This window comes from Paraglaciecola sp., from assembly GCF_039964565.1.
In the GTDB taxonomy this organism is placed as follows: Bacteria; Pseudomonadota; Gammaproteobacteria; order Enterobacterales; family Alteromonadaceae; genus Paraglaciecola.
In genome coordinates, this window is sequence record NZ_JBDVXF010000004.1 from 57,672 (window position 1) to 115,342 (window position 57,671).

The 57,671-nt window shown below is 42.5% G+C and carries 50 protein-coding genes (2 of these 50 cut by a window edge); 37 read left to right on the forward strand and 13 right to left on the reverse strand.

All coding sequences use genetic code 11. The annotated features are described in order from the left end of the window. Both ABJK37_RS00995 and ABJK37_RS01000 read left to right on the forward strand, forming a co-directional pair. Positions 1-1,686, forward strand: the 3' portion of a protein-coding gene (locus tag ABJK37_RS00995) for a TonB-dependent receptor (protein WP_348349182.1). 603 nt of this gene lie to the left of the window's left edge; only the last 1,686 of its 2,289 coding nucleotides appear in the window; its start codon lies beyond the left edge, outside the window; its stop codon occupies positions 1,684-1,686. Positions 1,687-1,795: 109 nt separating this feature from the next. Next, positions 1,796-3,205 (forward strand): FAD-dependent oxidoreductase, encoded by a 1,410-nt coding sequence (locus ABJK37_RS01000; RefSeq protein WP_348349184.1) that lies wholly within the window; start codon positions 1,796-1,798, stop codon positions 3,203-3,205. 95 nt (positions 3,206-3,300) lie between these two features. Here ABJK37_RS01000 and ABJK37_RS01005 read toward each other — a convergent pair whose 3' ends face one another. The 4 genes from ABJK37_RS01005 to ABJK37_RS01020 all read right to left on the reverse strand — a co-directional run bounded on the left by ABJK37_RS01005 (position 3,301) and on the right by ABJK37_RS01020 (position 6,795). Beyond that, complete coding sequence (locus ABJK37_RS01005; protein ID WP_348349186.1) at positions 3,301-3,867, reverse strand: VOC family protein; 567 nt, start codon at positions 3,865-3,867, stop codon at positions 3,301-3,303. Positions 3,868-3,973: 106 nt separating this feature from the next. Further along, the gene (locus ABJK37_RS01010; RefSeq protein ID WP_348349188.1) at positions 3,974-4,672 is read right to left on the reverse strand and encodes a helix-turn-helix domain-containing protein; all 699 of its coding nucleotides are present in this window, start codon (positions 4,670-4,672) and stop codon (positions 3,974-3,976) included. Positions 4,673-4,687: 15 nt separating this feature from the next. Further along, positions 4,688-5,701 (reverse strand): VOC family protein, encoded by a 1,014-nt coding sequence (locus ABJK37_RS01015; RefSeq protein WP_348349190.1) that lies wholly within the window; start codon positions 5,699-5,701, stop codon positions 4,688-4,690. After that, on the reverse strand, positions 5,701-6,795 hold the full coding sequence (locus ABJK37_RS01020) for an extradiol dioxygenase (RefSeq protein ID WP_348349192.1): 1,095 nt from the start codon (positions 6,793-6,795) through the stop codon (positions 5,701-5,703). The genes ABJK37_RS01015 and ABJK37_RS01020 overlap by 1 nt, the downstream gene beginning before the upstream one ends. A 68-nt stretch (positions 6,796-6,863) precedes the next feature. Between ABJK37_RS01020 and ABJK37_RS01025 the strand changes: the two genes are divergently transcribed. Continuing rightward, complete coding sequence (locus tag ABJK37_RS01025; RefSeq protein WP_348349194.1) at positions 6,864-7,994, forward strand: hypothetical protein; 1,131 nt, start codon at positions 6,864-6,866, stop codon at positions 7,992-7,994. 367 nt (positions 7,995-8,361) lie between these two features. On the opposite strand, the gene ABJK37_RS01030 is transcribed toward ABJK37_RS01025, so the two are convergent. From ABJK37_RS01030 to ABJK37_RS01045, 4 genes are all read right to left on the reverse strand, one after another. Beyond that, complete coding sequence (locus ABJK37_RS01030; protein ID WP_348349196.1) at positions 8,362-9,558, reverse strand: hypothetical protein; 1,197 nt, start codon at positions 9,556-9,558, stop codon at positions 8,362-8,364. Positions 9,559-9,823: 265 nt separating this feature from the next. Next, entirely contained in the window at positions 9,824-10,222 is a 399-nt protein-coding gene (locus tag ABJK37_RS01035) for a hypothetical protein (protein WP_348349198.1), read from the reverse strand. A 269-nt stretch (positions 10,223-10,491) separates the two neighbouring features. Further along, positions 10,492-11,265: a hypothetical protein gene (locus tag ABJK37_RS01040; RefSeq protein WP_348349200.1), complete on the reverse strand. Its 774-nt coding sequence runs from the start codon at positions 11,263-11,265 to the stop codon at positions 10,492-10,494. 13 nt (positions 11,266-11,278) lie between these two features. After that, complete coding sequence (locus tag ABJK37_RS01045; RefSeq protein WP_348349202.1) at positions 11,279-12,238, reverse strand: hypothetical protein; 960 nt, start codon at positions 12,236-12,238, stop codon at positions 11,279-11,281. A gap of 156 nt (positions 12,239-12,394) precedes the next feature. On the opposite strand from ABJK37_RS01045, the gene ABJK37_RS01050 reads away from it, so the two are divergent. The 3 genes from ABJK37_RS01050 to ABJK37_RS01060 all read left to right on the forward strand — a co-directional run bounded on the left by ABJK37_RS01050 (position 12,395) and on the right by ABJK37_RS01060 (position 16,418). Further along, on the forward strand, positions 12,395-14,524 hold the full coding sequence (locus ABJK37_RS01050) for a winged helix-turn-helix domain-containing protein (protein ID WP_348349204.1): 2,130 nt from the start codon (positions 12,395-12,397) through the stop codon (positions 14,522-14,524). A gap of 132 nt (positions 14,525-14,656) precedes the next feature. Further along, the gene (locus ABJK37_RS01055; RefSeq protein WP_348349206.1) at positions 14,657-15,646 is read left to right on the forward strand and encodes a hypothetical protein; all 990 of its coding nucleotides are present in this window, start codon (positions 14,657-14,659) and stop codon (positions 15,644-15,646) included. Between the two features lie 229 nt (positions 15,647-15,875). Then, positions 15,876-16,418, forward strand: a complete 543-nt coding sequence (locus ABJK37_RS01060) for a DUF3365 domain-containing protein (protein ID WP_348349208.1) — start codon at positions 15,876-15,878, stop codon at positions 16,416-16,418. Between the two features lie 415 nt (positions 16,419-16,833). On the opposite strand, the gene ABJK37_RS01065 is transcribed toward ABJK37_RS01060, so the two are convergent. Together ABJK37_RS01065 and ABJK37_RS01070 are read right to left on the reverse strand one after the other, a co-directional pair. Then, entirely contained in the window at positions 16,834-17,070 is a 237-nt protein-coding gene (locus ABJK37_RS01065) for a hypothetical protein (protein ID WP_348349210.1), read from the reverse strand. Between the two features lie 164 nt (positions 17,071-17,234). Then, the gene (locus ABJK37_RS01070) at positions 17,235-18,416 is read right to left on the reverse strand and encodes a LysR family transcriptional regulator (protein ID WP_348349212.1); all 1,182 of its coding nucleotides are present in this window, start codon (positions 18,414-18,416) and stop codon (positions 17,235-17,237) included. Positions 18,417-18,556: 140 nt separating this feature from the next. Between ABJK37_RS01070 and ABJK37_RS01075 the strand changes: the two genes are divergently transcribed. From ABJK37_RS01075 to ABJK37_RS01205, 27 genes are all read left to right on the forward strand, one after another. Further along, the gene (locus tag ABJK37_RS01075; protein WP_348349215.1) at positions 18,557-19,243 is read left to right on the forward strand and encodes a 4-carboxy-4-hydroxy-2-oxoadipate aldolase/oxaloacetate decarboxylase; all 687 of its coding nucleotides are present in this window, start codon (positions 18,557-18,559) and stop codon (positions 19,241-19,243) included. 2 nt (positions 19,244-19,245) lie between these two features. Continuing rightward, on the forward strand, positions 19,246-20,337 hold the full coding sequence (locus ABJK37_RS01080) for a 4-oxalomesaconate tautomerase (protein WP_348349342.1): 1,092 nt from the start codon (positions 19,246-19,248) through the stop codon (positions 20,335-20,337). Positions 20,338-20,409: 72 nt separating this feature from the next. After that, positions 20,410-21,429, forward strand: coding sequence for an amidohydrolase family protein (locus ABJK37_RS01085; protein WP_348349217.1), 1,020 nt, complete (start codon positions 20,410-20,412; stop codon positions 21,427-21,429). Next, positions 21,426-22,319 carry an amidohydrolase family protein gene (locus ABJK37_RS01090; protein WP_348349219.1) on the forward strand — a complete coding sequence of 298 codons (894 nt, stop codon included), beginning with the start codon at positions 21,426-21,428 and terminating at the stop codon, positions 22,317-22,319. Before ABJK37_RS01085 ends, ABJK37_RS01090 begins: the two co-directional genes overlap by 4 nt. Before the next feature lie 9 nt (positions 22,320-22,328). Next, positions 22,329-22,718: a protocatechuate 4,5-dioxygenase subunit alpha gene (gene ligA / locus ABJK37_RS01095; protein WP_348349221.1), complete on the forward strand. Its 390-nt coding sequence runs from the start codon at positions 22,329-22,331 to the stop codon at positions 22,716-22,718. Between the two features lie 2 nt (positions 22,719-22,720). After that, positions 22,721-23,560: a class III extradiol dioxygenase subunit beta gene (locus tag ABJK37_RS01100; RefSeq protein WP_348349223.1), complete on the forward strand. Its 840-nt coding sequence runs from the start codon at positions 22,721-22,723 to the stop codon at positions 23,558-23,560. Positions 23,561-23,575: 15 nt separating this feature from the next. Beyond that, the gene (locus tag ABJK37_RS01105; protein ID WP_348349225.1) at positions 23,576-24,517 is read left to right on the forward strand and encodes a Gfo/Idh/MocA family oxidoreductase; all 942 of its coding nucleotides are present in this window, start codon (positions 23,576-23,578) and stop codon (positions 24,515-24,517) included. Positions 24,518-24,535: 18 nt separating this feature from the next. Then, a complete protein-coding gene (locus tag ABJK37_RS01110) occupies positions 24,536-25,522 on the forward strand; it encodes an aldo/keto reductase (protein WP_348349227.1) in 987 nt (328 codons plus the stop codon). A 78-nt stretch (positions 25,523-25,600) separates the two neighbouring features. Beyond that, the gene (pckA, locus tag ABJK37_RS01115) at positions 25,601-27,241 is read left to right on the forward strand and encodes a phosphoenolpyruvate carboxykinase (ATP) (RefSeq protein ID WP_348349229.1); all 1,641 of its coding nucleotides are present in this window, start codon (positions 25,601-25,603) and stop codon (positions 27,239-27,241) included. 93 nt (positions 27,242-27,334) lie between these two features. Then, positions 27,335-28,087 (forward strand): sulfite exporter TauE/SafE family protein, encoded by a 753-nt coding sequence (locus ABJK37_RS01120; RefSeq protein WP_348349231.1) that lies wholly within the window; start codon positions 27,335-27,337, stop codon positions 28,085-28,087. 139 nt (positions 28,088-28,226) lie between these two features. Beyond that, positions 28,227-29,261, forward strand: a complete 1,035-nt coding sequence (locus ABJK37_RS01125) for an AraC family transcriptional regulator (RefSeq protein ID WP_348349233.1) — start codon at positions 28,227-28,229, stop codon at positions 29,259-29,261. 368 nt (positions 29,262-29,629) lie between these two features. Further along, complete coding sequence (locus tag ABJK37_RS01130) at positions 29,630-31,102, forward strand: aldehyde dehydrogenase (protein WP_348349235.1); 1,473 nt, start codon at positions 29,630-29,632, stop codon at positions 31,100-31,102. Between the two features lie 36 nt (positions 31,103-31,138). Then, on the forward strand, positions 31,139-32,014 hold the full coding sequence (locus ABJK37_RS01135; RefSeq protein ID WP_348349237.1) for a hypothetical protein: 876 nt from the start codon (positions 31,139-31,141) through the stop codon (positions 32,012-32,014). Then, on the forward strand, positions 32,015-32,962 hold the full coding sequence (locus tag ABJK37_RS01140; protein ID WP_348349239.1) for a fumarylacetoacetate hydrolase family protein: 948 nt from the start codon (positions 32,015-32,017) through the stop codon (positions 32,960-32,962). Positions 32,963-33,004: 42 nt separating this feature from the next. After that, positions 33,005-33,808 (forward strand): 2-oxo-hept-4-ene-1,7-dioate hydratase, encoded by an 804-nt coding sequence (gene hpaH / locus ABJK37_RS01145; RefSeq protein ID WP_348349242.1) that lies wholly within the window; start codon positions 33,005-33,007, stop codon positions 33,806-33,808. Positions 33,809-33,842: 34 nt separating this feature from the next. Then, entirely contained in the window at positions 33,843-34,640 is a 798-nt protein-coding gene (gene hpaI / locus ABJK37_RS01150; RefSeq protein ID WP_348349244.1) for a 4-hydroxy-2-oxoheptanedioate aldolase, read from the forward strand. A gap of 45 nt (positions 34,641-34,685) precedes the next feature. Continuing rightward, positions 34,686-35,897, forward strand: a complete 1,212-nt coding sequence (gene mhpT, locus ABJK37_RS01155) for a 3-(3-hydroxy-phenyl)propionate transporter MhpT (protein ID WP_348349246.1) — start codon at positions 34,686-34,688, stop codon at positions 35,895-35,897. 12 nt (positions 35,898-35,909) lie between these two features. Continuing rightward, positions 35,910-37,352: an aldehyde dehydrogenase family protein gene (locus ABJK37_RS01160; RefSeq protein WP_348349248.1), complete on the forward strand. Its 1,443-nt coding sequence runs from the start codon at positions 35,910-35,912 to the stop codon at positions 37,350-37,352. A 122-nt stretch (positions 37,353-37,474) separates the two neighbouring features. After that, positions 37,475-38,380 (forward strand): LysR family transcriptional regulator, encoded by a 906-nt coding sequence (locus ABJK37_RS01165; RefSeq protein WP_348349250.1) that lies wholly within the window; start codon positions 37,475-37,477, stop codon positions 38,378-38,380. Between the two features lie 51 nt (positions 38,381-38,431). Continuing rightward, positions 38,432-39,823 carry an FAD-binding oxidoreductase gene (locus ABJK37_RS01170; protein ID WP_348349252.1) on the forward strand — a complete coding sequence of 464 codons (1,392 nt, stop codon included), beginning with the start codon at positions 38,432-38,434 and terminating at the stop codon, positions 39,821-39,823. 247 nt (positions 39,824-40,070) lie between these two features. Next, positions 40,071-42,929: a TonB-dependent receptor gene (locus tag ABJK37_RS01175; RefSeq protein WP_348349254.1), complete on the forward strand. Its 2,859-nt coding sequence runs from the start codon at positions 40,071-40,073 to the stop codon at positions 42,927-42,929. Positions 42,930-43,037: 108 nt separating this feature from the next. Continuing rightward, the gene (locus ABJK37_RS01180) at positions 43,038-44,015 is read left to right on the forward strand and encodes an MBL fold metallo-hydrolase (protein WP_348349256.1); all 978 of its coding nucleotides are present in this window, start codon (positions 43,038-43,040) and stop codon (positions 44,013-44,015) included. 391 nt (positions 44,016-44,406) lie between these two features. Then, positions 44,407-45,729, forward strand: a complete 1,323-nt coding sequence (locus ABJK37_RS01185) for an MFS transporter (RefSeq protein ID WP_348349258.1) — start codon at positions 44,407-44,409, stop codon at positions 45,727-45,729. A gap of 52 nt (positions 45,730-45,781) precedes the next feature. Then, positions 45,782-47,179 (forward strand): aldehyde dehydrogenase, encoded by a 1,398-nt coding sequence (locus ABJK37_RS01190; protein ID WP_348349261.1) that lies wholly within the window; start codon positions 45,782-45,784, stop codon positions 47,177-47,179. A gap of 65 nt (positions 47,180-47,244) precedes the next feature. Further along, a complete protein-coding gene (locus ABJK37_RS01195; protein ID WP_348349263.1) occupies positions 47,245-48,093 on the forward strand; it encodes a p-hydroxycinnamoyl CoA hydratase/lyase in 849 nt (282 codons plus the stop codon). 15 nt (positions 48,094-48,108) lie between these two features. After that, the gene (locus ABJK37_RS01200) at positions 48,109-49,581 is read left to right on the forward strand and encodes an AMP-binding protein (RefSeq protein WP_348349265.1); all 1,473 of its coding nucleotides are present in this window, start codon (positions 48,109-48,111) and stop codon (positions 49,579-49,581) included. 52 nt (positions 49,582-49,633) lie between these two features. Then, positions 49,634-50,191 carry a DUF3237 domain-containing protein gene (locus ABJK37_RS01205; RefSeq protein WP_348349267.1) on the forward strand — a complete coding sequence of 186 codons (558 nt, stop codon included), beginning with the start codon at positions 49,634-49,636 and terminating at the stop codon, positions 50,189-50,191. A 3-nt stretch (positions 50,192-50,194) separates the two neighbouring features. On the opposite strand, the gene ABJK37_RS01210 is transcribed toward ABJK37_RS01205, so the two are convergent. Together ABJK37_RS01210 and ABJK37_RS01215 are read right to left on the reverse strand one after the other, a co-directional pair. Further along, positions 50,195-51,949 (reverse strand): acyl-CoA dehydrogenase family protein, encoded by a 1,755-nt coding sequence (locus ABJK37_RS01210; protein WP_348349269.1) that lies wholly within the window; start codon positions 51,947-51,949, stop codon positions 50,195-50,197. Positions 51,950-52,228: 279 nt separating this feature from the next. After that, complete coding sequence (locus tag ABJK37_RS01215) at positions 52,229-53,131, reverse strand: LysR family transcriptional regulator (protein ID WP_348349271.1); 903 nt, start codon at positions 53,129-53,131, stop codon at positions 52,229-52,231. Between the two features lie 350 nt (positions 53,132-53,481). On the opposite strand from ABJK37_RS01215, the gene ABJK37_RS01220 reads away from it, so the two are divergent. From ABJK37_RS01220 to ABJK37_RS01235, 4 genes are all read left to right on the forward strand, one after another. After that, positions 53,482-54,531 (forward strand): amidohydrolase family protein, encoded by a 1,050-nt coding sequence (locus ABJK37_RS01220; RefSeq protein ID WP_348349273.1) that lies wholly within the window; start codon positions 53,482-53,484, stop codon positions 54,529-54,531. 202 nt (positions 54,532-54,733) lie between these two features. Beyond that, positions 54,734-55,672 carry a VOC family protein gene (locus ABJK37_RS01225; RefSeq protein ID WP_348349276.1) on the forward strand — a complete coding sequence of 313 codons (939 nt, stop codon included), beginning with the start codon at positions 54,734-54,736 and terminating at the stop codon, positions 55,670-55,672. Positions 55,673-55,714: 42 nt separating this feature from the next. Then, a complete protein-coding gene (locus tag ABJK37_RS01230; RefSeq protein ID WP_348349278.1) occupies positions 55,715-56,788 on the forward strand; it encodes a fumarylacetoacetate hydrolase family protein in 1,074 nt (357 codons plus the stop codon). A gap of 265 nt (positions 56,789-57,053) precedes the next feature. Then, positions 57,054-57,182, forward strand: coding sequence for a hypothetical protein (locus tag ABJK37_RS01235; protein ID WP_348349280.1), 129 nt, complete (start codon positions 57,054-57,056; stop codon positions 57,180-57,182). Between the two features lie 115 nt (positions 57,183-57,297). Here the strand turns inward: ABJK37_RS01235 and ABJK37_RS01240 are convergent, their stop codons facing one another. Then, on the reverse strand, positions 57,298-57,671 hold the 3' end of the coding sequence (locus ABJK37_RS01240; protein WP_348349282.1) for an AraC family transcriptional regulator. Its footprint extends 577 nt past the window's final position; the window shows 374 of its 951 coding nt (coding positions 578-951); the start codon falls outside the window, past its right edge — the gene reads right to left on this strand; it ends in the stop codon at positions 57,298-57,300.

Below are 57,671 nucleotides of genomic sequence, written 5' to 3' on the forward strand. Positions count from 1 at the left end.
ATAAATGACATGCTGGCTTTTAGAGCATCTATCTCGGCTGATAACTACGATGGCGACTGGGTTAATACTAAAGAAGATGGCCCAGAAGTTGGCGGTGAAAAAACCAAATCAGGCATGTTTGGATTGTATATCACACCAACAAGTGACACCGATATTGCGTTGAATTACATCTACAATGAAAATGACGATGAAGCTCAACCTTTTGGCTCTCAAGGCGCAGAATACAATAACTGTTTCTTAGAAACCCGCCCTTACTACTGTGGTGAAGCTCTTAGAAATCAACCTATCAGCATAGGTGGTGGCGGTTTCATAGATAACGAAGACTACGGTCTACGTACTACTAGTGAACATCTTAGCTTTAATCTAAAACACCACTTTGAGTTTGGTACGGTATCGGTCATTAGCGGCTGGAATTCATATGATGGAGAAACGGGCTTAGACCAAACTTATCATGGTGATGAAGAGTCCTTTAGTTTTGGTTATTTCGCCGGAGGTCCGTTCCTGACCCCAGCAGACGCTTGGTATACCCTGGATGAATCAGGCTCGGAAGAATACAGCCATGAGATTCGCTTTAATTCAAGTGCATTTGATGACAGATTATATTGGTCAGTCGGCGCCTATGTTTGGCATTCAGAGCGCGATCCTTCGGCAGTTGATAACTTCTCAGAAGAGTTAGACAACACCGCCTTTATGGCCATGGCAACTTACGAATTTACTGATACGTTCCGCTTATCTGCCGAGGTGCGTCGTTCTAGCGATGAAGTCACAACAGAAGCTTACGATACGCTAATTCAAAACGAAGGGTTTTCAGATATCAGTAACGAGTTTGACAGCACTACAACACGTTTTATTGGTGAATATGACGTCAACGACGATACTCTAGTTTACTTAACACGGTCTGAAGGCAATAGCCCTGGTTCGTTTAATACCAGTACTCAGCTTCCGGCAGAGTTAGTGGTCGTCGATGAAGAAGATATGGTGATGTATGAAGTGGGTGTTAAGTCCACCATGCTTGACGGTAAGTTTTATGTGTCAGCCGCCGCTTACACCATGGACTGGACTAAACAACAGCTAACAGATAGCTATGATGAGGTTGAAGGCCCACCTGTATCTTATACTTCAAACGCGGGTTCAACCGAAATCAATGGTGTTGAAATTCAGGCTAGATGGCTAATCAATGAAGAATTCAACTTAGATTTTGGTATTTCACGCACCGATGCCAAGTTTACTGAATTATTTGATAGTAATCATTGCCGATTCTACGCTCCAGGTGGTGCTTCAAGTTTTTGTGTAGGGGATAACCTACGAGAATTTGGTAGCGTGAAGGGTAATACGCCACCACAAGTACCAAAGAATGAAATGACTTTGGCGTTGAATTATTCAACCACTATCAAAGACGATATGGAATTGTTTGGTCGTATGGACTTTAGCTATGACTCAAGCCGCTTCGCCCATGTTCATAATTTGATTGAAACCGGCTCGCGTAAGTTAGTGAACCTTAAAGCGGGTGTGCAATTAGAAGATTGGCGAGTTACTGCATGGATGAACAATGCCACTGATGACGACACTCCTACTTATGTATTTAGATATGTTGACGTGCAAAGTTTTGCTTATGGCTCCCGAGCTTTCCCTATCGCGCCAAGCCGCGGTCGTGAAGTGGGTGTGACAGCGTCATACAAATTCTAAAACCTTCATAACACGGTTTTAGTCACCAATCAGGCTAATCAAAAAAGCGAGTTATCTCGCTTTTTTATTGCCTGACGTTTATTTTAAAGTCTAAAAAGTAGGTAATATCATGCATCGTAGAGACATTATTAAAGGCCTTGCAGCTAGTACCTTGTTACTAGGGGGAAGCGCAATTAGCACGCCTCTTTTTGCTGCGAATAACAATTCTTTTGACGTGATCATTATAGGGGCAGGGCTTGCCGGTTTAACGAGTGCAGAGTATCTCAAAAATCAGGGATATAAAGTGTTTGTGCTTGAAGCTCGAGAGCGAGTAGGGGGGCGGATTTTAACCCTTAATAATCAGCTTAATAAGCCTGAAGTAGGTGGACTTCAGATAGGCCAAGGTTATGGACTGATGCGCACTTACGCACAGCGATTAGGCTTGCCTTTGGTGTCATTGGGAAAATACGCTAAACAAACCACCTATGTGGTAAATGAACAAATTATCAATGCTGCTGATTGGCCCTCCCACATTGCTAATCAGTTATCCAAAGTGGAAAAAAACACGTTACCTTCGGCTTTGTATTTTAAAACCGTGGCTAAAGGCCCTGCCTTTAGTTTGCCCACTGATTGGACATCACCAAAATATGCCCATTTAGATATTCCGTTGTTGGAATATTTTAAACAACAGCAAGTATCTGACGAAGCTTTACGTTTAATCAATGCCAATCTCAACGCCCAAAGTTTGCAAAATTTGTCAGCCGCCGATGCCTTTTATCGTTTGAGCTTGGCACGTGCTGGTGGCAGAGGTGCTCACCGAGTTGAAGGTGGTAATGGCCGATTTACAGACGCCTTAGCCAATAACTTACAAGGTGAATTGCAAACCCAAAAAGAAGTCACTCATATCAACCAGCAAGGCCAAAAAGTTAAGATTCGTTGTAGTGATGGCAGTGAATACAACGCCAAGCGAGCGATTATCACCACACCTTTTAGTGTATTAAAATACGTTGAGCTAAGTGGTGCAATTAGTAACTCAAAACGTAAAGCCATAAATGAAGCGCTTTATACACCAGTTACTCAAGTGCATTTTTCAGTTAAAAAACAAGCTGATATGTCAATGTTAGAGTCAAACAATTTATGGACGGATAATGCCTTAGGTAGGGTGTTCAGCCAAACCAATGATAAAGGTGAATTGACTTATCTGACGAGTTGGATAAATGGTCAACAAGCACAACAGTTGGATACATTGCCAGAGGTAGACGCCATCAAAATTGTGCAACAGTCGTTACACAAATATTATCCGGGCCTGAAAGGTAAAGTTGAAGTGGTGCATCACCAATCTTGGGCTAACGAAAAGTTCTCTAAAGGCGCTTATATTCAGTTTGCCGCCGGCCAAGTGCAATCGCTAGTACCGCATATGGCAACAGTTGAAGACAATTTACATTTTGCTGGAGAACATACTGAGTTTATGAATTCGGGTATGGAATCGGCTATGGTCTCAGGGTTACGGGCCGCCCAAGAGGTAGTAGCGCGGTTGTAAATAAAATTTAGGTTTGATTGAAAAGATGAAATCGCCAGTTAATGTTTGTTAACTGGCGATATCCTATCTAGAAACTAGAAACTAGAAACTAGAAACTAGTCGCTAGCTTTAGCTGGCGCATCAAGTAATTGGTTTATTTCTATCCAGTAACCGTCTGGATCGCGGATCATCGATACCATTACGGCAATTTTACCACCACCGGCTCGAGGGTATTCCACAAGGTGGGGGGCTTCAATCACGTTGACTTTTGGTGAGACGGCTACGGCTTGCCAGCGTGTGTCCAAGTCTGAAACGTTCATCACAACTATGGGATCGCCAGGTACAGGTTCGTCGAACTTTTCTTGGCGCTGCGGCTTTTCAGGGTAAATATATTGCAACAAACCTAAGGCCCCAATAAAAGTATCGTTTGCTTGCATCAACACTAAGCGGCGTTTGCGGGTTTCACCGTTTTCCATTGGGCTGTTGATCATTTGGTCATAAATAACTTTTAAGCCTAACGCGTCGCGGTATAACTTAAGTGAGTTGTCGATGTCATTAACGATATAAGTGGTGCGCCTGATATCGACGGAAATACGTTGCTCTGCGTCAACAGGCTCAGCCAAAATCGACATAGATGGCATGGCACATAGCAACAGCAAAAAAAGCGGAAGTTTGATTTTCATTGGGTTATCCATTATTTATTATTAGCGTTATTTAGCAGCTATTAATATCTACGCCTTAGTAAAAAGGCGCATTGATAATAATCAAGTGTGTAGCAGTATTTAAAAGCTAGTCGGCGTAAGCTTTGAGTTTCTCTTTGTCTAAAACCGTAATTTGGTAGTTGCTTTCTATGGTGATCAGGCCGTCTTTTTTTAGTTTGCTAAATCCGCGGCTCGCGGTTTCTAAACTCATTCCCAGATAATCAGCTATGTCCTGGCGGCTCATAGGTAGAAAAAACTTATGGGTGCCACGACCTAAACGATGTTCCATATCTAATAAGAAATGCCCTAATCGCTGGTGAGCAGATTTTTGACCCATGATAAATAATTGGTCAAGGATCAAAGATAAGATGTGTCCAGTCACGTCATGGTAACGTTTAGCCACTGCAGGGTATTTATCAAAAATATCTTGCATCAATTGGCGACTGATCCTAATAACCACACAATTGGTTAATGCTTTTGCGCTAAAACTGTAGCTAACGTTTTCAGATAACCCCGCCAGATTACCTGTAAATAAAAACGCAAATACTTGCCTTGACCCAGAGGCAGTAGAACGCTCTAACATTAATGAGCCTGACTCCGGGATATAAATGTATTCTGGAACGTCCTTCTCCTTAAATACATACTCACCTTGCGCTAAAGATATTTCTTCGGCGTCTTCTGCCAGCTCATCGATAAATGCACTGGCCCCTTCAACTTCTTTAAAATGATTGCCAAAACAAGAGGTAAGAGAGGTTTTAATAACTACTTTATTGATATCGAGTGACATATATTCAGCCTACTTTTATTTTTTTGTACGTTCCTGATAAAACTCGATCCATGTTAGGTCTGGCGTTCTAATTGCCAGCATATCCACTTGTTCGTATGGAGGTAACTCCAGAGTCGCCCGAGACACTATTTTGACATTATTTTGTTGCAAATGTTTACTTAGCGCTGACAAATTGTCTACTGGAAAACGTAAGGTGACAATACCTAAATTAGGTGGAGAGGCAAGTTCACTCACATTTTTTCCCTGAGCACCATGAAATTGCAATAACTCTACCGACCCTTCATTTATTTTTTGAGGGTGCAAAATGTACACTGAACGAGGAATCTCTGTAGTGAGATTGTAAGGCAAGCCCAATACATTTGGTCCCGCCTCTTTACTGGCTCCTTTGTGTTCTAGGTACACCTGAAAGCCTAATACATCTCGATAAAACGCCAATGAAGTATCAATGTCATTGACGACTTGAGTCGAATTAAATACTCGGCTCATGTTTTTTACGTTGGGCCAGCCAGTTAAGGTAGGTTTGATTCGTTCAATCATTGCAAAACTAATACCGTCGAATCCAGTGGTAATCCATTCAGTCACTTCATAAGGTCCAAAAGTAAAAGAAACCGGATCACTGGTGCCGCGCCAACCTGCGCTTTGTAACGCTTGGCGCTTTTTAACCATGTCGGCTACACGTACATTCACGTCAAATATGCCACCTACGTCCCATGACTGGGTGTTTGCGCGAATGACTTTTTGAGGCACGTTGGCAATTTCAATTAAGCGCACATAACCGCGCTGCTCACCTTTGTTTGCAAGCAATACTTGAGTGATTTTAGCCTTTTCAGGAAGTTGCCAAAGTTGCTTTAAATTAGGATCAACTGGCGCCGAAGAGCGCACTTCCCAACCAGCATGGTCAATGTAAAATTGACTGGCTTTTTGAATATCCGAAACAATAAAGACTGTTTCTGTGAAGCCTTTGATATTAAAGCCTTGAGCATGAGACTGTAGGCTGAGAAGTAACAGTACTGCTAGCAAAACACGCATTATTTTAATTCCTCAAACACTTCGATTAAAAAGCCATTGGGAGCGCGCATAGTGGCGACTTTTTTATTACCAATTATGGGATCTTCAATAAGAACCGGACCACTAACAATTTCTGAACCATAAGTTTTAGCGTTGCTTAAGACTTGTTGTAGTGAACGCACAGGAAAGCTCCACATGCCTAAACCAATGTTGGGCAGGCTTGGGGCGTTTTTAGGTTTAATTGGCTGTATATTTTTAAAGTCTACAAACAACATGTGACCGGTTGTCGCGCCTTTACTGTAAACAATCGCAAATCTGAATTCAGTACCATTAGGTAGGTTCATGGCACCTTTGTCGCCGGCCGACTTAAATAACCTGTCTGAACGGATCTCAAGACCCAACACCTCGGTATAAAACTTTAAATGATTTTCGGAATCTGTGATTACTTGCGCCGAATAAGCTGGGCCCCCTTTACCGTTTTTGTCAGTTGGACCCAGTTGCGGCATACCATTACCTCGCGTGATCGCCACACCATGATTAAAATCAGGGGCGTTAAAAATGGTTTCGTCAATTTGATAAATGCTGCCATCGGTGCGAGGTATTGGGTAGCTTTCAAGTGCATTCAAAGCGCCAAAACCCACTATACGAATGTGTTTGTCTAATGCCACAGTATTGTTGTTAGGAAAACCTAAAGAGAACGGACCTAACTCCCGAGAATTCCAGCTATCGTGGATCGTTGGCATAGGTTTGTTTAACACTAATAAACGAATCTGAATCGCGCTATCAATACCTTTTCGATACAAGTGATAGGTCTGCCAGTCTAAATCATCTGGCATGTTCCATAACTTGCGTTGCGACGCTTTGAGTGAAGCAGAAACAGTTAATGGACCTTCAGCTGTCATCCCCATGCCGTCGCGGTAAAAAAGTAAACTTTGTTCAAGGGATACCGTTGCAATAGTCACTGTGTGTAAGGGCAGGGCAAGTGCATCTTGTACCTGACTTTTAGGTGCCAACGCATCTTTCGATGCGCCATAGGCATTTCCCATGGCAATTACGCTGCTTAACAACGCTCCCATGACTAATATCAAAAAGTGCTTGTTCAATTTCAAACTCATTTAAAATTTGTCCGTACAAATGTTAGTGTCGATAAATCATATACAACTAGACTAGAAAAGGTAACTAGATGCGGGTAATTACTGGTTTGTGGGTTTTGGGGCTGTTATTGAGCATTTCGTTGGGTAGCCGAGCCGCGTCAGGATCTCTTCCAGATACTGGTGTCAGTGGCGTTTACGAAGTAATGATAGGTACTGATGATGCCGAAACCTTACTCGAATATTTGCGTCAATTTGGGTTTCGGCAAATTGACAAAGGTCAAATAGTGGCAGAAAAATCCTTAGCGCTTTATGGAGTAGATAGTGGGTTAACTTCCTATCGCATGCAAAATGGTGACACCGATAGCCATGGCTTAATACGTGTTTTGGAGTGGGAAAACCTTTTAGGCATAGGGGTAGGGTATGCACAACCTGAAACGGTTGGGCAACGAATGATGGTGATGCGCACATTAGATATTTTTCGGATGTATGATGCATTTTCAGACGCCAGAAAAGCAGGGCAAAAGTGGTTACCCACCTCTCCGGTTTATGCTGACTTGTATGCCATGACTGAAGGTAAACCTGATGCTCTTAACCGCCGTGTTGGCGTGCGTGAAATGGCCATATATGGTGAGCTATTTAATCTAGTGTTGTTTCAGCGTTATGGTTACGTGATTGAAGGATATGGTTCAATTAAGCCTGACAGTCCATTGCAAACCAGCGAAATTACTCACAATGACTTTATTCTTGCGGGCAACACAGAAGCTGATATGCATTCACAAACTGATTATTACCGTGATGTGCTGGGTTTTAAACCAGAGGGCCCCGTTGTTCTTGATGGTGATTGGCAAGACGGCCCCAAAGTAGTTTTTAACATGGCCGAAGGAACTAGCCATTATTATCGTGGATTTGTTAGCCCTAACAATATTTCAGGCAAACTCAAATTTTTCGTTAATCCGGATCAACGACCAGATCGCAGTGCGTTTCAAAAACCGGGATATACAGGTATTACCTTGCATTCATTGTTTGCTGAAAAACCTGAATTGATTAAGCAGTTGGCGCAACAACAGGGTATTAACACTACTAGCGTGCAAACAAACGAGTTTGGTGAAGAAAGTTTTGTATTGCGGGGCCCTGATGGTTCAAGTTGGCAAATATTGCCTAAGCCAAAACTGTCCACACCAGCGGTAACTGAACTAAATTTTACTACCACCATTCATTAGATAATATTAAGCGCTTTTTACGGTAATGCCGCTCAGTTAAGAAAACTTTTAATTATCGATTGATAAATTATTTTTGTAAAAACAATAAAAGTGGATTCCGGCCAAAAGACCGCCGGAATGACGAAGCTGAGGGATGGCAGTAGAGGCTGCCGGAATAATGGTAATCCCTCCTCCCACTTGTCATTCCCGAATGCTTTTATCGGGAATCCAAGGTTAAATAGATTGACTGGCGTTCCATCAAAAAAATCTGCTGCACACCTTAAGTGAACAGCATTAAATTTTACGGCGCTCAGTTTGCGCTTAGACTAAAGCTCAGGGGTAACCTTAGGTTGTAGTTATATCTGGTGCTTGCTCTCATTGGCGGCTTTTATTCTACCGACGTTCCGAACAGGGTAATTGCGAGCCCCAAAATACCAAGACATGTAAAACCCGCTCCTTTGAACGACAAACCACTCTCTGCATAGCGCCCTTTGGCTGCAATGAAAGCTTGAAGTGCATAATAAAATGCAAACGCTCGAGATGCGTAACTGATAATCTCAAATATACTCATCGCCCAAGTTAATACTAATCCAGTGGTAACCAAAAGTGCATAACCAGCTCTTGGTGAAATCCGACCTTTAGTGAGCTCAGTAATCAAACCGCCAGAGCCTCCCGTGTCTGCCACTGCGGCGCTAAATTGTGCGCTGATAGCGGCAATAATCAACAGTACAGGTAAAATAGGCGCCACTACTGCCATGAGTTCAATGATGGCAGTTTCACTTATGGGTAGGTTTTCAGGAATAAAAAGATAGCTTAAAAACACTATGTATATCATATAGATAGCTGTAGAGGTCCATTGCGCAAACTGCATGGAACGAACCCTTGTAAGTGGCTGGTATTCGTCGCCAATGTACCTTGATGTTTCAAATCCCTGGACTGTAACTAATAACCCTGCAGCCAATACAACAGCTTGCCAACCTGTTACCGTCGCCGAACCTCGGACTAATTCACTGGCAATAGCCTTGTCGATGAAAAACCACCCAAGTCCAAATAAAAGCCCCGCGATGATAGACAGTTTTATTCCTACAGTGATCTGTTCCATACGCTCTAATGCATGAAATCCACGTGTCCAACCCACTATCAGTATTATTGCAAAGACGGCAGAGGTAACGAGTTGCCCATGGAAGGCGTCATTTACTGACGTCATACTTACCGCAAATGAGCCGAGCAAATTTAAGTAATACGCAACCGAAATAATATAAGCAAAGGCTAAGGCCCACGATGCAATGGTTTCAAGTTTATCCTCAAGTTTCGTGCGGACGCCGCTAAGTGACGCGAGTCTGATTATATTGAAGCGGATTGCCGCACCAAAAAGGTAAGCAACAGTGCACAATGTGACCATTAGCAAGGCTGCGTATTGTCCAAAGGATGCCACCAATATTGGACCTAAAACTAAAAAACCACTGCCAATAATGGACGCTAAAGGGGTAATTGCTGCGCGCCATAATAAGTTGTTGGCTACTTTGGGATACAGTAATAAGGCAGCGGCAGTGATAGCCACCAAAAATATTAGATAATTAAGCATTCATTCTTTGAGTTATTGTTGTTTAGCGCACTGGTATTAAGCCATACACGAAAATGGCCATTAGATTCATTGTGAATCCGTCGTCTTTATGGAAGAGAATTTTATGGTATGCGTCAGTGAAATACTAGCGCTATGGCGCACTGCCGTATTTATTGGTTGTTTTCAAAGAGTGGATTAATTGTGCTGAGTTATGTTGCGAATACCCATTAGAAAGGACAAATTTAATGTCAATCTAAATAGACTAAGACTAAGACTAAGACTAAGACTAAGACCAAGCTTCTTTATCTAATTCGGGAAAACTTACTTTGCATTCCCCTGGCTTTACACCGTCGACTCTAGCAAAACCATTTCCGTCTAAGGTACCTTTAGCAATAGACCCATCTGGTAATTCAATTTCGTATTTTTCACCAGAGACAGGGGCGTCTTCTTCATCTAACATTTCGATTTCGATCCAACTGGTATTCTCTTTTTGTTGCTCTGGTGTTTGGTTTTCAATTGCTTTATGAGCAGGAGCAACGGTTGAACCATACTTACCTTTTTGGGTATCGACTTGTTTAGCTTTGGTCTCTGCCACCTTTCCTGGATCGGCTACATCTGCCTCAAAAGCTTCAACTGGAGTGGTGGGCGCTACACCAGTGACTTTTTTTCCACCTTTGGCTTTCATATATCAATGCTCTATTTTTCACTCTGTTTGATAATCTACTACCTCGCTCTAATCTTAAAAACTATGAGTAGGTAACCGAATAATTGGAGGATTAACTGAATTAGTCTTGAGGTTATAATAACAAATGGCGTTGCCATTTATTGATATTCCTTATCACGAAAACTCCGTCTAAACAGTAGTAAATACCCCTAAATTTTGCAAGGGGTATCTGTGATTCAATCGGTTCCATGAGCGAATTTATCAATACTCTAGTGGCATCAGTTTTGATGTTAAGGGCAGGGTAAATGTATATTGTGAAAATCTAGTGCGACGGTTTTCAATTTTTGTTGGATGTCTTCAGTTACATCTATTTGCGGTAAATACCCCAGCACATTTGCCGGTTTTGAGGTGACAATTTGGAAAAACACATAGGCGGTCAAAAGTGCGCCGTTAAGGTTTGAGTGATTGCCATCTGCTGCATGTAACTTTATGTCTGGGTGTCGCAACTGAAATTCATCCCAAACGGGCCCGACGGGTGCGACACATGCAGCTTCGTTGTTTGCTATTTGAAGGTGTAATTCGTAAATGCGCTGCCCCTCAGTTTTATTTTGATAACGTGGCCATTCAGGAAACATTATCGGTGTTCCACCCAGTTTTTTTATCTGCTTAATCCAGTTTTGCGCGGCGGAAGTGGAATAGAAGTAACGCCCAGAGGTGGAGTATTTTTGTGCTTGAAGAAAAACATGGGTCCAGTTGCGAGCATTTAATGTTTCTAAGGTGACGCCGTCATTCACTCTTTCATCTAAAAAACGGTAACCTGGAGCGAGCACTGTATTTGCCGATTTTTCAGGTTCAGCGGCCGCAATTAAAGTGCTTACTAAATTGGGTAAACCGTTGGCTGAACTGTGGCTATTGCCAATAAATAACAATTCATAATTTGCTTCAGGCATTGTGCTTAATTGAGATATCTTGGCGCTATGACTTGTGCCATCAGAACTGCAGCCATTCAGGCCTAACACTAGTAATAACGTTAGGCAAATTAGCCATTGAAAACCTTTATTCATCATTTACTCCTTTTTATAAAGTGGGGTTTTTGGCTTTTGGTTTATGCACGGTTTTAAATAATCGATAAACAAAGGTGCCGCCAGCTAAATCACCACTGCCACTTTGCACGATTTTTTTATATTCACTGCCATCATTGAGTACTCTATATACCGCATTTGAAGTATTGAAAATAAAATGTGAGTCGCCGTCTTTTTGCATTCCAGTAGGCCTGCCAACATCTGCCAATACGTCTTTAAAATTACCTTCAAGATCAAAGATCATGATTTTATTGCTACGCTCTGCTGTGACTAGCATTTCTTGGTCCCGTAGCAGTATGCTTCTTGGTGCATCTAATCCTTCAGTGCCAGCCGAAACCACAGTTGTGGCGGTTTTATCTGTTAAATTGAGTTTAATAATATTGTCACTGTCGTAGCCTGGCAGATACAAGAATCCATCATTACTGATGGTCATACCCACATCTATGCCTTTGATTAGACCGTTGTCAGGTGGCAATATTTGCTCAACTATGGTCCATGTTTGGGGATCGATTTTTACCACTTCATTGGTTCCGTAGCTTGCTGCATACATTTGCCCATTTGCGCCCATTAACGCGCCTACAGGGTTTTTAATAAAGTTGTTTTCGACAATTTCTGTGGTGGGATCATCACCCATTACCACTTGTGCGACACTTAGTGTGTTGTAATCAAATTTGAGTAACCTGCCATTGGTTTCGCTGATCACCAAAACGTCACCGTCTGGTGCTTGTAATATGCCAAGTGGGCCGTCGATCAGATTTTGACTATCCAGATCACGAATAAAGTCACCGCTACAGCCGTCATAGATTTTTACGTTGTTACGTTTCCAACTGCTCACCAATAAAAGTGAGTCGCAGCTGTTATCACCTAGTTTAGGTGTATTCGAAAATGCAGAGGTGGACGCCAATAAAAAGCTACAAAATATGCTTGCCAGTGATACTGAGGTAAGTGGGTACATTTTAGTTCCTTAAAGGATTAACTAAGAGAGTTGCATGGATACAATGGAACTTTAGACATTAACCAGCAAAAAACCTTCGGGGAGCTTCTTAAAACCCTCCTGAAAACCTCCTGATGTTTAATTTTGTAGACTAAATACTGATAACTATTTGTTTTAATGTACAATATTCGGATGATGACTGATTCCAATTCAACGCCCAAGTTAATCTATCATTTTGCAGATTGGCACTTTAATCCTGTGGATGGACTGTTAAGTTCCAAGCAAAAATCACTGCGATTACAGCCAAGACTGTCGCAGTTATTGCAATTATTATTGAGCAATCAAGGTAATTTGCTCAGCAGAAATGAATTGATAGAGGTAATTTGGAAAGACAAGTTAGTCAATGAGGATGCACTTTCAAGGTGTATTGCCGAGTTACGAGCAGCGTTAGGCGATAACACAGCTAAGCCTATTTACATTGAGACTTTGCCTAAAAAGGGATATCGGTTTATTCACGAGGTACAGACACAGTCAAATAATCCTTCTGTTAAAAGTGTTACTCAGTCTGTCATCAATTATAAATACGCATTAATAATGGGAATTTGTTTCTTAAGCTTAATTTATATTGTTAGTCAGTTTGCTAAAACTAACACTCCTTCAGCGGCGCTTAAATCGGCTTTAATCACAGCGCAAAGACTCACCACTGATAGCGAATTTGAACACCAACCGGCCTTGTCTAGTTTAGGGGATAAGATCGCGTTTTCTGTCACCCAGCAGCAAAGAGTTATTGTTAAGGTACTGGATCTCGATGGGGAAACGCTGTTCGAAATACGCGATCCTAAACAGCATTTAGTTTCTGCTACGTTTTCTCCCGACGATAAACAATTGTTAGTGGCAGCTCTTTCAGATAAAAGCTGCACTGTGTATGTGTATCAATTACCGTCCTTGCAACGAGAACCTTTAACTTCCTGTCTTTCACCGAACTCTGCGGGGATAATTGATTGGTCAGCAGACGGTCAACTTATCGCCTATGTTAATCGCGATGCTAGTACCAAAGATGATGATGCTTCTGAGGTCGCCGCTATTTGGCAATATAATGTTCAAAGCAAGCAACATCGACAAATAACCTTTCCACAGCAACAACATATTTTTGATACCCGTCCACGGTTTTCACCTGATGGAAAATACTTAGCCTTCACCCGTGGTAACGATTCGATTCGTAATTTACACCTTACTCAGCTAGGCAAACCAGAGACCACTACGGTCGCAACAAACTTGACCCAAGAAGCCGCGTTTATTACCAGTTTTAGCTGGCTGAAAGGTAGCCAAGGGCTGCTTTACGATAGTAATGTGTTAGGAGATAGAAACCTGTGGTTAGTAGATATTAATCAACAGCAAAAAGAACTACTTGGGGCGAGGGATGCTAAATATCCAAGCCTTGATAGCCAAAACACGCGATTGGCATTTCACGAAGTGCGTTATAACGCCAATATTTGGCAGCTTGATTTAACCGTTGATAATCCTAGCTCTGAACCTATTATTCAGTCGATAAAATATAACAATTTCCCACGCTATTCTCCCGATGGTAAACAGATAGCCTTTGTGAGTAATAGAAAAGGCAAAGCCGCTATTTGGTTATATTCCCTCGAGACAAAAAAGCAAAGGCAAATATTGGCGATAGAAGACGCTGACCTAGTGTTACCCAATTGGTCATTTGATGGCAGTCATTTACTGGTGAGTAGTCGCAGTGCTACAGGGTATCGCTGTTATCAAATCAACCTAGCCAGCAAATTGTATCAACCTCTTTATGGCATGTCTGGGCAATACCATGGTTGTCACTATGCCGCTGATGGCAATATCTTTGCTATTTCGAAACAGCCAGAGGAAACCTCATTCTTAATTAAAATTACTCAGCAGGGGCAGGTCACACAACTAAGTGATTTTAGTGTCGAACGGTTACACATTTCCAAGAATAATCAAATAGTCTATTCTCGAACAGATAGTAACGCCCTGTATTCTATGGAATTCAATGGTAACAATCAGCAAGTGCTTATTGATCATTTAGATTCACAAGTGAAGGACTTCTGGAGTGTGCAGGGCAACTATTTATATTACGCTAAACTCGGCGCTGACAAAGGCATCTGGCGAAGTAGTTTAGTAAAAAATGATGACCTAAAAATCACCGATATATTACCCACAGCAATAGGGGTGCCATTAGCCGTCAGCCCTGACCACAACTATTTGATTTATAGCCAAACAGATAGTCGACAAGCCGATATTTATCTAGCTGAAATCCCTAACAGTTAATAAACCCGTTTTTATCTAAAGATTGCAGGCTCTCGAAAGCGACTCGTTTCAGGGGCGTCTTAATTTTTGCTGAAAAAGTTTTAGTAAAGTATCTAACACTTTGGCAGATAACGTTTGATGAGGGGTATTGTTATGATGCAAATTTCTAGTCAAGAGACTCATGTTAATCATGAGTTCGAGCGTTCTCACGAGCGTGAAATTATTGCGGTTAAAAATGTCAGTCAAACAGATGGTTCTGCCGCGCGAAGCGAACAAACACAGTCCACAACCTTGGAAGATGAGGCTTATAGCGTTAGCTTATCGCCAGAACAAGAGGTTCAGAAAAGAGCCATCGAAAATCTAAGTGGTAGAAAAATCACTATTTACGGCGAAAACCAACAACTTAGTCATACATCTACTAGTGAATCCAACACATTCTCTTTTTGGCAGCAATTCAGCAGCCAAGAGACAAGGTTGCAAGGTCATTTAGTTAACGAAAGCAGTGTGTTATCGGTAAGTGAAAGGCTCTATGAGTATGAACGAATGGACTACAATACCACTTTGCAACTAGAGGATGCGCAAGGTGCAGTCACTTCAATGAGCTTGTCGCTGAGCTATACCAGAGAGCTAGACATCGAACAACAGTTAACTTTGACGGCTGCCGAGTTTACTGATCCGTTAGTGTTAAACATTGGCAACAAAGCACAGTTATATGCCGAAGATAAACAGGCGTTTGACTTAGATGCTGATGGACAAAAAGAATTGATCCCAGAATTGGCATCAGGGGTTTGGTATCTAGCCTATGATCGAAACCAAAATGGTGAGATTGACAACGGAACAGAGCTTTTTGGCGCGCAAACGGGACAGGGGTTTACTGAATTAGCCGAGCTTGACGATGATAACAATGGTTTGATTGAAGCAGACGACGATTTATATAAAGCGCTTAGTCTATGGGACGGAAAAAACTCATTGATGTCCTTAGCCGATGGCGGGATCCGAGCCATTTCACTCAACGCGGCAAATACCCCATTCACATTTACCGATGATCGTGGAAATGCTATTGCGCAAATACGCCAAACCAGTGTATTTATGACCGACAACAACAGCCTAGGCGCAATACATCAGGTAGATATCGCTGTTTGAGCATTGATCTAATCACAGTTTGTAGATTTAGATGCCCACAAAAGACCTCGAAATCCAATCAAATGTCATAATTGTCCTAGGCTTGTCAAAACTGTCATTAACTTTACGGTGTGAAGTATTAACCTCTTATTTATCAGTTGTTTAGGTCTCTCCTAATTAAGGCCCGACTTTTGCTTTGTATCAATTTTAATGATTTCTAAACCCCATTGCCTTTAAGAGTGATAATAAAATGCGAAAACTACTACTAATAACTTTGACATTCACGTCAATAAATCTCGCCTATGCGCAACAAACATTAGAGAAAGCGGCATTAATCAAAGTAAAGCAGTACTCAACAGAGCTAAAAGCCGCTTTGCTCGGCGCGATTCAACAAGGAGGGCTGGAAAATGCAGTTGAGGTTTGCCAATCGCAAGCTCCACAAATAGCTAAAAATCTATCGTCCGATGGCTGGCAAATTAACAGAACTAGTCTAAAGGCAAGAAATGAAAACAATCAACCCGATGCATGGGAAACCCAAATGTTGATGCAGCTTGATAAAACCTATAAAGAGATAGGCAAAAGCAAACCTGTAATCGTAAGTAAGATAGAGGAAAATACATTTCGCTACATGCAAGCTATACCTACCGGCCCTTTATGTTTGAGTTGTCACGGCCAATCGGTTGCCCCGGAGTTGCTCGAAAAAATCCAACAACACTATCCAACCGACTTAGCAGTAGGGTTTACATTAGAAGATATTAGAGGCGCATTTACGTTAAGTAAAAATATGCAGTAGAAGGGCATAAGAGACCTCCAAATCTAGCCATCAATCCATAACTATTTGATGCTGCCTTATACCTTTTCCACTAAGGTTCGTAATCTAGTTTGAGTATTCAATATACTAGGAGTAATGGATAGACTGCTGGGTAGTCAGAGTTTAATTGTCCTGTGTTTGGTTTTATCATGGTTGGTAGCGTTTAGGATAACGAATACCGTTAGTGCTTACTTATATACTATACCGATAGTGGCGCAAGTAGTGTGAAGTGGTCTTGCATTAAGAGGTAGGCCAACGGTTCGGTAAGGTTTTCAGAATAACGAGTAATCGCATCTAACTGATTTTACAGTTGTTATCTTGGATATTTTGTTAATTGTTCTCGCTGAAGTACCACTTATCTATTACATTGGCAATATTTTTAACATCAATTGATGTATTACTGCACATAATTATTAGACATAGCGACATTCAATTCAGCGTTCGCTAATCCGTAACCTTTTTTGATCAACGCCTTTCCATTTTCAAAAACACCGACCGAACATCCCGGTTCATTCGCTGGAATAAGTGATTTGAGTTTACCGTCTAAGGAAATAACTTTAGGTGGGACAGCAAAAGCATGAATGTTCAGAGTGAAAAGAAGACAAACAAAAACTAACCGAGTGAAATTTTTCATAGAAGAGGCTTTCCTTAGATTTTTCAATGAAGATTGATTTTAAATTTATAAATTGCTAAATGATATTACCTTAGTTTAAACCGCATAAAAATTAAATCGCAAAGTCAGCGATCTTGGAATAAGAAGGGGCAAGTCTAAATTAAATACTAGACTCAATATGTTTATCACATTACCAACTGCGCGATGATTTCTAAAAAGCGACTTTGCATCTGTGTCGGACGCCATGTCTTGCGCATGGTTATACCTATCTCTCTATCCGTATCTGGTAAGGTCATGGGGCAAACAACAAGTAAACCGGCGCGTACTTCCACTTCTACTTGTCGGGCGGGTAACAAAGCGGCGCGTTCGCTGTTGAGCAAAATTCCACGCACTGCTACTAAAGAGCTACATTCAATCACATGGGATGGCGGCGCTAAACCACGACTCACAAATATCTGACTGAATACGTGGCGAGCTGGTGTGCTTTTAGCTGGCGCTACCCAATCGAGTTGCTGTAATTCGGCGGCTGTGATGGATTGGCGCGTTGCCAGCGGATGATTGGCTTTCACTACTATACTTAGTTGATCTTTAAACAACTGGCGCTGCACTGTATCTGGATTTGGGGAGCGTAGGGCACCCACTATTAATTCAAGTTGCCCATGCAACAGGCTATTAAATTGCTCACCGTAGGGTCCATCTACAATGGATATACTTGCTTCGGGGAACTCATCATTAAGTTGTAACACGGCTAAGGGTACAAGCCCTGATCTAGCTAAAGGCAAACTACCTATGCGCAATGAACCGTTTACTTGACCATTAAACTCATGCATTTCGTCGATGCCTTGCTGTAATTCTGCAAAAAACAAACTGGCGTAACGGCGCAGTTGTTTGGCGCGCCAAGTGGGTTCTACGCCTGTCGGCGAGCGTTGTAATAACGCTTGTTCACAAAACTGTTCAAGATCTTTGATGGTGCGGTGCAAAGTAGGTTGCGACAGTCCTAGGTGTTGGGCGGCGGCAGTATAGCTTTGTAATTCTACAATATGGATCAATGCTGTCAGTTGCCTACTAGTGATTGCGCGCAGAAACGTTTGGCGTTTCGCCTTGTCGTTGGCAAATAAAATGCTGACAAATTCGTGTAAGTGTTCAAAGGCGCGCTCTATTCGCAACAAAAATAGTTCACCGACTTCAGTAGGTCGCATACCTGCATGGGAGCGACTAAAAATTGCATGGCCAAGTTCTGACTCTAACTTATTAATACCTTGGGTGAGAGCAGATTGAGTCAAATGGATTTGATTCGCAGCCTGACTCAATGTGCCACATTCTTTTATTTTCATGGCACAAAGTAAATGCCGTGTATTGATATGCATAGCAAGGTATCTAACAAGTTTTAAATGAGTAATTATTCCATTATAGAAAAAATTAATGATCTAAGACAGCTTTCTAAAGTTATTTATACGTAGGCTTGGGCCATACTCTCTATCGTTAAATGACTTTACTAGGTGAATTTATGGCAATTTGTGTAACTGATATTCCTCGTCCAGACAAAACAGTGGTGGCTAAGTATCAAGCTGCCGAAGTCGCTACAGTGCATGAAGCGCAAGGGCGAAAAGGCCTACTAGCTGAATATATGCGACCTATTTATAAACCAGCAAAAATTGCCGGCCCAGCAGTCACATGCGAAGTGGCACCTGGCGATAACTGGATGATCCATGTTGCGGTTGAACAATGTCAGCCAGGTGATGTACTAGTAGTTAAACCAACCAGCCCTAGTGTTGACGGTTTTTTTGGCGATTTATTAGCGACCTCCCTTAAAGCGCGGGGTGTACTCGGTTTGATCATAGAAGGTGGGGTGCGTGACACAGCCACCCTTACAGAGATGAATTTCCCTGTCTGGTCAAAAGCCATTTTCTCCCAAGGTTGTGTTAAAGAAACCATTGCCAATGTCAATGTACCTATGACTTGTGCTGGGGCTTATATCCGTCCTGGCGACATGATTATTGCCGATGAAGACGGCGTGGTTGTGGTGCAACGGGAAGAAGCAGAGAGTGTCATGTCGAAAGTAGAGCAACGTATTGCTAATGAAGAGTCGAAACGACTGCGATTTGAAAAGGGGGAGTTAGGCCTAGATATTTATAACATGCGTGAACGTCTTGCTGCCAAAGGTTTGGTTTACGTTAAGTACGACGAGCAATAGTGATGCATGCAAACCATGACCAGCAAGTTATTCCCTGTTATATCATGCGTGGTGGCACGTCTAAGGGCTTGTATTTTCTTGCCTCTGACTTGCCTTCTGAGCCTGCTTTACGTGACCCACTATTACTGAGTTTAATGGGCTCACCAGATGATCGCCAAATTGATGGTTTGGGAGGCGCCCATCCGCTTACCAGTAAAGTGGCTATTGTGAGTAAATCGACTCGCGCCGATGCCGATGTGGATTATCTGTTTCTTCAAGTGGTGGTGGATAAAGCTCAGATCAGTGACGCGCAAAATTGCGGGAATATTCTTGCCGGGGTCGGTCCTTTTGCCATAGAGCAAGGTTTAGTGGCAGCGGATGAAAATTATACCGATGTGCGTATTCATATGCTCAATACTGGCTCTAATGCCGTGGCACGAGTGCAAACCCCACAAGGTAAAGTGACCTATACTGGTGAAGCTAAAATAGACGGCGTTCCCGGTGCTAGTGCACCAATATTAATCGACTTTTTAAATATCGCTGGTTCTAGTTGTGGCAGCTTGTTCCCTAGTGGAAATAGCCAAGATCTGATAAATGATATTGCTGTGACTTGTATCGATAATGGCATGCCAGTGGTATTGCTCAAGGCCGCCGATTTCGGCTTGTTAGGTCATGAATCGCCCGCTGAATTAGAGGCCAATCAAAGCCTCAAAGAAAAAATTGAAGCTATCCGTTTAAAAGCGGGGGAGTTAATGAATTTAGGTGATGTCAGTAAAAAAACCGTTCCCAAAATGACCTTAATTTCTAAACCTTTGCATGGTGGTTTACTGAATACTCGTAGCTTTATTCCCCATAGGGTACATGATGCCATAGGTGTCTTAGGATCGGTCAGTGTCGCTACTGCCTGTGTGCTGAAGGGCACTGTTGTCCACGATTTATTACAACAAAACTTTGCCGACGGCAGCGTAGAAATAGTGGTCGAACATCCTACTGGTCAATTTAATGTAGAAATGGAAGTGAGCGGCAGTGCCGATATCAATCACTTCAAAATTCATCGCGCCGCTTTATTACGTACCGCCCGGTTGTTGATGCGTGGCGAAGCCATGGCGAATTAGCAAGCCATGGCTGAAAATTATTAATGTTATTACGGACAAACAAATCAGTCTCCGAATCAAGAGGAATATAATATGATCATTGATTGCCACGGCCATTACACAACAGCGCCTGAGCCATTACAGCTTTTTCGTGAAGCGCAAATTAAGGCGTTTAAGGCAGGTACAGCATTACCTGAAGTACCGTTTATTAGCGATGACCAAATCCGTGAGAGCATAGAAAAGAATCAAATTAAATTGCTTGATGAACGTGGTTTAGACATGACAATCTTTTCGCCGAGAGCGTCTGCTATGGCTCATCATATTGGTGACGAAGCTGTATCTAAGCAATGGACCAGTGCTTGTAATGATTTAATTGCACGAGTTGTAGATTTGTACCCTGAACGCTTTATTGGTGTTTGCCAATTGCCACAATCGGTAGGTGTACCCATTAAAAACTCTATTGAAGAATTAGAACGTTGCGTGACTGAAAAAGGTTTTGTCGGTTGTAATTTGAACCCTGATCCATCTGGTGGGCATTGGAATTCGGCACCATTAACAGACCCTAGTTGGTATCCGTTTTACGAAAAAATGGTTGAGCTAGATGTGCCAGCGATGATCCATGTATCAGGTTCATGTAATGCTAATTTTCACGCTACTGGTGCTCACTACATGAATGCCGATACCACAGCATTTATGCAGTTTTTGGAAGGAAATTTATTCAAAGATTTCCCAGAATTACGTTTTATTATTCCTCATGGTGGTGGCGCTGTACCTTACCATTGGGGCCGTTATCGTGGGTTAGCGGATATGCTTAAACAGCCACCTTTGCGAGAACATGTAATGAATAACGTGTATTTTGATACTTGTGTTTATCATCAGCCGGGCATCGATTTACTGTTTAAAGTTATCGACCTTAAAAATATATTGTTTGGTTCAGAAATGATAGGTGCCGTGCGGGGCATAGATCCAGAAACGGGTCACTATTTTGATGATACCAAACGTTATGTAGACGGTTTAGATCTGACTGAGGCACAACGTACACAAATATATTCAGGTAATGCCCGTCGAGTGTATCCGGGGTTAGATAAAAAATTAAAGGGGATGGGATTATGAGTGAATTTGTAATGGATGCCAATTGGCTGCATTGGCATCAATCACCGTCAAAACCTAGTTTTCAGGTACCAGCAGGTGCAGTTGACGCTCATTGTCATGTATTTGGTCCCGGTAGTGAATTTGGTTTTGCTCCTGAACGTAAATACACTCCATGTGATGCATCAAAACAGCAACTTTGGGACCTACGCCAATATTTAGGCTTTAGCCGTAATGTCATCGTGCAGGCGACTTGCCATGGAGCTGATAATAGTGCTTTGGTTGACGCCTTAGAAGCCTCGAATGGTTTGGCCCGCGGCGTAGCGACCATAAAAGAAGATATTTCAGAAGCTGAGCTTGATAAATTGCACGCAGCTGGTGTGCGAGGTGTACGCTTTAATTTCGTAAAGCGTTTAGTTGATGCATTGCCTTTTGATTCCTTAAAGCGTATTGCCGATAGAATTGTTACCCGAGATTGGCACATAGTGATCTACTTTGAAAGTCAAGATTTACCTGAGCTTTATGACTTCTTTACGAGTTTGCCTACCACCTTAGTTGTTGACCATATGGGGCGTCCAGATGTGAGTAAACCTGTAGATGGTGATGACTTCGCATTATTCATAAAATTTATGCAAGAAAATGACAATGTATGGTCAAAGGTCAGTTGTCCTGAACGCATCTCTATTGTAGGTCCTGACAATAATTATTTAGACGTTGTGCCTTTTGCTCGTAAAGTGGTTGAACACTTCCCCGACCGTGTTTTATGGGGGACTGACTGGCCTCACCCAAATATGAAAAGTCATATGCCAGATGACGGTAAATTAGTGGACATGATCCCACTTTTTGCACCCACTGCTGAGTTACAGCAAAAGCTATTAATCGATAATCCAATGCGTTTGTATTGGTCGAAATAAGGAATACATATGGCTATTGATAAACCTTATAAAAATGTGCCGGGTACCACCATATTTGATGCCGATATGGCACGTTTAGGGTTTCACTTAAACCAGTTTTGCATGTCATTAATGAAAGCGCCTAATCGCGAAAAATTCAAGCAGAATGAAAAAGCCTATCTTGATGAATGGCCAATGAGTGAAGCACAAAAAGAAGCGGTCATGGCGCGAGATTACAATCAAATGATGAGCCTTGGAGGCAATATCTATTTTCTGGCAAAAATATTCTCAAGTGACGGTATTAGTTTTCAAGCTGCAGCATCAACTATGACGGGTATGACGCAAGAAGAATATGCGCAAATGATGTTATCAGGAGGACGAGTTCCCGATAGCAGCAACACATTACAGAAGGATAGTTAATTATGGCTAAAATTAAAGCAGGTGTGGCGACATCTCATGTACCAGCTATTGGGGCCGCTATCGATAATGGTTTGACACAAAATGATTATTGGAAACCTCTGTTTGATGGTTATGAATACGCTAAAGAATGGATAAAACTACAAAAACCTGATGTGGTTTTACTTGTTTATAACGACCATGCTACCGCCTTCGATTCTAATTTGGTGCCGACTTTTGCTATAGCAACGGGCGAAGAATTTAAACCCGCCGATGAAGGCTGGGGGCCGCGTCCAGTGCCCAATGTTAAGGGTTACCCTGAATTTGCTTCCCATATTGCGCAGTCGGTAATCCAAGATGATTTTGATTTAACAGTGGTGAATACCTTAGATGTTGATCATGGATTAACGGTGCCATTGTCACTCATGTTTGGGCAGCCAGAAAACTGGCCTTGTAAAGTCATTCCTATAGCAGTGAATGTGGTGCTTTACCCTACACCATCAGGTCAACGTTGCTACAACCTAGGTAAAGCATTGCGTAAAGCGGTAGAAAGTTTTGATGAAAACCTAAATGTACAAATTTGGGGGACGGGCGGGATGAGCCATCAATTACAAGGCCCACGGGCAGGTTTAATCAATAAAGAATTTGATAATGCATTTTTAGATGACATTGTGAATGACCCTGAAAATCTAGCTTTAAAACCCCATCTTGATTACATCAATTTGGCGGGTTCTGAAGGCATAGAGTTAATCATGTGGCTTATTATGCGTGGTGCTTTGAATGACAATGTTGACGTAAAACAGCGCTTTTATCATGTGCCCGCCTCAAACACGGCTGTTGGCCACCTGGTGTTAGAAAATAAATAGATTTGGAGAGTTAACATGAAAGTAATAGTAGTAGGCCCAGGTGCCTTTGGTATAAAACATTTAAACGGTATAAAAAATATCGACGGTGTTGAAGTCGTCGCCTTAGTAGGCCGCACACCAGACAAGACTCAAAAAGTCGCTGATGAATACAGTATTGCACAAACTTTTACCAGTTTAGAAGAGGCATTAAAAATAGAGGCTGATGCAGTCATTCTATGTACGCCTACCCAGCAACATGCCGAGCAATCTATTCTTTGTATGCAAGCGGGCAAACATGTACAAGTTGAAATCCCCTTGGCTGATAGCTGGGCTGACTCTCAAGCGGTAGTCAAAACCCAACAAGAAACCGGCTTAACGTGCATGGTGGGTCATACTCGTCGTTTTAATCCTTCCCATCAGTGGGTTAATCAAAAAATTACCGCTGGTGAACTCAATATCCAACAAATGGATGTGCAAACTTATTTTTTCCGTCGTAAAAATATCAATGCCAAAGGGGAAGCCCGTTCTTGGACAGATCATTTGTTATGGCACCATGCCGCTCATACCGTGGATTTATTTGCATATCAGGCTGGCAGCAAAATTGTTAAAGCCAATGCAGTGCAAGGGCCAATTCATCCCGAGTTAGGCATAGCGCTGGATATGTCGATTCAGTTGCAAGCTGAAAATGGGGCGATTTGTACTTTGTCATTATCGTTTAATAATGATGGTCCGCTGGGCACCTTTTTCCGCTATATCTGTGACAACGGTACCTACATAGCCCGTTATGATGATTTAGAGGATGGTAAAGGCACAGCCATAGATGTATCAAACGTGGATGTATCTATGGACGGTATTGAATTGCAAGATCGTGAGTTTTTTAGCGCAATTAAAGAAGGCCGTGAGCCTAATTCAAGTGTCGGCCAAGTATTGGCTTGTTATAAGGTGCTGCACGATTTGGAGCAGCAGCTTAATAGTTAAAAAAGCAGGAGCTTGATCATGTCACCTCGAAGTATTGCCCATCAAAAGCTCAAACCAATAGGTTTGGGCTGCATGAATTTGAGCCACGCCTATGGTACGCCTCCTTCTGAAAAAGAGGCAATTCAGCTGTTGCATCAAGGGATTGATTTAGGCGTGGATCACTTTGATACTGCTGCCCTTTACGGATTTGGCAATAACGAAAAGCTACTTGGAAAAGCCTTAAAATCCCATAGGCACAAATTCTTTTTAGCCAGTAAATGTGGCATGACGGGCGTGGATGGCAAACGTGTGATTGATGGTCGCCCTGTCACGTTAAGAGCAACTATTGAGCAGTCTTTAAGTAATCTGCAAACCGATGTGATTGATCTCTATTATTTACATCGCTGGGACAAAAATGTGCCTATTGAAGACAGTATAGGTGAGTTAGCACTGCTCGTGGCCGAAGGTAAAATCAAGTCCATTGGTTTGTCTGAAGTATCCGCTGCTACTTTACGAAAAGCACATCAAGTGCATGCCATTGCTGCAGTACAAACCGAATATTCACTGTGGACTCGTAATGCAGAAATATCAGTGCTTGATACCTGTCAAGAATTAGGTGCTGCTTTTGTGGCATTTTCGCCCCTAGCACGTGGTTTTTTAAGCGGTCAGGTAACAGGTAAAAATGCCCTAGTTGAAGGTGATATCCGCAGGGGCATGCCGCGTTTTCAAGCAGAACATATGCAGCGTAACTTACCTTTAATAACCGAGTTGAAATCCTTGAGTAAAGAGCTGCAATGTACTTTGGCTCAGCTCAGTTTGGCGTGGTTACTTCATCAAGGTAAACATGTCATCCCCATTCCTGGAACAACTCAACTGTCTCATTTAACCGAAAATATGGCGGCCAGTGAGATTAGCTTAACTGATAAGCAGTTAGCCTTATTAGATAAGGTATTTGATTACAAAAAGATTAGCGGTCCACGTTATCCCGCAGCGACGCAAGTGGAAATTGATACTGAAGAGTTTTAGTCAATTTTGATTAATCCAAACACATAAACAACAAACACTTACTTATTTAATGCAACTACAGCAAGGAATATTATCAATATGGGCGCTTCACAAAAATCAGTAGTGAATAATGAGGAAACTGCTATTGATTTGTCTAGTTTAGGCATAAGCAATACGACTGAAATACTTTATAACCCTAGCTATGAACAATTATTTATTGAAGAAACCGCTCCTACATTAAGTGGTTTTGAAAAAGGATTGGTTACTGAACTTGGTGCTATTTCAGTGGATACGGGGATATTTACCGGTCGCTCTCCCAAAGATAAATATATTGTTTTAGATGACACTACCCGCGATACGATTTGGTGGTCTGATCAAGGTAAGAATGATAACAAAGCTATGTCTGTTGAGACTTGGTCTCATTTAAAAGGTTTAGTCACCAAGCAGTTATCTAACAAACGTTTATTTGTTGTGGATGCTTATTGTGGAGCGAACCAAGATACCCGCTTGAGCGTGCGCTTTGTCACTGAGGTGGCTTGGCAAGCACACTTTGTCAAAAACATGTTTATTCGCCCTAGCAATGAGGAACTTGCTACCTTTGATGCTGATTTTATTGTAATGAATGGCGCTAAAGTGGTAAACAATAAATGGCAAGAGCAAGGGCTAAATTCAGAGAATTTTGTCGCTTTTAATCTCACTGAAAAAATCCAGATTATTGGTGGCACTTGGTACGGCGGTGAAATGAAAAAAGGTATGTTCTCAATGATGAACTACTTTTTACCGCTGCAAGGTATCGCGTCGATGCACTGCAGTGCCAATGTGGGTAAAAAGGGTGATGTAGCGATCTTTTTTGGTTTGTCTGGTACAGGAAAAACCACTTTGTCTACCGATCCTAAACGTCAACTTATTGGTGACGATGAACATGGCTGGGATGATAACGGCATATTTAATTTCGAAGGCGGCTGTTATGCAAAAACAATCAACCTCAGTCAAGAAAACGAACCTGATATTTATCAAGCCATTCGCCGTGATGCATTATTAGAAAATGTCGCAGTTGACGACAGCGGAAAGATTGATTTTGAGGATAACTCTAAAACTGAAAACACCCGTGTATCCTACCCAATCCATCATATCGATAATATTGTCAGCCCCATTTCTCGCGCTGGGCATGCTAATAAAGTTATCTTTTTAACCGCAGATGCGTTTGGTGTATTGCCGCCTGTGGCTAAACTCACTCCCGAACAAGCTGAATACTATTTTTTATCGGGCTTTACGGCAAAACTGGCGGGAACAGAGCGTGGTATCACTGAACCTAGTCCCACCTTTTCGAGTTGTTTTGGCGCGGCGTTTTTAAGTTTACATCCTACAAAATATGCAGAAGTCCTGCGGCAACGTATGCAGGCTGCAAACGCCCAAGCTTACTTAGTTAACACTGGTTGGAATGGCTCTGGTAAGCGAATTTCTATTAAGGATACTCGTGCCATTATTGACGCCATACTAGATGACTCTATAGAACAGCATGCTAGCTGTAATTTACCCATTTTTAATTTGCAGATACCCAAGTCCATTGAAGGTGTGGATGCAAAGGTATTGGATCCACGCAATACTTACACCAGCACTGCAAACTGGGAAGTCAAAGCCCAAAACCTTGCTGAACAATTTATTAGTAATTTTGTTAAGTTTACCGATGTCAGTAATGGTAAATCACTGGTTGCTGTGGGCCCCCAGTTAAACGGCTGACACACTATTGTAGATTGGTACGTTTGTTAGCATAAAGTTTGGAGGATGAATAAAGTGAAAGTGTCCTTTCAATACAAGGCTTTATACTTTTAGATGGAGTTTTTCAGCAACGAAATGTTAAGCCCAACCGTGGCCTTCGCCTTTGTCATGCTTGCAGGTTTAACTTCGTTTATCACTGCCGCGTTTGGGGCTGGTGGTGGTTTATTGTTGTTAGTGGTGATGGCCTCTATGTTGCCAATGGCTGTGGTGATCCCCGTGCACGGATTAGTACAACTGGGATCTAACGCGAATAGAGCGGTAATGACCTTTAAACATATTGATTTTAAACTATTAGCTTATTTTTCGTTAGGAAGCGTGGTTGGAGCGCTGCTATCCTCGCAATTGGTCATGATGATCCCTCTAGACACCATGAAAATATTTATCGCATTGTTTGTGCTGTATCTACTTTGGATCAAGCCAACTGCTACTAAACAAAGCTCTTATGTCGCCGATAGTCTATATGGTTTATTTACTACGTTTTTGTCGATGTTTGTCGGCGCTAGTGGGCCACTTGTTGGTAGTTATATTTATTCAAAAGGTTACGATAAGTTGCGTTTTACCGCTTCTTTTTCTAGCTGCTTAACTTTTCAGCATAGTTTAAAAGCTATTGTTTATACTGCAGTAGGTTTTTCGTTTTGGCAGTGGTTACCCTTAATTGCCGCTATGATAATAAGCGGAACTCTTGGTACTTGGCTGGGGTTAAAACTGTTAAAAAAATTAGCGAATGAAAAATTTAAGTTAATATTTAAAGTGATTTTAACCCTGCTATCTCTGCAGTTGGGTTGGCAATTTGTAGCAAGCTTGTAGAGCCATAAATTTGAATGAAAACGGACTTGTCGGATAAGTGGTTAACTCACTGAAAAAAGTCATGAGTCATTTTAAGTAACAGAACGACAGATGACTAACTCAATTTTGATTAATTTACCCTAAATCTATTCAGGAAGTGATGATGCATAATAAAGGCGAATACGGTACCGCATGTAATCACTATATAAGCGCCTTGTACCACTTAGCCAACAAGATTGGATTAGATGGCGACGCCTTACTTGTTGCCGCGAATATCGCCAAGGAAGTGATCGACAAGCCTGATGTCCGGGTGAGGACGGAAGACTTATCGGTCTTTCAAAAGTCCTGTTGGGACAAGTCAAAAGAAGAAAGTATGGGGTTATCTCCGGTCAGGTTAGAGCTCGGTACTTATTTTATGATGGGTAAATTAACCGTCAATCAACCCACCCTACAAAAAGCCTTGGAATTAGGTGTGCGGTTTTACAACCTAGTGACCCGATTTGAATTTATAAGCTTAGACATTGGGCCAGAACATACTGTGATATCTGTTAATAGCGTTACACCAGCAGAGGATTTTGGTCATCTATTTGCAGAAATGTGTTTGTTAGCTTGGCATCGTTATGCATCTTGGTTAATTGCTGATTCCTTGCCGTTAACAGAGACTCGTTTTAATTATCCTAGTCCGCAACATGCCAGAGAATACAGTTATTTATTTCCGGGTAGTCATAAATTTGATTGCAGAACGCTTAGTTTAGTCTTCCCCACTCAATATTTGTCTCGTCAAGTGAAACAGAGTGAAGGTTCACTTAAGTCTTTTATGCATCATTGCCCCTTAGAGTTATTTCGCCAATATAAAGCCGACTATAGTGTATCTGCTGAAGTAAAACGTATATTGAAAAACACAATATGCAATGGCAATACCTCAATTGATGACGTAGCGAAACAGTTGTATATGACAACCCGTACGATTATGCGCCGGTTAAAAGATGAGGGAGCGTCATTTCAACAAATTAAAGATATTGTGCGGCGCGACAAATCCACCAGTTTATTGACTCTATATTCTTTGCCTATTAAAGAGGTGGCTGAAAAAGTAGGCTTTTCTGATCCTGCTGTATTTACTCGCGCCTTCCGAGGCTGGACTGGCCTTTCCCCTCGTCAATATCGTGATAATTTTAATCGCAGTCTGGATGAATAAATCGTAAACGTCAGTCACCAATGAACTCATAAACCTTTTTATGAGTGTATTTTTACAGTTTTTAATTTTGATTCTTTAATGTTTCTAAACATCTTCCCGTTAGGTATTCACTGCATAACGCTTTAATTTAACCTTACTTTAAAGCAAATATATCGTAATTTTAGGCCTTTCTAATTGTCAGATATTACGCTCTATTTTTGTTTACTACCTTTTATTATCCATTTTTACAAATCAATTGTTTGGTAAATAACGTTTGTTCTCCACTACTGTCTAGCCCAGAATCTGTTTCAATATTGTAAATAAAGCACTGTTTAATTGTTAATTATAAGTGTGCTTTTACCCTCTGAATCTTTCAAGGAATTTGATTAATGAGTGAATTTATCAAAATTAATGAGATAAATATTTCATCGGATCATTACATTGCTGGGCAGCGTGTAGCGGCAAAACATTATCTTGATGTGTTTTCTCCTATTGACGGTCGACTTCTAGGTAAAGTAGCCAATGGCAGCCCAGAAATTATCAATCAAGCGATTGAAGCCGCCGAGCAGGCTTTTCCTGCTTGGTCAGCCCTATCAGCCGCGGAACGAAAAGTATATTTGGATAAATTTGCTGATGAAATTGGCAAACGTAATGATGACTTTGCTTTGGTTGAAAGTAACGATGCGGGTGTCCTGTTGTCACGCATGCAGCACGGTGTCGTAAAAAGAGTCCAGTTAAACATTCGGCATTTTGCTGAGCAAGCGTTGACCTTGCAAGATCACACAATAAATACTAATCAAGCTGAACATTTGGTTCGTCATGATCCCGCCGGTGTAGTGGTTATCATTACCCCTTGGAATGCGCCACTGATGTTATCAACCTGGAAACTAGGACCGGCACTGGCATCAGGCAATACCTGTATTTTAAAGCCACCAGAATGGGCACCCTGTACCAGTTCATTATTGGCAGATGCCGCACAAGCGGCTGGTCTACCTCCAGGCGTACTCAATATTGTGCAAGGAAACGGCGCTGAATCTGGTTCAGGGTTAGTAGCCGATCCAAGGGTTGCCAGAATTTCATTCACTGGCTCTGTGCCAACGGCCAAGTTGATTGCACAGTCTGCCGCCCAAAATCTCGTGCCGTGCAGTTTGGAGCTAGGCGGTAAAAGTCCATTCATAGTGTTAGCGGGGGCGGATATTGACAACGCCGCTGCCACCGCCGCGTTGATGTATCGCAATGCCGGACAGGTTTGCCTAGCGGGCACACGCTTATTGGTGCATGAATCTATAAAAAGTGACTTTGTTAAAGCGATGCGCGGCTATGTGGAGGCGCTCACAGTGGGCGACCCCCGTGATCCTGCTACTGAAGTTGGGCCTATCATTCATCAGCGTCAAGTTGAGCGGGTCGCCGGTTTTATCGAACGGGCTAAATCGGCCGGTGCCACGGTACTTTGGGGCGGAGCTAAACATGAATACGGTGAGTTGTATTTTCAACCAACCTTAGTGACCAATCTTAAGCAAGACGACGAAATTGTCCAAAATGAAGTCTTTGGTCCTGTGTTGACCCTACAAACTTTCAGTAGTGATGACCAAGTTATCGCTATGGCCAATGGTACTGATTATGGTTTGGGTGGGGTGTGTTATGGCGAACAAAGTCATGCAACAGAAATATCTAAGCGCATCAGAACGGGTTTTATTTGGGTGAATAGTTTTGGGATCCGTGATTTAGAAGCGCCCTTTGGCGGAATTAAACGTTCGGGAATTGGTAGAGAAGGGGGCAATTGGAGCTTCGAGTTTTTCTGTGACATCAAAGATGTAGTTGTCCCTAAAAAACCGTTTAGAGCAAGTTTTAGTCAACGCTAATGTTCATTGTAATGTTAAGAATAAAGGAAAAATAAAATGGGTAAAATCGTTGGAGCGGCATTTCTATCTCATCACCCAGGATTAATGCAAAATGAAGAATTACGCAAATTAATGGGCGCCGGTGAAGACTCTGATTTGATCCCTGGCTACGCAAAAATACGTCAAAAAATTGCAGAAGTGAAACCTGATACTGTGATCATTTTTGATACCCATTGGTTTACCACTGGGTTTCACTTAGTTGAGGCCAGCGCCCGTATAAAGGGTAATTTTGTTAGTGCAGAAATGCCTTGGTACCTGTTTGGTGTTGATTATGATTATAAAGGCAATCCGGAACTTGCCCACCATATCAACGATGCAGGTATAGCGTCAGGAGTGAGAGTGCGCTCCACCGCGAATGAAGGCATGCATCAAGAATATGCCACGATAAATATCATCAAACATCTGCATTTAGAAAGGCTCGGCATTTCTGTGGTTTCCGCCAGTTGTTGTCAAAACTGTCGTTGGGATCAATTTCTTCCGGCAGGAAAAACCATCGCACAAGGCATTGAAAATAGTGACGCACGAGTTTTGTTAATTGCTTCTGGTGCACTGAGTCATCGCTTTAATAATATTGACTGGCAGCCGGTTAACCCAAGAATCTTCCATGAGTCCAATGTGTCTAGCCCAGAAAACGTAGCAAGTGACAAGGGTGCTATACGATTAATGGAGCAAGGTAAACACGGTGAGATCATTAACAACTGGGAAAGTGAATACAAAAAACGCAATTGGGAAGCCTTTGGTGGTCACTATTTGCAGATGATTGGAGCTTTAGGCGGTGCCCATTGCACAGCAAAAGGCACAGTGATGTCTGATTATGAGAATGCCCGAGGCACAGGTAATGTGCATATTTGGTTTGATGTGGAGCAGCAATAAATGAACTTTGAATTCCCTTTAAAAAATACGCCTGCAGTGATGATTGGCCCACGGGTCGAAAGAAGACGGGTACTTATAGGTGGTAGTGCTTATTGGGGCACTATGATTGAAAGTGGTGAGGAGCAGGGCAAACTCAGACTTGATGATGGTAGAGTGCTCGAAACTGCGGACTTAGTTTATTTGCCGCCTGTCGCCCCGAGTAAAATTATTGCTATACACATTTCTTATACCTCAAGAAGTATGGAAACTCGCAAACTCCCTAAGCCTACAGCGTATCCAACCTATTTTACTAAACCGCCTACCGCGCTTAATGGTCACAATGGTGAAATCCTTAAACCTGATGATTGCCAATATTTAAATTATGAAGGCGAGTACGCTGTGGTGATCAGTAAAACCTGCCGTAATGTATTGCCAGATGAAGCTTGGGATTATATTGAAGGATTCTGTCCTGCTCTGGATATGGGGCTGCAAAACTTTCGAGATACTGACCAAGGTTCAATGTTACGTGTTAAAGGTGCCGATACTTTATTACCCATTGGTCCTGGCATAGTAAGGGGGGTGAATTTATTTGAACAAACCTTAACCACTTATGTTAATGGCCAAGTAGTACAGCAAGCTCATGTAGGTGACGAAACTATTTGGGGGCCACATTATGCCATTGCTGATATTGCACGGCATATTACTCTTAATGCGGGTGACGTGATTTTGATGGGCACGCCTTGTCATTCACGTTCGGTTGACCCAGGTGATGTGGTGGAGTGTGAAATCACTAATATCGGTCGCATTAAAGGCACAGTAAAAGCCATCCCTGCACCACGTGCTTCAGGGCTCAATTGTGGTCATCAACCTACAGACAGTGATGAAGTTAGACGTGTCGCTTTAGGGTTTGATGAAAATGTGGAGCCTAGGTTTACTCAAGGGTTAAAAAAAGCCCATCAGCTGAAATAGCCAATTGAATAAGCAAAGCGAAATACAAACGGAGAATGGATAATGTTGTCGCAAAGTATCATTAATGAATTAGCCCTGCAGCTTTATTCAGCCCGCAAAAATCGCACGCAAGTGCGCCATATTTCTAAGCAATATCCTGATATGAGCATAGAAGATGGTTATGCCATTCAGCGTGCATGGGTAAAACTTGAGCTGGCAGACGGGCGTAAAATAAAAGGCCGTAAAATTGGTTTAACGTCAAGAGCAATGCAACTTTCGGCGCAGATCACCGAGCCAGATTATGCTCCCTTAATGGACGATATGTTTTTTGATTCCGGTACTGATATCGATATTAAGCAGTTTATATTGCCTCGTCTCGAAGTCGAATTGGCGTTTATTTTAAAGGCTCCCCTTAAAGGACCTGATGTGACATTATTTGATGTGTTAAGGGCGACGGAATATGTGGTTCCTGCACTAGAAATAATCGATGCGCGTATTGAGCAACTTGACCGTGATACCAAAGAGCCCCGTAAAGTTTTCGATACCATTTCCGATTTTGCCGCTAATGCTGGCATTATCATGGGCGGGCAACCGGTCAAACCCGATGCTGTGGACTTGCGCTGGGTGGGGGCCTTGTTATACAAAAATGCCGTCATTGAAGAGACGGGATTGGCGGCTGGTGTGTTAAATCACCCAGCTATGGGGGTTGCTTGGTTAGCGAATAAAATTGCGCCTCATGATGAACAATTAAATCAGGGGGATGTGGTGCTTAGTGGCTCTTTTACCCGACCGGTTGCCGCTGAAGCGGGCGATACATTTGTCGTTGATTATGGCCCATTGGGCAATGTTTCCTGTCGATTTATTTGATTGTAATGATTAGAAAAGAAGCAAGCAGATGAAAATGTCGAAAAACCTCTTTAAACAACAGCTAGCCGATGGCCAACAGCAAATAGGTCTTTGGGCTGCACTTGCAAGCCCTTACAGTGCCGAACTTTTAGCAACTACCGATTTTGATTGGCTGTTAATTGACAGCGAACACGCACCTAATGATCCGCCGAGCGTATTAACTCAACTTCAAGCAGTGGCGGCTTACCCCATTCAGGCAATTGTACGACCTCCAATAGGTGATACCGTATTGATAAAACAGTATCTGGACTTAGGTGTGCAAACCTTATTAATTCCCATGGTTGATGATGCCGAGCAGGCAAAACAGATCGTAGCGGCTACCCGTTATCCTCCTCAAGGGGTCCGCGGTGTTGGCGCCGGTTTAGCCAGAGCATCTCGCTGGAATCAAGTTAACAACTATCTCGATGACTGTCAGGCAGAAATATGTGTCATTGTGCAGGTGGAGTCATTACAAGGTTTGCAGAATCTTAATGCTATAGCCGCGGTTGACGGTGTTGACGGAATATTTTTTGGCCCCGCAGATTTGTCCGCATCAATGGGTCTTTTAGGTAAGCAAAACGCTAAGCAGGTCAAGGATGCCATCAAGGAAGGCATTCAGCTTGTCAAAAAAATGGGCAAAGCCGCCGGTGTATTAGCTACCGATCCCACTGTTGCAAAGGAATATTTGGCCGAGGGTGCCTTATTTGTAGCGGTGGGAGTGGATACTACATTATTGGTTAATGGTGCAAAAAACCTGTGCGCACGATTCAAAGGTGAAACCTCCACTCAATCAACCTCATCCTCAGCTTATTAATTTTGAGCGTAGTAAGCACGAGTAATAGATCCAGAAGGCGTAAATATGCAAAGTAACACTCATCAAAAAACAAACTGGCTAACCTTAGGCTTATGCTTTGTTACAACAATATTAGAAGGCTTAGATTTACAATCAATGGGAGTTGCGGCAACTGGGTTAGTTGCCGAATTTAATTTACAGTCTGACGAAATGGGCTTAATAGCCAGTGCTAGTTCCGTTGGTTTACTTATAGGTGCCTTGGTAGGCGGCATGATCTCTGATCGTATCGGTCGTAAACAAGTCATGATCATTTCTGTGGCTTTGTTTGGCCTTTGTTCACTTCTCACGCCTTTTGCATGGGATGTAAACTCTCTAATTGGCATTCGATTAATCACAGGTTTAGGTATGGGCGGCGCTTTACCAATGATTATCGCCATAGCCGCAGAAGCGGTTAAGCCTTCACAACGCGCAGGTGCCGTTACCATGATGTACTGCGCTACACCAATTGGCGGCTTTATCGCTACGGCAGTCGTTATGTTAACCGATGATTGGCGACAAATATTTTATGTTGGTGGCATCGCGCCTTTACTTTTGGTACCAGTATTAATTAAATTCTTGACCGAATCAGAAGCCTTTAAAAACGTTAAAGAAACTGCGCTACAAGATAATGTTGCATCCAATAACAGTCTAGGGCATTCACTATTTGCAGAAAGGCGAGCAGTGCCAACTTTTATGTTGTGGCTCGGCTTTTTATGTTCCGTTGGCGTTTTATATTTATTGCTTAATTGGTTGCCATTACTACTAGTGGGTAAAGGCTTTACCAGCGATGAAGCGAGTACAGTGCAATTGATGTTTAATGTTGGTGGTTCTACGGGGGCATTAATATTAGGCTGGTTAATTTCACGTATTAATCAACGTTTGTTATTTGCCGGCGTTTGTATTGCTATTGCCGGCGCTTTATTGGCGCTAGCAGCATTACAACACAATATGACAGGTGCAATGATCGCCGGGTTAGTGGTCGGGATTTTTGCCAATGGCTTAGTATTCTTACTCTATGGACAAGCGGGTAGCTATTATCCTACAGCTATCCGAGGTACCGGGGTAGGTTGGAGTGTAGCGCTAGGGCGAATGGGAGCAATAGTCGGGCCTCTATTAGCTGGCATTTTATTGGTTGGCACAAATGATTCAAGTGATGTTTTGATGAGTATTTTACCTATAGTGCTAATCGCGGCTATTTCTGTTCAGGTCTTGCTTAGCTGGCCAAAAGCAAAAGATTAAATAAAGAGAAAAATGATGCAATGCCAATACAAACACCTAATTAACGGCCAATGGGAAAGCAGTGAAACCCTAGGAGCGAATATCAACCCATCGGATCTAGACGATCTTGTTGGTAATTATGCGCAAGGGGATCAACAGCAAACAATCAATGCCATTGAAGCGGCGAAAACAGCGTTTCAAAGTTGGTCTTGTAGTCCTATTCAGCAACGTTTTGATATGCTTGATGCCGTAGGCTCTGAAATTCTGGCTCGCAAAGATGAATTAGCTAAGTTACTTGCTCGTGAAGAGGGGAAAGCCTTAAGCGATGCGCTAGGTGAAGTCATTCGAGCAGGACAAATTTTCAAATTTTTTGCCGGAGAATGTGTTCGCCAAACTGGTGATAAACTCGCATCCACACGGCAAGGAATGGAAGTCGAAGTCACCCGTGAGCCAGTAGGGGTTGTTGGCTTGATAACGCCTTGGAATTTTCCGATTGCAATTCCAGCCTGGAAAATAGCGCCAGCCTTGGCCTATGGTAATACAGTGGTGTTTAAACCTGCTGAACTTGTGCCAGCTTCAGCTTGGGCCTTGGCTGATATTATTCATCGGGCGGGGGCACCAGCAGGGGTATTTAACCTTGTATTGGGTAAAGGTTCTATTGTTGGTGAAACCCTGGTAAATCACCTTGATGTCGCGGCAATTAGTTTTACTGGCTCTGAAGGAACTGGCCGCAATATTGCGTCGAAAGTGGTTGCCCGTATGGGTAAGGTTCAGTTGGAAATGGGGGGTAAAAACCCCCTAGTAGTGCTGGATGATGCTGACTTAGAGGTAGCTGCAGAAGTCGCAGTAAACGGAGCTTTTTACGCCACTGGACAACGCTGTACTGCTTCGTCACGTTTTATTGTAACTAAGGGAATTCATGATCGTTTTGTGGCTGCTGTAGTGAATAAAATGGGCAAGTTAGAAGTGGGGCACGCACTTGATACAAATACAAAAATAGGCCCAGTAGTTGATAAGAAACAATTAGACAATGTGTGTCAATATATACGAGTTGGCAAAGACGAGGGAGCCAAACTCGCTTTTGGAGGAGAAATTTTACAACGAAAAACCAAGGGTTTTTTCCTGCAACCAACACTTTTTACCCAAGCCAATTCAAGTATGCGCATTGCTAAAGAAGAGATTTTTGGTCCAGTAGCCTGTGTAATCAAAGTGGCAGACTATGAAGAAGCACTGGCGGTGGCTAACGATACGGTATTTGGACTTTCGAGTGGCATAGTCACGACCTCCCTTAAATATGCCAATCACTTTAAGCGTCATGCTCACTCCGGTATGGTAATGGTCAACGCACCTACAGCAGGGGTCGATTATCATGTGCCTTTTGGTGGACGTAACGGTTCAAGTTATGGATCTAGAGAACAAGGACGTTATGCTGCAGAGTTTTATACAACAGTAAAAACGGTTTATATTGCCTCCTGACATTTTTGTTATTAGTCTGAATGTGATATTTGTTAATGCCGTTCTGGACTTTTAAATACTCTGGAGTTAAGCGTTATTTATGATCTTTATTTTCGAACTCATTATTAAAGTAGCGAATTAGTATGGCTAGGTTTTCATTGAGACAATTAGAAGCCTTGGTTGCCGTGGCTGATACTAAAAACTTTAACCGTGCTGCTGATTATATGTACCTCAGTTCGTCGACTATTAGTAATCTTATCGCAGAATTAGAAGATCGTTTGGGTTTTCCTGTGTTTGATCGAACGACACGTAAAGTGTCGCTAACAGTCGCAGGCAGGGAGTTTTTAGCCTATGCCGTGTCTGTGCTGCAACAAATGAAAGTGGCTGAAGCAGCTGCCATAGTATTAAAAGAAGATAATGTAAGGATTGTACGGGTAGCGGCCCCACAGGTGGTGGCAGCCACTTTACTGCCTGAAATTATTGCCGCGTATCGCGTGACTCATCCTGATGTTCGAGTGCATATAGTCGATTCTTCGGTCATATCATTATCGGATCAAATTGTTAATGGCACGGCTGATATAGCGATTGGCCCGGAACAACAAGTTAATCAGGGCATTTCTGTCCGCCCATTGTTTGAGAGTCGTTGGATCTTGTGGTGCCATCCAGAACATCCCATGTCAACTCAGTCAGAAGTGAGTTGGTCGGAGCTGAGGCCCCATGATATTTGTGCGCCAGGATCAGACCATGAACAAAGTTTTGCAAACATATTAAACACTTTGGAGCCCAGCGCCCGCTTTCAGGTTTCAGAAATTGTGGATAGCGTGACCACGGCTCTGGGCTTAGTGTCGCAAAATATTGCCTTAGCCATCACCCCAGAATTTGTTAATCAATTGGGCTTACACAAACATTTGCTGCAACTGCCGCTGGTGCAGCCAACCCAATCTAGGCGTTATGTTCTATATAGTCAAAGCGACCTGTGGGTGTCAGATCCGGTACAAGGTTTTGCTGATTTTATTGAACAATTTGTTGCCGCCAAAAAGCTTTCCTAAAGACATTGAATAAAGCGAGCCAAATAAAGTAGCCTGCTTAAGGATAATAAAATGATTACTTCTACTCATGTCAGGCGACTGCAAACCTTAGTGGGCGCCAATGCAATGATACTCGATGAGGACATTCTCAAGGGTTACAGCAGTGATTGGAGTGCTATTGCTGATCAAATTCCTTTGGCTGTAATCAAACCTAGCTCAAGCGAGCAAGTATCCCAAGTGCTGAAATATTGCAATGAGCAAGGTATCAAGATTGTTATTCAAGGAGGCAGAACGGGCCTGTGTGGCGGAGCAACACCTAAAGCTAATGAAGTGGCACTGAGTTTAGAGCGTATGAACCATATAGTTGATATAGATGAACATGCCATGACGATGACAGTGGAAGCGGGGGCGACTCTGGAGCAAGTACAAAACAAAGCGAAAGAGCTTGGCTTGCAATTTCCTTTGGATTTGAGTGCTAGGGGGAACTGCACCATAGGTGGAAATGCGGCCACCAATGCAGGCGGCAATCGAGTGATAAAATACGGCATGATGCGTGATCTCGTGCTGGGTATTGAAGCAGTCATCCCCAATGGCGACATAGTAGGGGGTATGAACACTATGATGAAGAATAATGCCGGTTTTGATCTAAAACATTTGTTTATTGGCTCAGAAGGTACTTTGGGTATTATCACCCGTCTCGTTCTGAAATTGGTTCCCCGTGCAGATGAGACTATGGTGATGCTGTGCGGCGCTGAAAATTTAGAAAAGTTGACTCTGTTATTGGCTAAATTTCGTCATCAAGCATCGCAAACCATGTCTGCATTTGAAGTGATGTGGGCTGACTATTTTGACGAAGTGATTAATACACAAAAGCTCGCTCGAAAGCCCTTTTCTGATAATCACGCAATATATGCATTAGTGGAGTTCCAAGGAACAGATAAGTCGGTACTGCAGACTATAAGCGAAACCTTATTAGGCGAAGCCTTAGAGCAGGATTTAATAAAAGACGTTATCCTTGGCCAATCTTTGCAAGACAATATTGATATTTGGGGCATCAGAGAGGCCATTGCTGAACTATTAAGTATTGTAAAACCCTTTATTGCCTTTGATATCAGTATGCCGTTGGGGCAAATGCAGCACTTTGTCGATACCAGCAAACAACTGGTTGCTGACAAGTATCCCCAAGCCAGATACTTTGCCTTTGGTCATCTAGGTGACGGTAATTTACACTTAACCATTAGTTATCCGCAGCAAGATAAATTGCACGCTATTGAAGACGATGTACTGCAGATTGCTGGAAAAATTGGCGCGTCGATTTCAGGTGAACATGGTATAGGAGTGATCAAAAAAGACTTTTTAAAGTATTCAAGAAGCGACAGTGAAATAGCATTAATGAAAACCCTAAAAGAAATAATAGACCCGAATCACATTCTTAATTGTGGACGAGTTGTAGACCTGCACTAATCGATATTTTGCTCACAATTTTCGCAAATCAATAATCATAAACAAGTCACCTATGTCTGGCTGATTAAAATTCCTTTAATCAGGCTTCAACTTTAATTAGATAGAAATACAATTAACATTTATTGCTTTGTAAATCTGTCCAATCGATTGGATAATATCACTTGTTGCTCTAATGGGGCCATGCGAGGATTTGTTATGGTTAATATTTAATTAACAAATATAACAAATAATTAATAAGGGCCCGCACATGAAAAACACACATATTCCATTTTTGACCAGCCGTTGCTGTGCAAATGTTTTACTCGCGCTTGGCATAGCCTCTGCTCTGCCTTTGTCAGTGGTTTCTGCTCAAGAGAATAGTGGCACTAACAAAATTGCAGAAGAGGAGGCCGTTGAATTAATTGTTGTTTCAGCATCTCGTCTTAAGTCTCGTCCTGGTTATGAAGCGCCTACTCCTACTACTGTTTTAGATTCTGCATTTATTAATGATGTTGGTGTAGTGAATGTTGCTGATGCACTCAATCGTATGCCCTCTATGGGCTCTGCCACTTCGCCTCGAAGTTCTGGTAATGATGTAGGCTCTGGAGTTCAGGGCGCAAACTTTTTAAACCTAAGAGGTATCGGCAGTAACCGTACCTTAGTTCTATTAGATGGACGACGTGTCGTTAGCGCAGCCAGCACCGGGCAAGTTGATATCAACATGTTGCCAAGTACCTTATTAAAGCGCACTGAGATCGTTTCCGGTGGCGCATCCGCTGCTTGGGGCTCTGATGCCGTAGCGGGGGTAGTTAACCTAGTATTAGATAAACAATTTACCGGCGTAAAAGGTTCGGTTCAAGCTGGTCGTTCTGGTTATGATGATGCAGATGAATTTAAAGCAAATTTAGCCGCTGGCTTTGAGTTTGCAGATGGTCGTGGACATGTCATTGGTAGTTTGAACTATACTAGCGCCGATGGTGTGGATAGAGCTGACTCTCGTGATTGGTTTCGTAGCACAAAGCTGGTTAATAACCCGGATTATGCTGAAGGAAATGGTCAACCACAGCGCTTAGTATTGGATAACGTAGGTAATTTTATTGGCTCTGATGCAGGGCATACTTTTTTAAGTGCTGGTCCTTTAGCGGGTATCACTTTTTCTCCTGATGGTGCTTTGCTGCCTTTCAATTTTGGCACTCGTTATTCTGGTGGTCCGTTAGGGAGCAGCATTACTGGCGATGGTCAACTGAATGATTTCTCGGCGCGTACACAAATATTGGCTGAGTATGAACAAGTCACCAGCTTTTTACATGCCACTTATGATGTAACAGAGGACTTAACTGTTTACGGCGAGTATATGTATGGCACGACTGAGGGTGAGTCACTTTCCGTTCCTTATTACCGCTTTGCTGGTGCGCTTACCATTGCCAGAGACAACCCGTACTTACCTGCTGAATTGGCGACACAGATGGATAACTTTGGTATGACCTCCATTCCACTAGGTCGTTCGAACGTGGATTTTGGCCGAGCTAATCCTTATAACGAAAGAGATATGACACGCTATTTAGTAGGGGCTGATTTAGAAATTAACGATAATTGGTCAATGGCGGCTTATTATCAAAGAGGTAGTATTGATGTCGTAAATGAAACCAGAAGCGATGCAAATACCGCTAAATATGCCTTGGCAGTTGATGCAATATCAGATGGCAACGGCAATGCCATTTGTCGTTCAAGCCTAACCGATCCATCTAATGGTTGTGTAGCTGCCAATATTTTTGGTTTAGGTGCACCTAGCCAAGCTTCTATTGATTATGTAATCGGTACCGCACGTCAAGATCTTGAACTGACCCAAGATGTATTATCTATTACTTTTAGTGGTGATTTAGCGGAGTTGGATGCAGGCGCAGTTTCTACATCCTTTGGGTATGAATACCGTAAAGAGCAATTTACTGGTAAGGCCGACCCTATTTCACAAGTCAGTGGTTGGTGGGTGGGGAATTATAAAGATGCTGGTGGTGAATATGATGTAAATGAGGTATTTGCTGAAGTATTAGTACCTATTTTTTATGATTCTCCTCTAGGTAATTCTTTAGACTTTAATGCAGCTGTAAGGTTAACGGATTACAGTACCAGCGGTAACGTTACCACTTGGAAGGGTGGTTTAACCTATGAAATTGGTGCAGGTGTATCGCTACGCGGTACACAATCTCGTGACATCAGAGCGCCAAATTTAAACGAATATTACAGTGGTGGACAAACCAACAGTTTGTATTTTAACGATCCCTTTGTTGAAAACCCTCTTGGTGAGGGAGTAGCAAACTACCTAGTTACTCGCACTATTAGAGGGAATCCTGAACTGTCGCCAGAAGAAGCAGACACCACCACTTTTGGTATTGTTTACGAGCCCGAATTTATTGAAGACTTGTCCTTATCATTGGATTACTTTCATATCAATGTTGATGGTGCAATTGATACGGTTCTAGACCAAGACATTGTTGATCGTTGTTATAACAATGAAACTTCTTTTTGTAGTTTCATTCAACGTGATTCTGCTACAGGATTGATGAGTAATATTTTTAACTCTCCAGTTAATTTAACCGAAGAGGTGCTAACTGCTTATGACGTTGAAGCGACTTATCGCTTTGATTTGGCGGATGGTAATGTGGATATTCGTTCATTTTGGACTTATACCAAAGAACATTATGTAGAAGACCGTGGTGTACGTGATGATTTACTAGGCGAATTCGCTGGTGGTAATGGCGCAGTAAATGGTGGTCCACAAAAATGGGCGAGTTTAACCTCTATTCGCTTTACCGACTATGAAAATACTATCTCATTGCGCCATCGTTATATTGGAGAAGGTGTGATAGACGCGGAGTGGACCTCAGGGGTTGATGTAGACAACAACAAAGTTGATGCGGTGAGTTATTTCGATTTGACTGCTAGCCGTCGTTTTGACATGGGTGATATAAGATTTGAAGTCTTCGCTAGCATCGATAATTTATTGGATAAAGAACCGCCAAGAGTTGGATTTGATGGTGGTACTGCACTTGATGATCTTGGTGTGTCGAATACCAGACACGATTTAATTGGAAGATATTTCCGCTTAGGGCTGAGATTTGATTATTAATACTGTTGGATAATAAGGATGCTAGATATCCAGATCCACTGTATCTAGCAGCCATGTATTTATGCACAACAATCTGCAATGAAAATTCGATATAAAAGGATTAACCTAATGAAGACTAGAAATAAATTTGCCCTATCCGCTTTCAGTTTGCTTTGTCTATCTTGCAGTTACGCGACTTACAGTGAGCTGAATTTAGCACAAAAGCATGTTGATAAAGCTTATGCATTAGCCGGCGACACTTTTATGCGTACCACCGCTGAATTGCAGTGCAGCACGGATAACCGCGCCATGAAATATTTTAGTGACAAAAGTGTGCCACCTGCAACCAAGATTTTTGACAACCTTTATTATGTGGGAGTCACTCCGGTAGGGGCTTATGCCCTGCAAACCAGTGACGGAATTATTTTAATCGATGCATTGGATAATACTGAATTAGCACAAAACGTGATTGAGACTGGTATGCGTTCTTTAGGTTTAGATCCGGCAGAAATTAAGATGATAGTCGTCACGCATGGTCACGGTGATCACTATGGCGGCGCACGCTATTTAGCCGAGAAGTATAAAGCTTCTGTCATTATGAGCGAAGTAGACTGGGAACTGGCAATTAATCCGCCGCCAAGGCTTGCTCGCCCGGGTATGCCTGCACCTAAATGGTCTGCTGCACCAGATAAAGATCTGGTGGCGACCGATGGTCAGGAACTTACCTTAGGTGATACCAATGTCAAGCTTGTGCTTACTCCAGGTCATACTCCAGGGACCTTGTCACTTATTTTCCCAGTTACAGAGAATGGGAAAACCCATACTGCTGCTTTATGGGGAGGAACCGGTATACCTAAAGATATGGCATTGGTTAAAGAATATGTTAAATCGGCTAGCAAGTTCGCTAAGCTCGAAAGAGAATATGCTGTCGATGTGGCCCTAAGCAATCATCCATTTGTAGATGATTCTCTGAATCGTATGCAGGTTTTGCGTGAAAACCCTGATAAAGCGAATCCATTTATCATCGGCCAACAGATGGTACAAGATTATACCAAAGTGATTGAAGAGTGCGCGGCAGCAGCAGTTGCAAGAATGACAACCAATTAGACTGGTTTAAAAGTGACAGTTGATAATTGTCTTTAAAAATAGAGGTATACAGCGGGTTTGACGTTTCTCATTAAGTTGTATCAATTTGGGGAAATCCGCTGTTTGTCGTTGAATTTCGCTCGGTAATTTGAGTACTAAGGCTTCTTTGAATAAACGGCTGTTCTCTAATTTGATATGATTTTCTGCAGAAAATAATCGATGTCATTATTTGCATGGTATTTAGTCGTCTTCTGCCATTTAAGCTTTTTCAACATACTTTAACATTCCTACCAAGTGTTCACTTAAAGCAAGTTGTTCATTATCACCTCAAAGATATGTAAACGCAGTGACAAAGCGTTAGATATGCAACTAGGCTATTGATAACAAAAGTTCACCTAAGAGGTTGTTATAAATGAACAAAAATCCGGCCAGTATTATTAATGCATCACCTATGAGCAGTTTGCAAATCATGGCTGTGGTGATTTGTATCGCTCTTAATGCGTTAGATGGATTTGATGTATTGGCCATTAGTTTTGCTTCACCTGGCATCGCGCAAGAGTGGGGCATTAATCGCGCCCAGTTAGGCATCGTTTTAGCCATGGAAATGTTTGGCATGGCCGTCGGCTCTGTCTTGTTAGGAGGGGCCGCTGACCGTTTTGGAAGAAAGCCAACTATTCAGTTTTGTTTATTGTTGATGACACTGGGAATGTTTCTTGCGGCTTATGTAATGACTGTCAATCAGCTTCTCATAGTGCGTTTTTTAACAGGTTTGGGCATTGGTGGCATGTTGGCTTCAACTAACGCTATGGTCGCCGAATTTGCAAATCAACGTTTTCGACATTTTTGCGTGATCATGATGGCAACCGGTTATCCCATAGGGGCCATTATTGGTGGCAGTGTTGTATCAGTATTACTTGAAACCCACACTTGGCGCGCAATCTTTATTTTTGGCGGAGTTGTCAGTGGACTATTTTTGTTTGTGGTAGCGTTTTTGTTACCTGAGTCTGTTGAGTATTTATCCAACAAACGGCCACCTAATGCACTCAAGCGCCTGAACAAAATCCTCTTAAAAATGGGATCTACAGCAATTAACGAGCTGCCCCCTCAAGTTCAAACAGTTAAGCAGTCAAGTTTCAGGATTTTAGCTTCTGAAAAACTTAGGGGACTTACTTTGTTACTGTTACTTGCCTATTTTACGCAAATTATGACCTTTTATTTTATTTTGAAATGGATCCCTAAATTTGTAGTTGATATGGGGTTCGAAGCTTCACAGGCTGGACAGGTGTTGGTTTGGGCTAATGTAGGCGGAGCCATAGGTGCCATTTTGTTGGGCTTATTATCCAGCAAAATTAAATTACGCAACTTATTGGTAACTGTACTGGTTATATCATTTTTTATGGTTTCAGCCTTTGGTCTTGGTTATGAATCTTTAAGCAGCTTGGCTTGGATTTCTGCAGCTACCGGATTTTTTACTAACGCAGGGGTAGTGGGGTTGTATGCACTCATGGCGCAATCATTTCCTTCTGATGTGCGAGCGAGTGGTACAGGCGTAGTTATCGGTTTTGGCCGAGGTGGCGCAGCATTAAGCCCGATTATTGCTGGTTATTTATTTACTGCTGGCGTGGGCTTGCAAGGTGTATCTATTGCCATGGGAGCAGGTGCTTTAGTGGCGGCAGTCGCAGTCGTTCTTATTGGGATCCGACAAACCAACTTAGGTAATCAGGTTTCACCTTAACAGGCGCCAAGATTTACCTATTTGACATTAACTTATACAAAGAGGCGTTTTTATGAAATTCAGTCGAATTAATCCACTTACAGGCGCGGTTGCTAGTGAAGCTCTAGCAATGAAAAGTACTGATATTCACCCTATAGCTGTAAAAGCACAGGCAGGTTTTAAGCTTTGGTCTGCAGTGGGGCCTAATGGTAGACGTGCAGTACTTAACGCTGCTGCTGTCGCTCTTGAATCTCGTCAAGACGCCTTTGTTGAAGCCATGATGAACGAAACTGGCTCAACTGCCGGTTGGGCAATGTTTAACTTAGGTTTGGCTGCATCTATGTTGCGCGAAGCGGCTTCACTCACAACACAAATTAGTGGTGAGGTCATTCCATCTGATAAGCCTGGTTGTTTGGCTATGGCTCAGCGAGTGCCTGTTGGAGTGATTGTGGGTATTGCACCTTGGAATGCCCCGATTATCTTAGGCGTGCGTGCTATTTCAACTGCTTTAGCATGTGGTAACGCGGTTATTTTAAAGGCCTCGGAAATTTGTCCGCAAACTCACTCATTGATCATTGAAGCTTTATCTGAAGCAGGTTTCCCTGACGGTACTGTGAATATAGTGACTAACGCCCCTGAAGATGCAGCTGATGTGGTGGGCGCGCTAGTTGATCACCCTGTTATTAAACGTATTAATTTTACAGGCTCCACCTCTGTGGGTCGCATTATTGCCAAACGCGCGGCTGAAAATCTGAAGCCTTGTTTGCTCGAATTAGGAGGCAAAGCCCCGATGCTAGTACTGGCCGATGCCAACCTAGATGAAGCTGTCAAAGCTGCTGCTTTTGGTGCGTTTATGAATCAGGGGCAAATTTGTATGTCCACAGAACGCTTGATTGTGGTTGATGATGTCGCCGAACAATTTGCTGAACAGTTTAAACAAAAAGTGCAAACCATGGCTACTGGAGATCCCCGTGAAGGTAAAACGCCACTAGGCGCCGTGGTCGACGAAACAACCGTAACTAAGGTGAATAGTTTGATTGAAGACGCTGTAGCAAAAGGCGCAAACATATTAGTCGGCGGCACCAGTACCTCTGTATTGATGCAAGCTACGGTATTGGACAAGGTCACTAAAGAAATGGCGATATACAGTGAAGAGAGTTTTGGACCTGTGGTCGCTATTATGCGAGCAAAGGACGAGCAACAAGCTATTGAGATCGCCAATGACTCTATTTATGGCCTCAGTGCTGCGGTATTTACCCAAGACGTGGCCAGAGGAATGACAGTGGCGGCACAAATCAACAGCGGTATCTGTCACGTGAATGGCCCCACTGTGCACGATGAAGCTCAAATGCCTTTTGGTGGGGTGGGCGCTTCTGGTTATGGCCGTTTTGGAGGCAAAGCCGGCATTGAGCAATTTAGTGAATTACGTTGGATCACGGTTGAAACTCAGCCGGGTCATTATCCTATTTAATCCAAGAATAAGTGGCAGACACTTAATTACTTTAAAGTACATAAATTTATACAAGGGGAAGTCCTGTGAGTACAGAAAAAACAGAAAGAACAGAACAAGAAACAGTCGCATGTGTGGTAGAGAATAATGTTGCTTGGGTGAAGTTTAATCGTCCTGAAAAACGCAATTGTATGAGTCCAAAATTAAACCGACAGATGCAGCGTGTATTAGACGACTTGGAATATCGAGATGATGTAGGTGTAGTCGTGCTAACAGGTGAGGGCACTTCTTGGTCTGCAGGTATGGATTTAAAAGAATATTTTCGTGAAAACGAAGGCAAAGGTTTAGGTGCTACACGTCAAGCTCAACGTGAAGCTTATGGTTGGTGGCGTAGTTTACGTTGGTATCAAAAACCTACTGTAGCCATGGTAAACGGCTGGTGTTTTGGTGGTGGTTATGGGCCTTTGTTTGGCTGTGATTTGGCTTTTGCCGCTGAAGATGCAACTTTCGGTTTAAGTGAAATTAATTGGGGCATATTACCTGGTGGTGGTGCCAGTAAAGTTGTGGCTGATTTAATGCCGCTGCGCAAAGCCATGTATCACGCCATGATGGGCGAAAATATCAATGGGACCACAGCGGTTGAGTGGGGCTTGATCAATGAAGCTTTGCCTGCAGAGCAACTTAAAGCGCGAGTTGAAGCTGTCTGTAAAGTCTTATTAGAGAAAAATCCGGTTGCCCTTAAAGCGACCAAAGACGCGATTCGCCGCGTGAAAGAAATGACTTACGATAATGCCGAAGACTATTTGATTAGAGCGCAAGAAGCAGCTAACAGCTTTGATAATGAAGGGCGTAAAGAAGGCATTAAACAGTTCATTGATGATAAATCTTATAAGCCTGGTTTAGGGGCTTATGACAAAAACAAACAAGATGCATAAGGGGGTTTAGCCACGATGGACTTTCTGACATATCAGGCAAAATTTCGACCTGACAGCTTAGCGGTACAAGACCTTACTTTTGAACGCACATGGAGCTTCAGCGAATTTAACCAACTCGTCGGTAAGTTTGCGTCTTATTTACTGCAACGGGGCATTAAGCGCGGTGATAGAATTGCCTGTATCAGTAAAAATAGAGCAGAAGTCCTTGCCTTACATTTTGCTTGCGCTCGAACTAAGGCCATTTTTGTGCCCTTGAACTGGCGTCTGGCGTTATTTGAAATAGAAAGTTTACTTGCAGATTGTGAACCTACTATCGTTTTCGGTGACGACAAAGCTGCGGAGATAGGCATTGCTTTTGAGCCTATTGGAAACCTCATTGAGGATACTGAAAACCTTGCTGTTAATGATGCGCTAGAGTTTGATAACGACGCAGCTTGCTTAATTTTGTATAGCTCTGGAACCACAGGGCAGCCCAAAGGGGCTATTCATACTGAAGCAACGTTGATGGAAACAATTTTGAATTCAACGTTATTATATGAAGTGGATCAGCATAGTGCGTTTTTGAACGAATCGCCTATGTTTCACATCATAGGTTTAATTTCCTCGGTGCGTCCAGTGTTATACAACGGCGGAAAGCTGGTTATCTCTGACGGGTTTATTCCTGAGCGTACCTTAGATAGGCTTTCTGATCCTACTTTAAGTATTACCCATTATTTTTGTATACCGCAAATGGCTAATTCGCTTCGCCAAGTCAGTTCTTTTGATCCCTCAAGGTTGAAAAATTTAAAGGCGTTGCTGACCGGTGGTGCACCACATCCAGAAGTGCAGATCAGACGATGGCTTAATGATGGCATTGCTATTGTCGATGGTTATGGCATGAGTGAGGCTGGTACCTTGTTAGGTATGCCACATAAACTTGATTTGATCGACAAAAATGCGGGTTGTGTTGGTATCAATCCACCAAGAATATCGATACGTTTGCACGACGCTCAGGGAAAGACAGTAAAAGTTGGGGTGCCAGGGGAAGTTCAGTTAAAAGGACCTAATCTGTTTGTTGGTTATTGGGGAAAAGAGACCTTGTTTGAAAACAGCTTTACTGCTGATGGCTGGTTCGAAACAGGCGATATTGCAGTGCAAAATGCGCAAGGTTATTACCGTATCGTTGACAGAAAAAAAGACATGTTTATTTCTGGGGGAGAAAATGTTTATCCCGCAGAGGTTGAAGCTATCGCTTTAAAACATCCCCATGTGTTGGAATGCGCCATGATTGGTGTGCCCGATGATAAATGGGGCGAAGTAGGTCGTCTATTCATTGTTTGTCAAACGAATATAAACGCTTTGGATCACGACGGCTTAATGCATTATTTATCAGCGCATATTGCTAAATATAAGGTACCTAAATCACTCGTTGTGTTAGAGGCATTGCCTCGTAATGGCAGTGGTAAAGTGCTGAAACATGCATTGTATTCTAGCGCGGTTGAGAGCTGAGTTAGCACTAGCGAGGATGGTACTCCTCGCTTTTTTATACAAGGAATTCATTTTGAATATTGAATTTTTTAAAAAATCGGAATGGTTTAAACCAATAAGCATGGCTTTATATTTATTGGTATTTCCGGCCATAGGTCAACAAGGTCCATCTGCCCCCACCCCAAAACTTAGCTATGCTTTTTCGGTGAATGTTGAGGTGGCTAAACCTGTTGAACAGGGGCAAGTGGACGGTGGTCAAAGACGTTTTATTGAAATAACCGGTGGTACAGTTTACGGGCCTTTGCTCCAAGGTGAGGTTATGCACGGCGGCGGCGATTGGCAAACGGTTTTTAGTGGCGGCTTTACCGATATCCTGGCTCGTTATTTTTTAAAACTAGAAGATGGTACAGTGGTTGAAGTCACCAATCCTGGGGTGCGAGTCGCGTCTGAAAAGGTGATAACTCAATTGTCAAAAGGTGAAGTCGTTGACCCTTCAAAGTACTATTTTCGCACCACACCTACTTTTAAAGTGACAGGTGACAAATACAATTGGATGACCCGACACGTTTTTGTCGCTCGAGGTATCCGTAATCCAAAAGATGTGATTATCGATTACTACATGGTTGAATAAGCGTTATTCGATGTTGGGTATTGGCTTATCACCAGCCTGTATTTTCAACAAGTGACCGTAGACTTGGGGTAATAGGTAATCAAAGTAGTATTGCCCGGTCTGTTTCTTTTTAGCTAAATATTGGTTCTGATTGTTAGTAGTCAATCGAATGGTTTTTAGCCAAGCATAGGCCAGTAGTGTGTAACCCATCACTTGCATAAAGTCTGGTGCCACTTTGGCCGCGTACTCGTTATCATCTAACTTTGCATGATCAATTAAGGTTTTCACAGTTAATTGCACCTCAGTTATTAATAATTCCAATTGGCGTTTTTCATCAGCATCATCAGGATGTTGTTTTATTTCGACCAAGATCTCGTTGATAATGAAAGTAAAACCTTGTCCTTGGTCACCGAGTATTTTACGTAGTACTAAGTCATTCGCTTGAATTTCATTTGTGCCTTCATAAATCATGGCGATGCGACTGTCTCTTAATGTTTGCCCAATAGGGTACTCATTAACGTAGCCATAACCGCCAAACACTTGTAATGCCGAACTGGCTAATCTAAACCCATGATCAGTTGAGAACGCTTTGATGACCGGAGTAAGCAAGGCTAGTAACTGTTTAAGTCGACCCTTTTCATCACTATCTGTACTAACAGATTGCTGATCGATTAAGTGAGCAATCCAGTAGGCCATCATGCGCGAACCTTCGGTAAATGCTTTAAGTTCATTGAGTTTATGTTTGATTGCTGGGTGTTGCTTTATCGCCACTGACTTGGGATCTTTGTCTATAGAAAAGGCATTACGACTTTGAAAACGTTCATTGGCATATTCAATGGCTTGTTGAGTCGCTGACTCCATATGCCCAATGCCATGTAACCCGACTTGTAATCTGGCGGCGTTCATCATGACAAACATATGCGCCAATCCGCGATTGAGTTCTCCAACCAACAAACCTGTGGCGTTTTCGAAGGAGACAGAGCAAGTGGCGCTGCCTTTTATACCTAATTTATGCTCTATGCCGGTAATTTCAATGGCATTTTTGTTGCCTAAACTTCCATCGGCATTAACAAGATATTTTGAAACTAAAAAGAGCGACAAACCACGAGTACCCCTTGGAGCATCTTGCGTGCGCGCTAATACTAAATGTAGGCTGTTGTCAGTGAGATCATGATCGGCTCCTGAGATGAAAATTTTATTACCAGTTAATATATAACTACCGTCCTGTTGCTTAACGGCTTTGGTTTTTATCTGACCCACATCACTACCCGCTTGTGGTTCGGTAATATCCATACTTACTAGCCATTCACCGCTTACTACTTTAGGCAAATAGGTGTTTTTGATTTCTTCACAGGCATGTTCATGCAAACATTCATAGGCCCCATGGGCAATACCTGGGTACATAAACCAGGCATGATTGGCAGCGGCCATCATTTCCATTAGGACTGTATTGAGCAATAGCGGTAAACCTTGTCCACCATAGCTTTCATCACAAGCCAGTGCCGGCCAACCACCATCAATAAAAGCTTGATAGGCTGCAGGAAAACCATCGGGAGTGATAACTTGGCCATTATTCAAGCGACAACCTTGGTTATCACCAGAAGCATTAAGTGGTGCGAGCTCACCGTTAACAAAACGACCCGCTTCAATAATAATTTGTTCTAATAACTCGTCATCAATATCCCGCCATTTCTCATAGGATTGCCAATCATCAGAGGCGCCTAACCAAGTATTTATAACAAAAAGTGCATCATCTACTGGGGCTTTAAACTGCCACATGGTTAACTCCTATCATTGATCGTTGGTGAGTGCCGTAAGCGTGAAGTAGGCGTAATGGCAATGGATCTATTTTTGATATTAACGAATTGAGCACAGGGCTGGAATGGCATAAAGTGACTAAATGCTTGGCATAAATTGCCACAAAATATATTTTGCAAGTAATTGAATGCCTTTGGTTTTAATCACCGATTGGGGGCCTTCAAACTAAAGTAGCTTTCATTACTTTTTAAGAGAGGCTTCGATGTACTCTCAACACAGGCATCTAGCCTAGGAAGGATGCTAGTCGATATTTTTTCCGCCGTCTTCTAGTAGGCCTCGCAACCAAAGTAAGCCAGGATCCAAATTTCTGACTTTATGCCACTGCATGCCCTCTATGATTTCAGGAAAGGGCTCCCACGTTTGGTGAAGTTTGATTGGATATAATTTAGCAAAGTGCAGGGCATAGCGGCGATGCATGGTAGCCAAACGTTTGGTGCCTACTATTCCTTGGCAAAGTGCGCCAAATTCTGGCAATTGCACCTCAACCCGTCTTTTCCAGCCTTTTTGATCAACATGTTTGTCTGCAATTGAGGCTCTGTGTTCAAGACCAAAGGTAGCAACGGCGTGTCCACAAGCAAAAAAAGTGTCTTCATCAATTTTCTCAAAGCCCGCTTCTTGACAACTAATGATCACCTCTTCGTCTCGCCACAGCTCGGTAAACGTGTGCCCTGGTAAGGCAAACCTATCAACTGTTACCAAAAGGTCAATTTCAGCTCGTTCGAAACGTTCATTGACTTGTTCGTTGGGAGGCATGATTTCAAAGGTGACAAAGGGAGCAAGCGTTGCGGCTTTGGCTATCACCTTAGCTAGTAATATTGTATAGGCGTAATCAGAGACTGAAATTACAAAATGCCTGGCCGTGGTGGCGGGATCAAAGCTGCCAGCTCGGGTAATTTCACCTCTTATCTGAAATAGTGCTCTGCGAACCGGGCCTGCTAGTGCTTCAGCTTTAGGAGTAAGAAACATGCGGCGCCCGCTTTGTTCTAAAAGCTCATCGTTGAAATATTCCCGTAAGCGTTTTAGGGCACCGGTGACAGCTGGTTGGCTTAAATGTATACGTCTAGCTGCCGCTGACACATTTCGTTCTTCTATTAACGCTTCAAGAGCAACTAGGAGGTTTAAATCCAATCCGTCAAATCGCATGGTAAATCTAACTCGTCAAGTTATATGCGATAAATCTATCAGCCCCACTTATAGCTTACAAGGTTAATTGTGATTGGACGCTTATAGGTTTTAGAGGGAAAGTAGAGTATTGGCCCATTAGTCGCTATGTGTATTTATTAACAAACGGTGATGCACCAAGATTTTGCTATTTGTGGGCTGAGGATATTGGTCATTGTTAGGCAAATTTAATGTCCTCTAGTTGAGTTGAATATCACACTTTGTTTTTATTTTTGAAATGAGAATTAGATAAAACAAACATGAGTCGTGTGTATGTTGGATATTGCACATAAGTCTGTCGTTAAAAGATAATTTTTTATTAGGTTTAGTTTATGAATGCTGATTGCTGTACAGGTAAAAATTTAATTTCGGTAAGTAAAAAAGGGCAACATTTAGTGGTGGATATTCATTGTCACCTTAATGTGAAAGCGGCGGATCAAATTGTACAAGCTAAATACCCTGGGCCACCACCAGGTATTCACGAATTTTCTAGTGACAAGTCTAACGAGGTCAATAAGGCCCAATTTTGCAGCATAGGCGCGACCCTAAACAATATCGATTTACGTATTGCAGATATGGATAGACTGGGTGTTGATGTTCAAGTGATATCGCCCAATCCCGGTCAGTATTTTTATTATACCGACGATGAAACTGGTCTGGCTGCTTCACAAGCGGTGAATAATGGTATTGCTGAAGCTGTCGCTTCTAATCCAGAAAGGTTTGTGGGTATGGGCACAGTTCCAATGCAAAACATTGCTTTGGCGATCTCAGAAATGAGACGCTGCGCTCAAGAATTGGACCTGCGTGGTATTGAGATAAGCACCAATGTAAATGGCAAAGATTTACATCATGAAGAGTTGCAGCCTTTTTTTGCTGCAGCTGAAGAACTTGGCATCTTGTTATTTATACATCCACTGGGTTTTACCGATGCACACCGTATGAAAGAGTATTATTTTAACAACCTGATTGGTAACCCATTGGAGTCGACACTTGCCGTAGGCCATTTGATTTTTGGCGGAGTGCTAGACCGTTATCCAGGATTGAAAATCTGTGTCGCACATGGCGGAGGCTATATTCCTGGTTATTGGGGGCGTATGGATCACGGTTGGCGTGCCCGTCCTGATTGCAGTGAGCATTGTGAGCACTTGCCCTCAAGTTATCTGCGCAAACTATGGTTCGACACCTTAGTGTTTGACAAAGAGCAGCTAGATTCTCTAGTGCGCACCCACGGTTCTGATCGCTTATGTTTGGGTAGTGATTATCCATTTGATATGGCTGAACCCAACCCAGTGGAATTTCATGAGCAACTTGCTGAAAACGATAAGGCCAAGATACTCGGTTTGAACGCAGCAGATCTATTGGGATTAGCACTGAAAGTTTGATTAACTGAAATTAATAGCGAACGTATAGTTTTTTTAACCTATAAGTTTCACGAATACCTAAGTGGGTAATTTGTCATTAGACGCTGATAGGTTGAAGCTTTATATTATTGCCAATGCTGAATTGAGCAGACTTTAAATGGGAGTGTTATCGCCCCTTAACTGACTCAAGCAGAATATCAAATTCAAAAAGGAGTACCCGTATATGCGTATTAAAAGTCTTCATAATGTGAAGTTTAAGGTACCTGATTTAGCGCAAACAGAAGCATTTGCTCAGGACTTCGGTTTGCTTACCGTAGAACGTAATGAACAACACTTGATTATGCGAACTGGCGGTGGTGACGCTTTTGCCTATGTCGCTGAAAAAGCCGATAAAGCAAGTTTTGTAGGTCTGGCGTTCGAAGTAGACAGTAAAGATGATCTTGAAAGTGCTATTAGCGAGCACGGCGCGAGCCCCATTCAAGCACTAAGCACACCAGGCGGTGGTATCGGAGTGACATTAACCGATCCCAACGGTTTCAAAATTGATCTGGTTTATGGCATTGAGCGAGTGGCTGCAGAGCCAGCCTATGACCAGCTTGTTATGAATGCACCGGGACAATACACCCGTGAAGAACGTTTTGAACCTAAACGCCCTATGGCTCCAGCAAAACTGTTTCGCTTAGGTCATGTAGGTTTATTTATTCCTAGTTTTGGCCAAAGCTTGCCTTGGTATAAAGATGTGTTGGGTCTGATCCCTAGTGATGTATATCACATTCCTGGACAACCCCAAGCTCAGATTGTGGGATTTTGTCGTCTTGATCGCGGTGAAGAGCTGGTGGATCACCATGTTATTGCCCTTATGCAAAGTCAAACCGGTGAAGCAGCTTGTCACCATATTAGTTTTGAAGCGCAAGATTTTGAAGCCCAGTTTATGACCCACCGTTATTTAGAATCTAAAGAATACGAATTGGTTTGGGGTGTTGGCCGTCACCCCCATGGTAGTCATATTTTTGATGTATGGCGCGACCCAGATCGCAATCGTTTTGAAACATTTTCTGACACCGATCGCTTAAAAGCCAGTGATGGTTCACGGGTACATAATATTGCTGAAGTCGAAATGGATGTGTGGAGTTCTGATCCACCTGATCGCTATTTTGAATGATCGCCATTTCACTACACAAATAGAAGAATAGAGGAATAAATAATGAGTAAATTTATGATGGGCGACGTAAAGCCCGCAGTAGAGCCAGAAAATATCAACCCAGTAACGGGCTTAGTTGAAGGAACCTTTGGTATTGGTACTTACCAAGTAGAAGGCGAAGCCGCTTTCCCTGGTTTAGTTTTGCCAAATGGTGATGTGTTAGATGTATCTGATCGCTATGTAGACACCCATGCAATCTTTAACGATTGGGACAATGCCCTAGTTTGGTTAAAAGAAGTTGCGGCGAAACAAGACCGCCCAGCAAAATCGTTCACAGAATTAAACATTTTACCTGTTTTAGCCCATCCGAACTTCATTTGTGCCGCGTCTAACTACCGTCAACATGTTGCAGAAATGATGACTTTCAACAAATTCAACCAAGATAAGCGTTTACCTGGTGAAGATGATGAAGCGTTCTTCAAACGTAACTACGCTGAAGTAGATCGTCGTGGCCGCGAAGGGACCCCCTTCTTTTTTACTGGTTTACATTCTTCTTTATGTGGCGCGAATGAAGACGTTCCCTTGCCTTTAATCGGTCAACAACCTGATTGGGAATTAGAGCTTGGCTTTATCCTTGGTAAAGGTGAGCGTTATGTAAAACCAGAAAATGCCGAAGATATGATCGCTGCATACGTAATGGTTAACGATATAGGTACGGTTGATGAATTTAAACGTGCAGATATCAAATTTAACTTTGATTGGGTCAGTAAATTCCAGCCTAACTTCAAACCATTTGGTCCTTTTGCTGTGCCAAAAGAATTTGTTGATCGCAACAAAATGCAGATCAGACTGAACGTTAATGGCGAGAAGCGTCAAGATTGGCCTGCCGAAGATATGATCTTCGGTCCAGGGCAAGTGCTTTCTCATGCGTCAGAGCGCCTTAGATTATTACCTGGTGATCTGTTCATTATGGGATCACCCCCAGGTAATGCGGCAAATTTTGGCGGAGCATGGCTTAAAGAAGGCGATGTAATGGAATCTGAAATTACTTACCTTGGCCGCCAGCGTAATAATATTGTTAAAGAAGAAACCGAAGGTAAATCGGTCACTTATGGTGCATTCAAAACCGAATGGTAACTGACCAATAAGAGCCAAAGCTCTTTATGGTAAATGTGAGCGACGGTGGTGTTGGAGTTTATAAGACTCAAGCACCGTCGCTCACAGTTTAGCTATTTAAAGCAGAAGAACTTGGAATTTGATAAATATTGAGTACCAGTCAAAGATTAATCATTTCTTTTATGTCCACGTTGTTAGACCTTAGGTGACATGTTGAGGGTGAAACGGCTAGGTTATGCGTGAAGATCCAGTATCGCCGAATAGTATTTAATTTTTATCCGATAAAATGAAAATAGCCAATGCAGTTAATGTGCAGGTGATTTCTTTAGATGACGCGCCCAAAGGCTATGCTGATTTTGATGGTGGCGCGGCAACCAAATTTGTTATCGATCCCCACGGTAATGTTGCCGCTTAAAATACAATAGTTTGCTTTAGTCTAGGAGGTCCATGTAATTAAGATGGTCTCCCTGACTATTAAGGCTCAGTCTAATAAAGTTAATCTGACTTTGGCTAAGGAAAGGTTTACGGCTTCAAATCTTTAGTGGTTGTTTACGATAACGACTGGGAGCCATAGCAAAGCGCTGGATAAAAGCTTGCCTAAATGCCCTCTCAGAATTGTAGCCAATCATCTCGCTAATCTTGCCAATTGGAACTTTGCCTTCCTGTAAATACTGTGCCGCCTTTTGCATGCGACAATCAATTAAATAGTCGATGGGTGTTTGCCCTACTAAGTCTTTAAATATTCGCGCAAAACTCGCTCGAGACATGCCGACTTCTGTGGCAATTATATTGACGCTTAAGTGTTCTTCACTGCGTGTATGCATCATTGCTAGTGCTTCGCCAATTCGCGGGTCAGATAATCCTCGCATCCAACTCATTTGAGTTAAATCTGCGGAGTTTAGAT

Bases quoted from the DNA above. Each gene is read 5' to 3' on its own strand.
- ABJK37_RS01000 (WP_348349184.1), top strand. From the start codon at position 1,796: ATGCATCGTAGAGACATTATTAAAGGCCTTGCAGCTAGTACCTTGTTA.
- ABJK37_RS01005 (WP_348349186.1), bottom strand. From the start codon at position 3,867: ATGAAAATCAAACTTCCGCTTTTTTTGCTGTTGCTATGTGCCATGCCA.
- ABJK37_RS01010 (WP_348349188.1), bottom strand. From the start codon at position 4,672: ATGTCACTCGATATCAATAAAGTAGTTATTAAAACCTCTCTTACCTCT.
- ABJK37_RS01015 (WP_348349190.1), bottom strand. From the start codon at position 5,701: ATGCGTGTTTTGCTAGCAGTACTGTTACTTCTCAGCCTACAGTCTCAT.
- ABJK37_RS01020 (WP_348349192.1), bottom strand. From the start codon at position 6,795: ATGAGTTTGAAATTGAACAAGCACTTTTTGATATTAGTCATGGGAGCG.
- ABJK37_RS01025 (WP_348349194.1), top strand. From the start codon at position 6,864: ATGCGGGTAATTACTGGTTTGTGGGTTTTGGGGCTGTTATTGAGCATT.
- ABJK37_RS01030 (WP_348349196.1), bottom strand. From the start codon at position 9,558: ATGCTTAATTATCTAATATTTTTGGTGGCTATCACTGCCGCTGCCTTA.
- ABJK37_RS01035 (WP_348349198.1), bottom strand. From the start codon at position 10,222: ATGAAAGCCAAAGGTGGAAAAAAAGTCACTGGTGTAGCGCCCACCACT.
- ABJK37_RS01040 (WP_348349200.1), bottom strand. From the start codon at position 11,265: ATGAATAAAGGTTTTCAATGGCTAATTTGCCTAACGTTATTACTAGTG.
- ABJK37_RS01045 (WP_348349202.1), bottom strand. From the start codon at position 12,238: ATGTACCCACTTACCTCAGTATCACTGGCAAGCATATTTTGTAGCTTT.
- ABJK37_RS01050 (WP_348349204.1), top strand. From the start codon at position 12,395: ATGTACAATATTCGGATGATGACTGATTCCAATTCAACGCCCAAGTTA.
- ABJK37_RS01055 (WP_348349206.1), top strand. From the start codon at position 14,657: ATGATGCAAATTTCTAGTCAAGAGACTCATGTTAATCATGAGTTCGAG.
- ABJK37_RS01060 (WP_348349208.1), top strand. From the start codon at position 15,876: ATGCGAAAACTACTACTAATAACTTTGACATTCACGTCAATAAATCTC.
- ABJK37_RS01065 (WP_348349210.1), bottom strand. From the start codon at position 17,070: ATGAAAAATTTCACTCGGTTAGTTTTTGTTTGTCTTCTTTTCACTCTG.
- ABJK37_RS01070 (WP_348349212.1), bottom strand. From the start codon at position 18,416: ATGCATATCAATACACGGCATTTACTTTGTGCCATGAAAATAAAAGAA.
- ABJK37_RS01075 (WP_348349215.1), top strand. From the start codon at position 18,557: ATGGCAATTTGTGTAACTGATATTCCTCGTCCAGACAAAACAGTGGTG.
- ABJK37_RS01080 (WP_348349342.1), top strand. From the start codon at position 19,246: ATGCATGCAAACCATGACCAGCAAGTTATTCCCTGTTATATCATGCGT.
- ABJK37_RS01085 (WP_348349217.1), top strand. From the start codon at position 20,410: ATGATCATTGATTGCCACGGCCATTACACAACAGCGCCTGAGCCATTA.
- ABJK37_RS01090 (WP_348349219.1), top strand. From the start codon at position 21,426: ATGAGTGAATTTGTAATGGATGCCAATTGGCTGCATTGGCATCAATCA.
- ligA (WP_348349221.1), top strand. From the start codon at position 22,329: ATGGCTATTGATAAACCTTATAAAAATGTGCCGGGTACCACCATATTT.
- ABJK37_RS01100 (WP_348349223.1), top strand. From the start codon at position 22,721: ATGGCTAAAATTAAAGCAGGTGTGGCGACATCTCATGTACCAGCTATT.
- ABJK37_RS01105 (WP_348349225.1), top strand. From the start codon at position 23,576: ATGAAAGTAATAGTAGTAGGCCCAGGTGCCTTTGGTATAAAACATTTA.
- ABJK37_RS01110 (WP_348349227.1), top strand. From the start codon at position 24,536: ATGTCACCTCGAAGTATTGCCCATCAAAAGCTCAAACCAATAGGTTTG.
- pckA (WP_348349229.1), top strand. From the start codon at position 25,601: ATGGGCGCTTCACAAAAATCAGTAGTGAATAATGAGGAAACTGCTATT.
- ABJK37_RS01120 (WP_348349231.1), top strand. From the start codon at position 27,335: ATGGAGTTTTTCAGCAACGAAATGTTAAGCCCAACCGTGGCCTTCGCC.
- ABJK37_RS01125 (WP_348349233.1), top strand. From the start codon at position 28,227: ATGATGCATAATAAAGGCGAATACGGTACCGCATGTAATCACTATATA.
- ABJK37_RS01130 (WP_348349235.1), top strand. From the start codon at position 29,630: ATGAGTGAATTTATCAAAATTAATGAGATAAATATTTCATCGGATCAT.
- ABJK37_RS01135 (WP_348349237.1), top strand. From the start codon at position 31,139: ATGGGTAAAATCGTTGGAGCGGCATTTCTATCTCATCACCCAGGATTA.
- ABJK37_RS01140 (WP_348349239.1), top strand. From the start codon at position 32,015: ATGAACTTTGAATTCCCTTTAAAAAATACGCCTGCAGTGATGATTGGC.
- hpaH (WP_348349242.1), top strand. From the start codon at position 33,005: ATGTTGTCGCAAAGTATCATTAATGAATTAGCCCTGCAGCTTTATTCA.
- hpaI (WP_348349244.1), top strand. From the start codon at position 33,843: ATGTCGAAAAACCTCTTTAAACAACAGCTAGCCGATGGCCAACAGCAA.
- mhpT (WP_348349246.1), top strand. From the start codon at position 34,686: ATGCAAAGTAACACTCATCAAAAAACAAACTGGCTAACCTTAGGCTTA.
- ABJK37_RS01160 (WP_348349248.1), top strand. From the start codon at position 35,910: ATGATGCAATGCCAATACAAACACCTAATTAACGGCCAATGGGAAAGC.
- ABJK37_RS01165 (WP_348349250.1), top strand. From the start codon at position 37,475: ATGGCTAGGTTTTCATTGAGACAATTAGAAGCCTTGGTTGCCGTGGCT.
- ABJK37_RS01170 (WP_348349252.1), top strand. From the start codon at position 38,432: ATGATTACTTCTACTCATGTCAGGCGACTGCAAACCTTAGTGGGCGCC.
- ABJK37_RS01175 (WP_348349254.1), top strand. From the start codon at position 40,071: ATGAAAAACACACATATTCCATTTTTGACCAGCCGTTGCTGTGCAAAT.
- ABJK37_RS01180 (WP_348349256.1), top strand. From the start codon at position 43,038: ATGAAGACTAGAAATAAATTTGCCCTATCCGCTTTCAGTTTGCTTTGT.
- ABJK37_RS01185 (WP_348349258.1), top strand. From the start codon at position 44,407: ATGAACAAAAATCCGGCCAGTATTATTAATGCATCACCTATGAGCAGT.
- ABJK37_RS01190 (WP_348349261.1), top strand. From the start codon at position 45,782: ATGAAATTCAGTCGAATTAATCCACTTACAGGCGCGGTTGCTAGTGAA.
- ABJK37_RS01200 (WP_348349265.1), top strand. From the start codon at position 48,109: ATGGACTTTCTGACATATCAGGCAAAATTTCGACCTGACAGCTTAGCG.
- ABJK37_RS01210 (WP_348349269.1), bottom strand. From the start codon at position 51,949: ATGTGGCAGTTTAAAGCCCCAGTAGATGATGCACTTTTTGTTATAAAT.
- ABJK37_RS01215 (WP_348349271.1), bottom strand. From the start codon at position 53,131: ATGCGATTTGACGGATTGGATTTAAACCTCCTAGTTGCTCTTGAAGCG.
- ABJK37_RS01220 (WP_348349273.1), top strand. From the start codon at position 53,482: ATGAATGCTGATTGCTGTACAGGTAAAAATTTAATTTCGGTAAGTAAA.
- ABJK37_RS01225 (WP_348349276.1), top strand. From the start codon at position 54,734: ATGCGTATTAAAAGTCTTCATAATGTGAAGTTTAAGGTACCTGATTTA.
- ABJK37_RS01230 (WP_348349278.1), top strand. From the start codon at position 55,715: ATGAGTAAATTTATGATGGGCGACGTAAAGCCCGCAGTAGAGCCAGAA.
- ABJK37_RS01235 (WP_348349280.1), top strand. From the start codon at position 57,054: ATGAAAATAGCCAATGCAGTTAATGTGCAGGTGATTTCTTTAGATGAC.